The following is a 57,671-nucleotide window of genomic DNA, read 5'->3' as shown; positions in this document are numbered from 1 at the left end:
CCACAAGGCCTACAAATGCACACTGTGCTCGGACCGGGTGGCGGTAGGGCTGGAACCGGCCTGCGTCAAGACCTGCCCGACCGGCGCCATCGTGTTCGGCAGCAAGGAGGACATGAAAGAGCATGCCGCCGAGCGCATCGTTGACCTCAAGTCACGGGGTTTCGACAACGCCGGTCTCTACGATCCCGACGGCGTCGGAGGCACCCACGTGATGTACGTGCTGCACCACGCCGACCAGCCATCGTTGTACGCCGGCTTACCGAATCAGCCGGTCATCAGCCCATTGGTAGGACTGTGGAAAGGCGTGAGCAAACCACTGGCGTTGTTGGCCATGGGGGCCGCGGTGCTGGCGGGCTTCTTCCACTACGTACGCATCGGCCCACAGCGGGTCGAGGAGGACGAGCACCCACCCGGCAAGGACACCAGCGTGCATGAGGTTGACCCGGCCGTGCATGTCTATGACCCGAACACGCCTGGGCCGCAGGAGGGCAAACAACCATGAAAGACAAAACGATCCTGCGTTATAGCGCCAACGAACGCACGAACCACTGGCTGGTGGCGATTCTGTTCTTCATGGCGGCCCTGTCGGGTCTGGCACTGTTCCATCCGGCGCTGTTCTGGCTCAGCCAGTTATTCGGCGGCGGGCCCTGGACGCGCATCCTGCACCCTTTCATGGGCGTGCTGATGTTCGTGTTTTTTCTGGGGCTGGTGATCCGCTTCTGGCGGGCCAATTTCTTTATCGCCAACGACCGCCTGTGGCTCAAACGGATCGACCGGGTGATGCGCAACGAGGAGGAGGGAGTGCCGCCGATCGGCAAATACAACCCCGGGCAGAAGCTGCTGTTCTGGACCCTGCTGGCCTGCATGCTGGTGCTTCTGTTTAGCGGAGTGGTGATCTGGCGGGTCTATTTCAGCCAATATTTCGGTATCACGTTGATTCGCCTGGCGATGCTGTTGCATGCCCTGGCGGCTTTCGTGCTGGTGCTGAGCATCATCGTGCACATCTATGCCGGCATCTGGATCAAAGGCTCGGTCGGCGCCATGCTGCATGGCTGGGTCAGCCGCGCCTGGGCGAAGAAACACCATGAACTCTGGTATCGAGAAGTGACGCGCGACGAGAGTCCCGACCGCCCGATAAGCAAAAAAGGATGATGCCTTGAGCACGATACTCGAACCCGGCCAGATCGAAGCGTCGGCGAGCACGCCGCCGTTCCTGCGCCTGCCGCCGCACAACCTGTTCACCTTGCGCGCGATGCGCCTGGAGCGATTGGCAAACGGGCATCCACTGGCCGACTACCTGCATTTGGTCGCCGGTCTGTGCCACCTCCAGCAGAGTCTGCTGGACGAACCGCCGCTGTCTCCGCCCCCAGCCCCCGAACGCCTGTTGTTGTGCCAGGAGCATGGCTTGCCACCGCTGGCCGCCGACAGTCTGGTGCGCGAGGACGGCTGGCTGCCGTACCTGGACGTCTTGCTGCGGCGTTACCAGGCGCCGCCGCGATCTGCAGTGAAAAATGCCGTGGCAACCTTGCACAACGCCAGCGTCGGGCAACGCAAGGTCTGGGCGATCGCCTTGCTCAGCGGCCAGTATGCCGGGCTGCCGGCAGCAGTGGTGCCATTTCTCGGCGCGGCCTTGCAGGCGGCCTGGAGCCACTGGTTGCTCAGCATGCCGGCGTGCGATTTGAAGCCTTGCGCCAGCCTTGGTCAATGCCCGGCCTGCGGTTCGCCGGCCATGGCCGGGGTGATTCACCAGCGGGGCAAGTACAACGGGCTGCGCTACCTGGTGTGTTCGCTGTGTGCCTGCGAATGGCATGTGGTGCGGGTCAAATGCGTCTACTGCGAGCAGAGCAAAGGACTCAATTACGTCAGTTTCGAGGATGACCGCCATACGGCCAACCAGGCGCCGCTGCGGGCTGAAATTTGCCCCGGCTGCAACCGCTACCTGAAACTGCTCTACCTGGAAAATGACGCTGACGCCGAAGCGCTCTCGGCGGACCTGGCGAGCTTGGCGCTGGACATGCGCCTGGACCTGGAAGGTTACCAGCGTCTGGCGCCGAACCTGATGCTGACGCCTGGGGGAGATTGATCACCGGTACGCATACCGTAACCCCTGTAGCAGCTGCCGCCAGGCTGCGTCAAAGTCCGCAGGACTTTCATGCAATCATAAATCCTGCGCCCGCTTCGCGAGCGGACGCAGCCTTTGGCAGCTGCTACAGGGGCCACCATTTGACCCAAAGTTAGCGCTTGCCTTACGAGGAGCAAGACGGCATCTACACTCAAAGCCTGTACAGACTGTGGAAGTTTCTATGTTGTCTGCCAAGGCCCCATTGCATCTGCCCTCCATCGACAGTCTGCTGCGAAGTCCCGCCTGCCAGCCGCTGACCGAGCGCTATGGCCGCGACGCCTTGCTCGCCACCCTGCGGCAGTTGCTCGATGACCTGCGTGAACCGGTTCAACTGGGCCAACTCGACGCCGTTGAACTCACGGCTCAGGTATTGGCGGGGAGGGCAGGCGAACGTCTGGCAATCCAGCACCGCAGTCGAGTGCGGCGGCTGTTCAACCTCACCGGCACGGTGCTGCATACCAATCTCGGGCGGGCGCTGTTGCCCGAGGAAGCGATCGAGGCGGTACAACAGGCTGCCCGCTATCCGCTCAATCTGGAATTCGACCTGGAAAGCGGCAAGCGCGGTGACCGTGACGACCTGATCGAAGGCCTGATACGCGAGCTGACCGGTGCCGAGGCGGTGACGGTGGTCAACAACAACGCTGCCGCCGTGTTGCTCGCGCTCAACAGCCTGGGGGCGCGTAAAGAGGGCATTATTTCCCGTGGCGAGCTGATCGAAATCGGCGGTGCGTTTCGCATCCCCGACATCATGGCTCGCGCCGGGGTCAGGCTGCATGAAGTCGGCACCACCAACCGCACCCATCCCCGAGACTACGAAGCCGCCATCGGCCCACGCAGTGGTTTGTTGATGCGCGTACACACCAGCAATTACAGCATCCAGGGCTTTACTGCCCACGTGCCGACCGCCGAGCTGGCACAACTGGCCCACCGGCACGGACTGCCATTGCTTGAAGATTTGGGCAGCGGCAGTCTGTTGGACCTGACCCGCTGGGGCCTGCCCGCCGAACCCACGGTGCGCCAGGCCCTGGTCGACGGGGCCGATATCGTCACCTTCAGTGGTGACAAGTTGCTCGGTGGTCCCCAGGCGGGATTGATCGTAGGTCGCAAGGAGCTGATTGCCCGGATCAAGAAGAACCCGCTCAAACGTGCCTTGCGGGTGGACAAACTGACCCTGGCCGCCCTCGAGGCAGTGCTGGGGCTGTACCGCGACCCCGACCGGTTGGCCGAACGCCTGCCCAGTCTGCGCCTGCTCACCCGTCCGCGGGCCGATATCCTCGCTCAGGCCGAACGCCTGCGTCCGCTGCTGGCGCAGGTGTTGGGCGACAGTTGGGGGGTGGCCGCGTTGCCGGCACTCGGAATGATCGGCAGCGGCAGCCAGCCAGTGGCTCGGTTGCCAAGCGCTGCCCTGTGCCTGCGTCCGCAGGTGCCAAAACGGTTGCGCGGACGGCAGCTGCATTGCCTGGAAGCAGCCTTGCGAGCCTTGCCCATTCCGGTGATCGGTCGTATTGACGACGATGCCCTGTGGTTGGACCTGCGCGTGCTGGACGATGAGGTTGCCTGGCTCGCGCAACTGGACCAGCTGCAAGGGGTGGGGGAGGTAAGGTGATCGTCGGCACCGCTGGACACATCGACCACGGCAAAACAGCGTTGCTCAAAGCCCTGACGGGGCAAGCCGGCGACCGTCGCCGGGAAGAACGCGAACGCGGAATCACCATCGACCTGGGCTTTCTTTACGCGCCGTTGGAACCTGGGGCGGACATGACGGGTTTTATCGACGTGCCCGGCCATGAGCGCTTTATCCATAACATGCTCGCTGGTGCCCAAGGCATTGACCTGGTGCTGCTGGTGGTGGCTGCCGATGACGGGGTCATGCCCCAGACCTGCGAGCATTTGGCGATCGTCGAGCTATTGGGCATCCCCCAGGCGCTGGTAGCGATCACCAAATGCGACCGGGTCGAGCCCGCCCGGGTGCAGTCGGTACACGCCCAGGTCACCGCGTTGCTGGCACCTGGGCCCTATTGCGGCGCGCCGCAATTCGCGGTGTCGAGCCTGACCGGGGAGGGCATCGAGGCCCTGCGCCAGGCATTGCTGGCCGCCCAGCGTGAGGTCCGGCAGCGCGCCGTTTGCGGCGGATTTCGCCTGGCAATCGACCGCGCCTTCAGCATCGCCGGAGCCGGTATTGTGGTCACCGGCACGGCTCTGGCCGGGCAGGTGAGGGTGGGCGACACCCTCCTGTTGGGCCAGGCTGGCAAGCCTGTGCGGGTGCGTGGTTTGCATGCGCAGAACCACGTCGCCGGCGAGGCCTGGGCCGGCCAGCGGGTGGCGTTGAACCTGAGTGCCGAACGCCTGGCCCTGGAACAGATCCACCGCGGCGACTGGTTGCTGGCCGAGTGGCTGTTCGCGCCCACGCAGCGCCTGGACATCGAGATGCAATTGCTGGCCAGCGAACCACGCGCCTTCGAACATTTCAGCCCGGTGCACGTGCATTTGGGCACTCAGGACGTCACTGCTCGGGTCGCATTGCTGGAGGGCACACGCCTGGCGCCGGGTGAGCGGATGTTCGGGCAATTGTTGCTGAACACTCCGTTGCAGGCGGTGCATGGCGACCGCCTGGTGCTGCGCGACCAGAGCGCGCGGCGCACCCTCGGCGGCGGGCGGGTGCTCGACCCGTTTGCACCGGCCCGCCAGCGCCGCAGTCCAACCAGACTGACGCAGCTACAGGCCCTGGCCGCAAGCGAAAGCCTGGAGCAGATACTGCCGGTGCTGCTTGCCAACAGTGACACCGGGCTCGATCCACTACGCCTGGAGCGCCAGTTCAATCGCCTGCGCAGCACCTGGCATTTGCCGGCGGATGTCCGTGTCATTGCTACGCGCCAAGGTCCGTTATTGTTCAACACTGTACGTTGGGAAGCCCTTAAAACTTCGCTGCTGGAGCAACTGGCGCGCTTTCATCAACTTGAACCGGACGAACTGGGGCCAGACCGAGATCGCTTGCGCCGGTTCGCGGCCACGCCGCTGGACCGACCGACATTCATCAGCATGCTTGACGAATTACTGGCCAGTGGCGCTATTGAAGCCAGTGGGCCGTGGCTGCATTTGCCCGAACACCAGGCACGCCTGAGCGAAGAAGACGAGGTTATGTGGCACCAGTTACAGCCGCTGCTCGAACAGGCGGGTTTTGATCCGCCCTGGGTCCGCAGCCTGGCCATCGCCATCGGCCGTGACGAAGCTGATGTGCGCTTGCTGCTGCGCAAGATGGCGAGATTAGGGCTTGTTCACCAAGTCGTCCGTGACCTGTTTTACGCTGACGCTACGGTGCGCGAATTGGCGGCTATGCTCTTGCAACTGGTCGCCGACAATCCGGTGATTCAAGCGGCGGCGTTTCGCGACAAGGTAGGAATCGGCCGTAAACGCAGCATCCAGATACTCGAGTTCTTCGACCGGATCGGCTTGACCCGCCGGCTTGGCGACCAGCGCTGCATCCGTCCGGACAATGCTCTGGCGCAGAGAATCGAGGACTGACTTCAAGGAAGGCAATCGCGTCCGGTGGCGCGGCCGGGCTTCAAACCCGGTTGGGGGCGGCAACCGTTCCCGGGCAGGTTCGACTCCCGCTGCCTTCCGCCATTTAAAAAGAGGTAGAAAATCAGAATCACGGCGTCAGCGAGCGGCATTCTTGCTGCTCGCCTGGTGCTCCCGTTGTGAGGGACTGATCTGTTCTTTTTCGCCTCACCTGCCACTTCCCCTGCAATCCGCGTGCTTTTAAAGTCAAGGGCGCATATTCAGGGGACTTCCGATCATGTACAGCTCGCTTGCCATACCGAGCACCGCTCGCCAATTCCACGACCGGATCTATTCCGGCGAGATCATTCGCTTCACTGACTTACAGCCCATGACGAAGTTGGTGGAATATGCGCGTACATTCCTCGAAGACGCGCTGCATCCCTGGCAACCGCAACAGATCCATCGCTATTTGAGCCACCGTGAGCAGGCTGTTCGATTTTCAAAATGTCAGAGCGACTTCGCGGGCTCCGCAGAGGTCCAACATCGATGGCTGGACGTAGTGGAAAGCCTTGGAATTGCACCGGACACCTTGGCTTGCGATCGCCTGCATTTGCGTTTTCAGCCACATCGCGAGCCAGAGCAGTTCACGCCGCGTGCCCGCACGACGGCCACCATTGCTTTTCACCGCGATACCTGGGGGTCGAATATCTATGCGCAAACGAACTGGTGGGCGCCTATCTATCCCATCACCGCAGGGCGAACCTTCGCCTTGTATCCGGGCCTATGGCAGCGACCGCTCCTCAATTCGAGTGCAGATTTCGATATGCGCGCTGTTCTGCAGCGATCGCATCGAGACGGACGCAATGCTGTGGATGCCGATGAGGCCATCCCGCATCTGTTGGAAGCAATTGACCCGCAGGAGGGGTTTGCCGTTGATATCGCCCCAGGGAGTCTTATTGCCTTCTCCGGGGCACATGCCCATGCCGGAGTCGGCAATAGCACTGGGTTGACACGAATCTCTTTCGAAACCCGATCCATTCTGATCGACGACCTGATGTCCGGATTGGGAGCGCCCAATGTTGACGGTCAGGCGCCGTGGATGACTCCCGGACTGTTTCGCCGGATGAGCGATGCGATGCGCCTGAGTCAGATCCTGGGCTGCGGATATATCGAGCCCTATCGGCCGGCAACCGTATCGTGAAACGAGGCTGCCGAAGTCCAAGCTTCGGCATGCGTATGTACGATTCCAAACAGGCGTGAAAAAAACGGCCCATGGAAGGATCCTCATGTCAGATTCAGTGCAGAACCTGGCATGAGGACAAGAGGGAACTCAGTGAGAAAGTCGACTCAGGGCGGGTCGTTTCACGACCGAAGTTGCGTGTTCGAGCTTTTGGATTAACCGGCGATCTTTATTGCAAGCTCAGCGACGTGTTTGCCTTGGAAACGCGCAATATCCAATTCATTCTGTGAAGGTTGTCGGCTTCCGTCGGCTCCTGCCAGGGTGGTCGCACCATAGGGTGTACCGCCGGTGATCTCGTTCATATTGGTCAATCCTGAACAGGTGTAAGGCACACCCACGATCACCATGCCCTGATGCAGTAGCGTGGAGTGGAACGACGTAATGGTGGTTTCCTGGCCACCGTGCTGGGTGCCGGTCGACGCGAAAACGCTGCCGATCTTCCCAACGAGAGCGCCTTTCATCCACAGTCCGCCGGTCTGGTCGAGGAACGTGCGCATCTGCCCGGACATATTGCCAAAGCGCGTCGGAGTGCCAAAGATGATGGCGTCGTAATTGGCCAATTCGTCAGGCACCGCCACGGGTGCCTTCTGGTCGAGTTTTACACCGGAGGCTGCAGCTTGCTCGGCCGGGATGGTTTCAGCGACACGCTTGATCGTCACGTCAATGCCGGGCACTGATCGTGCACCCTCGGCGACTGCCTCAGCCATCGTTTCGATGTGACCGTACATTGAGTAATAGAGCACAAGTACTTTAGCCATGATTCCTCCTGGGTTGGGAGCCATTCGATGGATTTGAAGAATCTTGAATTGCACCGCGAGGATGCAAATTAACACTAGCACCAACTAGCACACTCCATGGCCAGAGCACGCCCAAAGAGCGGGCTATCAGCGGCCTGACAGCACCACCTGAACAAACATCGAGATTTCATTGAGATCCAGCACAGCATTACTTCCATAAATGGACGGGTCTAAGTCAATTATACCTACTACTAAACCTATAAGCGGCTGGTTACGCTGGGCTCAACTTCGTAATCCCATTCAGGAAAGACACTCCATGGCACTTAATCTCTCTGACGCAACCTCGAAAACGACGAGGGCATGACCATGAATCCTTCCACCTCTCTCCAAAACGATGTCTCGCGCAGCATCAGCCTGCGCACCCGCGGTCATGGACAGGGCCCCATTGTCCGGCTCATGAGCCCCTCGGACCTGGGCCGGTTGCTCAAGCCGTTTGTGTTTCTCGACCTGATCGATGCCGATACGTCACTCATTGGCAGCATGCCGCTGCATCCCCATTCGGGGATCGCGACCATTACCTTGATCACCGAAGGCAACCTTCGCTTTGACGATCCGGACTCAGGTTCCGGATTCATTGGTTACGGCGGAGTCGAATGGATGCGCGCAGGCGCCGGTGTCTGGCATGGTAAGGAAATGTCTGCCGGCACATCGGCGCGGATCCAGGGGTTTCAGCTGTGGATCGCGCTGCCCGCTGACCTGGAAAGCGCGCCGGTCGACAGCCAGTACCTGGAAGCACATGCCATCCCACAGGCTGGGCCAGCACGCGTGATCGTCGGCGACTACCAGGGCATCCGCAGCCCCGTACGCGCGCCTTCTGGCCTGAATTATCTATTGGTGACACTGACCGCGGGCCAGAGTTGGGAGTATCAGCCACCGGCCGGGCACAAGGTGCTTTGGCTCAGCGCCAGTCGAGGAACCCTTCATTCCCCGGAGCTTGTCCAGGCGGGAGAACTCGTCGTTTTCACGCCAGGTAACGGTGCGCTGAAACTCAAGGCCGGGGATAAGCAAGACGCAGTGTTTGTGCTGGGGTCGGCGATTCCTCACCCGCACGACCTGAAGATGGGTAATTACTCCGTGCACACCAGCCTGGAGGCGTTGAAAGCGGGAGAGGCAAAGATCGCGGAGTTGGGCAAACGTCTGCAAGCAGAGGCAGGGCAGAGGTCCGGATCGGTTTCAGTACCGATCTACAAGTGACCCGCCTCAGGCCCTGGTAGTGTCTTAACTGACTGTGTAACCGTACTTGCGCCAGAGAAATCAGCCGACCGGCTCGGCCGTACAACTCATTTCCCCTGAGCCTGGCTTCTGGAAAAGGACCACGTTGCCGTTTTGCCAGAAGCTGTAGTTCCCCTGGTAATCCTTGCCAGTGTATCGGGTTCCCGAATCACTCTGCACCTGGCTCAGGGTGATCGAAGTGTTCGCCCATTTCAGGTACACGACACCAGGCTGCGTGCTAAAAAAGGTGGCGGCAATCAGCGCGTTAAACCCTGTACAACGAAAAGCCAGGGGGCCTTCGGTGAGTCTGTCTGGATCCTTGGTTCTCACAATTGCCGAGCCTTGGCGTAGCTGGTGCGCGCGCTCGGCATAACTTTGGATCGTGCACGCCTTGGGCGCAGGCGTGGAGGCACACTGATTGCGGGCCTCGATCCAGAACTGCTGGTCGATCATGACTTTGTCTGGACGCGGTTCTGAATGTTCATCAGTGAGCGCCAGGCGATAAAGACGCGTCAGTTCGATATCCATCTGCGCCAGTTGCGGATCGCGACAGATAAGCTTTTCGACGGATGCCCTTGCCGTGGCGCAGTCGAAGCTGGTCTTGAAGATTCGCGAAGGGGACGCAGCATTTGCACAGGTGCTCGTCGCCGCGCACACGCTGGCAGCGAGCAGACAGGTGAAAAGGGCCGTGACCGTTTTCATATTGGCTTCACCCAGATCATTACGTGATGCCCGGATTGCCGTGGGACCTATCGATCCGTTGAACAGTCATTCGTTCGCATTGGGTGTATCGCAGTGTAAGTCAGTGCTCAAAACTTGCCACCCATCCTGCTCCGCCCGATGCGTACGCACCGGGCACCGCTGAGATCTTCAGGTTGGTGCAATGTGCAAGTCTACCCACTAACGTCATCGCCCATTGTTCTTCTCGAAAACCGACCTGTGCATGTCGGTAACAAGCAAGTTGTTATTTTCAGGCACTCCTTCCCAAAAACGCTACGGTATTGCTCACGACCAATGAGTAGAGCGGTTGACCACATCTCCTCCGCTTTTAACCTCACCCCTTGCGATTATCGAGATAGAGGCATCGGGATGTCGCTTTTTGAACGCTATAGAAGGCGCCATTGAACTTAGGTGTGAGTTTTGCAAGTAAATACAAATAGCTCGCCGGACGAGCAATAAAAAGAGCCTGCGCCTGAGGCCATTCACCCGCTTTGTGTGAGGAGATTCTGCGATGACGACGTTCAATTCCGGGGTGAAACCCCAAATCCGTGCGCCTCAATCTATCGGTTTTTTACTGTTGGACAATTTCACGCTGATTTCCCTGGCGTCCGCAGTGGAACCTCTGCGCATGGCGAATCAGTTATCCGGCCGTGAGCTGTATCGCTGGACCACACTCACCGTCGATGGCGGTCAAGTCTGGGCCAGTGACGGTCTGCAGATCACTCCTGATGCCGCCATGCACAAAGCGCCGCCACTCGACATTGTGATTGTCTGTGGCGGGATCGGCATTCAGCGCACGGTGACCCGCGCACATGTTTCGTGGCTACAGAGTCAGGCACGTCAGTCCAAACGCTTGGGCGCAGTGTGCACCGGCAGTTGGGCTCTGGCCGGTGCCGGCTTGCTGGATGGGTTCGATTGCAGTGTGCACTGGGAATGCCTGGCCGCAATGCAGGAAGCCTTCCCGCGGGTGACCATGAGCACCCGGCTGTTCACCCTCGATCGTAATCGCTTCACGAGTTCCGGCGGCACCGCGCCGCTGGATATGATGCTGCACCTCATCAGCCGCGATCACGGTCGCGAACTGTCAGCGGCGATCTCGGAAATGTTCGTCTACGAGCGCATTCGCAACGAACAGGATCACCAACGCGTGCCGCTCAAACACATGCTCGGCACCAACCAGCCGAAGTTGCAGGAAATCGTGGCGCTAATGGATGCCAACCTTGAAGAGCCGATTGATCTCGACGAACTGGCGGTGTACGTCGCCGTTTCGCGACGTCAGCTGGAGCGGCTATTCCAGAAGTACCTGCACTGCTCGCCGTCACGTTATTACCTGAAGCTGCGCTTGATCCGCGCGCGGCAATTGCTCAAACAAACGCCGATGTCGATCATCGAAGTGGCGTCGGTCTGCGGTTTCGTGTCCACACCGCACTTCTCCAAATGCTACCGCGAGTACTACGGTATTCCGCCACGCGATGAGCGTGTAAGTTCCAACACCACACAACAAGTGGCGATGACGCCGCTGCCACAGGCCCTGGTGCTGTCGCCGTTGTCCGGACCGTTGACGGCACTCAGCCAAGCCCGCAACGAATCAACTTTTGCCAGTGTTCGGATATAGCCCGATCCGTCGGATCCATCGCCGCAGGAGAGCGATCGGCGTCTACCAGTCAGCCGTAGTGGGTTGATGGAGTGATTGAAAGCCGCAGAGTCCCTATAGTCTGCGGCGTCGTCCGTTTGGTTTAAATAATCGATATCAGCTTCGGAATCTGAGCGTCGTTGAAGGTGCCTCACCGAAACGTTTTTTATATTCCTGGGCAAACCGCCCCAGGTGGGCAAAGCCCCATTTGAACGCGATATCGGTTACCGACGCATCATGACTTTGACTGCTCAATTCGAGATGCACCTGTTCCAATCGCAGGTTGCGCAGATAGGCCATGGGCGTGGTATCGCAAAAATCGCGGAAGCCGGCAAACAGTGTGCGAACGCTGACCCCAGCGTGCTCGGCCAACTGCTCTACGCTAAGCGGTTCATGTGCATGAGCCCGCATATACTCCTCGGTTCTCTTGACGAAATAGGGCAGCGTTTTTGGTTTACTGGCGCACTCCAGTTGTTCTCGCAGGTTGTTGGGTTGGCCATAGACCAATGCATTGATCAGGACGGACTCGAACTGCTTAAGCACAAGGGCGTGGTGGAGTGGGTGTTCGTCCAATGTAATCGCATCAGCCAGCATGGTGATCAATTGGAGGAAGTAATTCCCACCCGGGGTGGTCAGGTCGAGTTCGGGATGAAACTCTAGCGATCTGTCCATCACATGACCGAGGTGCTGGGCACAATGGTATTCAACTTCGCTGCGTTCGATTCGAAGTGCCATTTGGGGGGCGTTGGCGTCCCAGCACATCGATAACGGCAGAGTGGGTGAAATCAACGAGGCTTTATGGGGAGTGGAGATAAAATCATGGTCGCCGCACATTATGTGCGCCTGGCCACTGATGGGGATCTGGATCAGAAAGAAACTTCCCAGGCGACCGGGGTCGATGTTAACCCTTGCTCCATACTCCAGCCTGTTCAAGGACAGGTGCCCACGATTGACATGGTGCATTCGTGCACTGATGCAGTCGGTTTCTTCTACGCAACGCAGATCATGATTTGTGAAGACGCTGCTGACGCCTTTGCGAATGGCTTCCAGGTCATTGAGAAGAAACAGCTGATTTTCTGGGGTGAACAGCGAAGCTCTGTCAAAGAGACTGCCGCTGCTCTGCAGGATGGCACTCAGGCTCATGGTCGCCTCACTTGCATGCACGGTTTCAAGGCATTGCGCACAGTTGTGTTACCGAGGTTTTGCAGGATAAGGATAGTCGCTGCATAAACCGGATAACCTGTGGACATGTCCGTTTCTTTTTGTGCCCTCATCGGGGCTATCTACCTGCTTAAGCAATGGGCATGCCATGCGGCGCTCCCTTTGTTCAGGCTGTTGCTGAGCATGATTCATTCGATCCTGGAATCCTCCCGCGAACCTTAGGCGTCCAACGTTCTTTTCGTTGGCTGTTTCGTGTTTTTTGAGGAATGGTCAATCAGCGTTTGTGAGTCAGTTGCGGAGTCTATTGCCTCGCCGATTCTCGGTGCAGAGCTGAAAAGCCCGGCAGGCCGAATCAGAAACCTTTCTGCATGACGTGGACAGGTTTAGCGCCCAGCGGATAGTCCCTCTGGAGGCAGATGTTCAATATCGTACCAACGCTTCTGAATTAACTGAGGTGGGAGCGCCGTCCAGGTCAATGCGGGCGGTACCCGCCACAATTCTGGTAGGGCGAAGCACGATGAACATGTCCTTTACATCTTCGCTGTCAGAGGAACTTCCGACCCGCCAATGGTATGACTGGGATTGGATGGCTGACGCAGAGGTTCCCGTGGGGAGCCATCTCATCACCTCCCGAAATGGTTATTACCATCATGGGATTTACCTGGGAGCGTCTCAAGTCGTTCACTACTCCGGTCTTTGTTCAGGCTTGCACGCGGGTCCTGTCGAAGTGATTGAGTTGCAACGGTTTTCCTCGGGGAATCCGGTCTGGATCCGTACTGCCCAACGGATCAGATTTCAACGAGAAGAAGTGGTCCGGCGAGCGCTGTCTCGCATGGGAGAAAATCAATACCGACTGCTGACCAATAACTGCGAGCATTTCTGCAATTGGTGCCTTTATGGCGAGAGTCGCAGTGACCAGGTGCGCAATTTTGCGGTTCATCCCTTCGCAGCGCTGCGGCTGCTTCTGCAAGCTCTGCCTGGACTGTTTCAGCGCGCCGCCATCGTTTAATGCTTCGCTTTTAACCTTCAGATCAATGATCACGCTAAGCAGCGTGTTCATTCGACTCCTGTATGAATCGACCCTCCTGCGTTTCTTTTTGCCGTCGAGCATATCGAGGGAGAAGGGCGGCTCTTTGCAACCGGTGTCGCTCTGTTCATCTTCAGGCCATTCACACAGCTTTATTTCATTTTGCCCATCGGGTCCTGCCCCTCCAGGTAACTTCCTGCATGTCACGGACAGGCGTCGCATTCAGCGGATAGTCGGCGCCGCTGAAGGTGCCCAATATCATCTCCAACATTCCTGAACCCTTGGAGATTCGATATGAAAGGCCAGTATGTCAGCGTGCCGGTTCTGTCCGGCGGTCACTTCCAGGCTTATATGGCGACCTCTGTCGATGGTCGCGGACCGGGCGTGGTGCTCTGTCAGGAAATTTTCGGCGTTAACCAGGCTATGCGTGAAGTCGCTGACCTGTTGGCCGAGGAAGGTTACACCGTGCTGGTTCCGGACCTGTACTGGCGCCAGGAGCCCGGTGTCGAATTAGGTTACACCGAGGCAGACTTTGGTCGCGCTTATGAGCTCTACCAAGGTTTTGACGAGGCACTTGGTATTGATGATATCCGCGCCAGTCTGAATGCCCTGCAAAGCTTGCCCCAATGTAATCCGGGTGAACTGGGTGTTGTGGGCTACTGCCTGGGCGGCAAGCTGGCTTACCTGGCGGCCTGTCGGTTGCCTGAAGTGACCTGTGCCGTCGGTTACTACGGCGTGGGTATTGAAAACGCCTTGTCGGAAGCTGAAGGTCTGCAGGGTCGCCTGGTGCTCCATATGGCCGAACAAGATCAGTTCTGTCCCACCGAGGCTCGGTCCGCGATTCAGAAGGTTCTGCACGACAAGCCAGGTGTTGAACTTTACGTTTACCCGGGAGTTGATCACGCCTTCGCTCGCCCTAACGGCCATCACTATCACAAACCGTCTGCACTGTTGGCTCACGAACGGACGGTTGCTGCATTGCGTCGGGTTCTGGGCCCTGACTACAACCTTTCAGATCTCTGGGATGAGCACGTGCGCCACGAGTTCGATACCCGGGACGTACCTGCAACCATGGCCACCATGGTCGCTGAACCTTACGTCAATCACATACCGACCATGACCGGCGGCGTGGGTGCGAAAGAGTTGAGCCGCTTCTACCAGCATCACTTCGTCCATGGTAATCCCAAGGATATGAAGCTGACACCACTGTCTCGCACGGTCGGTGCGTCGCAAATCGTCGATGAATTCATCATGAGCTTTACCCATGACTCCGAGATCGACTGGATGCTTCCCGGGGTGGCACCTACCGGGCGCTACGTCGAAATCCCGATGCTTGGCGTAGTCAAGTTCCGCGGTCCCAAGCTTTATCACGAACATATCTACTGGGATCAGGCCAGTGTGCTGGTTCAGATCGGCCTGCTTGACCCGACAGGGTTGCCAGTGGCCGGTGTGGTGACCGCCCAAAAACTGCTCGATGAATCGCTGCCTTCCAATACGTTGATGCCGAGCTGGGCCTCCAGCGCCGACAAATCGGTTTAAGGGGATAACCATGTCTCATCTACAGAACAAGGTGGCTGTGATCAGTGGTGGCGCGACCCTGATTGGCTCCGCCGTCGCTCGGGCGTTGATGGGCGCAGGGGCTAGCGTTGCGCTGTTCGATATCGATCGTGAAGCGGGTCTCAAGGCGGCGGCCGAGCTCGGCGAGCGAGCCGTATTTTTTCACCTCGATGTGACGGATGACGGACTCATTGCGCTTGCGGTCGAAGAGGTGCGCGCACGTTTTGGCGGCATCGATTTGCTGATCAATCTGGCTTGCACTTATAGCGACCAGGGCTTTGCCTCCAGTCGCCAGGATTGGTTGCAAGCGCTTGATGTGAACCTGGTGTCGGCCGTGGCATTGACTCAAGCAGTGCATCAGGACCTTAAAGCCCGACGCGGTGCGATTGTCAATTTCACTTCCATCTCGGCCAAGTGTGCCCAGACCGGGCGTTGGCTCTATCCAGTCTCGAAGGCCGCGATGGTGCAGCTGACCCGCTGCATGGCCATGGACCTTGCTGCTGACGGCATCCGTGTCAATTCGGTATCGCCTGGCTGGACCTGGTCGCGAGTGATCGCCGAAGTCAGCGGCGGTAACCGTGAAAAGGCTGATGCAGTCGCCGCTTCCTATCACCTGTTGGGGCGCCTGGGAGAACCCTCCGAAGTGGCCAATGTGGTGGCGTTTCTATGTTCACCCGCCGCCAGCTTTGTGACGGGCGCGGATTATGCCGTCGATGGAGGCTACTCGGTCATGGGACCGGAACAGAACCTGCCGGCGATACCACGGCTTGCCGAGTAACACAAAACCCTAACAAGAAACCCTGTTCGGCGACTGCCGAATGCTGCACCTGTAACCGTCGATAACCAGGAGAATAACAATGCGTCGAATCGCCATCGTCGGAGCCGGTCAAGCCGGCCTGCAACTCGCTCTAGGCCTGCTCGCCAAGGGCTACCATGTGACCTTGACCACTAATCGTAATGGCGAGGACATTCGCAACGGTAAAGTGATGTCCAGTCAATGCATGTTCAACGCCGCCTTGCAGAGCGAGCGTGATCTGGGGCTGAACTTCTGGGAAGACCAATGCCCGGCTGTTGAAGGTATTGGTCTGGCAGTGCCTGACCCAGAGCAGCCCAATGAGCCACTGTTCAGCTGGAGTGCCCGGCTGGATCGCTACGCCCAATCCGTCGATCAGCGTTTGAAAATGCCGGTATGGCTGGACGAGGTCGCAAAGCGTGGCGGTGAGGTGATTATCCAGGATGTCGGCGTGGCTGAGCTGGAGCTTTTGTCGACCACCCATGACTTGGTACTGCTGGCTGCGGGCAAGGGTGAAATCGTCAATCTGTTCGAAAAAGACGCCGAGCGTACTCAGTTTCAGCAGCCGCAAAGGGCGCTGTCATTGACCTATGTGAAGGGCATGACACCGATGTCGCCGTTTTCCCGGGTCAGCTTCAACCTGATTCCAGGAGTAGGCGAGTACTTTGTGTTTCCTTGCCTGACGACCACCGGACCTTGCGAAATCATGGTCTTTGAAGGAATTCCGGGCGGGCCGATGGACTGCTGGCAGGGGATTACATCTGCCGAGCAACATCTCGAAAAAAGCCTGGAGCTGATCAATCGTTACGTCCCTTGGGAAGCCGAACGCTGCCGCTCCGTGGAAATGACTGATGACAAGGGCTTCTTGTCCGGCAGATTCACGCCGATGGTACGCAAACCGGTGCTTACGTTGCCGTCGGGGCGCAAGGTTTTTGGCATGGCCGATGCGCTTGTGGTCAACGACCCTATTACTGGCCAGGGCTCGAACAATGCTGCCAAGTGCAGCAAGGTTTACCTGGATGCGATTGTCGCCCGTGGCGCACAAGGCTTTAGCCCCGACTGGATGCACGAAACCTTCGAGCAGTACTGGAGCTATGCCCGGCATGTGGTCAAGTGGACCAACACCATGCTGACGCCACCGCCTCAGCACCTGCTCGAACTGCTTGGCGCCGCCAGTCAGTCAAAGCCTCTGGCATCGGCCATCGTCAATGGCTTCGATGATCCACGCAATTTTGCCCCTTGGTGGTTCGACGCCCAGTCTTGCCAAGCCTTTATTCAGGAAAAGACTCGTCAGGTCGCTTGAGCCGCCATCGAGCCAGGAGTTCATCATGAATGCATTTACCGCAGAGTCTACCCAGCACGAACTGGTTAGCGCACAGGACTGTAATCCGCGCGAGTTGCGTAACCTGCTGGGGCAGTTCGCCACGGGTGTCACCGTTATCACCACGCATACGGCAGATGGCCGCAACGTTGGCATGACCGCTAATTCGTTTTCGTCGGTCTCGCTCGATCCGCCACTGGTGCTTTGGAGCATTTCTCGCAACGCTCCGAGTCTGGTGGACTACCTCTCCTGTAGCCACTTTGCGATCAACGTTTTGGGGGCTGATCAGCACGATATTTCCGGACGTTTTGCACGACCTGCACCCGACAAGTTCTCTGGTGTGGCCTTCACGGCCGGAGAGGCTGGGGTACCGCTTCTCGAGGGTGTGATCGCCACGCTGGTCTGCCGCAATGTCACTCAGTACGAGGGCGGTGACCATCTGATTTTCCTTGGGCAAGTCGAGCACTACCGCCATGGCGCAGGGGAGCCGTTGGTGTTTCACGGCGGGCAGTATCGAGTGGCTGCAGAACATCCCGGGTTGAGTCGATAAGTCAGGAATCTTGCCTTTAGCCTTGCTGCAAGTGGAGAGCGTCATGAAAATAAAAATAAAACTGCTATCGGTGTGCGTGTTGGGCTCTGGCCTCTTGGGAGTTAATCCGGCGCAGGCGTATGACTTGCCGGTGGTCAATCTGGGTTTAACCAGTTTCCTCGACGGCGCCCCGCCAGCCGGACCGGGATGGTACTTCCAGGAGTACTTCCAGAACTACAGTGCTAATCGTTTTCGAGATCAAAATGGCAAGGCGCTGGGTTTGCCCAAGCAAGAACTGGATTATCAGGTCGCAGTGACTCAAGTCAGCTATTTTTCCGATCTTCGCTTGGGGAATGCAACGCTGGGCATGAACGCTGTGCTGCCTTTTGTGACCAGCATGGAAGTTGATGACGGACTGAATAATGCGGCGATAAAGGCTCAAAGTGGTCTGGGGGATCTTCTGTTAGGCCCGATGATCCAGTTTGATCCGATCATGGGGCCCGATGGACCTCGTTTCGTGCACCGCATCGAGTTGCAGGTCAATGTTCCGACCGGTAAATACGACAATAAACATGACATCAACCCCGGAGCCAACGCCTGGTCGTTTGACCCCTATTGGGCAGCTACTTATTGGTTTACGCCAAAATGGACAGCGTCGGTTCGTGCTCACTATCTTTACAACGGCAAGAATGATGATCCGGGACCGGGGTTTGGTGGCGCTGATGATATTCAAGCTGGCCAGGCCTTACATGCAAACTTTGCGACCGAGTATGCGGTGACGCCGCAGCTGCGCCTGGGTATCAATGGCTATTGGCTAAAGCAAATCACCGATACCAAAGTCGATGGTCATGAGGTTTCCGGCCGTCGAGAAAAGGTATGGGCCATTGGTCCGGGAGCAATGTATAGCTTCTCCAAGGACGATCATGTGTTTTTGAACGCGTACTTCGAACAGGACGTCGAGAACCGTCCAGAGGGGAGTCGTGTGCAAGTGCGCTATGTTCATCACTTTTAAGACCGCCGCAGTCATTGTGCTCCATAGCTTCCTATTACTTTGGTCTTCTGCCTGCCCTTATGGGCAGGTTTTTTTTTCCTTTTGGGACCTTTCAGTCATGTCCGCACCTCGTACTTCCTCTGACAATACTGTCCTGATATGCCGTACCGACCTACAGGGGCGCATTACCCACGGTAGCGAAGCGTTTATCAAACTTAGCGGGTATACGAGTCAGGAGTTATTGTAACAATCAAGCAGCCTTCTTAAACATCCTGATATGCCCGCTCACATTTTCAGTAGCCTGTGGAGTGCGCTGCAACAACGAAAGCCGTGGATGGGGCTGTTGAAGAATCGGCGCAAGGATGGCACAACCTATTGGTTGAACGTTTACATAAAACCCGTGTTCGGCGCTGATGGGATTGAGGCCTACGGGGCAGTCTATAGTTCACCATCGCAAGTGCAGACAGAGCGCGCTGAAAAGCTCTATTCACGGTTGAGTACTGGTGGGGCAATTCTTCAGTGGGGTTCTCGTCTTAATCGACGGGTGGCGTCCGCATTACCGAGCTTGCCGCTGGGATTATTGTTGTCGGCAGGTCTTTGGCAACTGGATTCTTTTTGGGCCCAGAGTGCTGGAGTTGTAGCTGGATTGGCCGTTATGGCGGGCCTCCAGAATTGGCGACAGACCCGTGCCGTCACGCAGATTTTTGTTGCCCATCCAAAAGCGTTTGCCGACTCGTTGACCGCCGATATTTACAGTAATGCGCCAGGTGCTGCCGCGTTAATGGAAATGGCCTTGGTTGCAGAAGAAAGCCGCCTGCAAAGCGCGTTGTCGCGAATCGGCACGACTGGAGGCGTCGTTGAGCAGCAGGTAGTCGAGCTTGCCCAATTGATCCAGGCCGAGACTCAGCGTCTCGAACGTCAGCGTGATGAAACCGACTTGTCAGTCACTGCCCTCAGCGAACTGGCAGCCACTATCCAGGAGGTCGCCAGTAATGTTCAGGCAACGAATCTGGCCACCCAAGAAGCTGTCAGGCTCGCCAGCCATGGCGAGCAATTGTCCGGCAAGAGCCTTGACGCAATGCAGCAGCTCAGTACATCCGTCGGGAATATTGCAGTGGCAGTCCAACAGTTGGCCAGTTCCACGGAGTCCATCGGCGCAATCACCAACATTATCAGTTCGATTGCTGGACAAACTAATTTGCTGGCTTTGAATGCTGCCATTGAAGCTGCTCGCGCCGGCGAAGCGGGTAGGGGGTTCAGTGTTGTTGCTGACGAGGTACGGCAACTGGCAACACGTACTCAAGAAGCAACCCAGCAAATTCAACCGCTCTTGCTGCAACTGCGTGATGCTACCGAACGTACCGTCCAACTCACTGACGAAGGCCGAGAATTCGCGCGACACAGCACTCGTGAAGTAATGTCGGTGCAAGGCAATCTGGCTGGAGTGAATTATTCGTTGACTCAAATATCGGGCATGAGCATGCAGATCGCCTCTGCCATGGAGCAGCAATCGCAAGTGGTAGAGAGCTTGTCACAGCAGGTTCTGCAAGTGGCTGAGTTATCGAAACAGAGCGTCGACAAGGCTTTGGACGGTCAAAGAATTGGTGAGGACTTGAAGTCTCAGGCCGAGGCTCTGAAAAATCTGGCGGAGCGTTTCGATCGTTGAGTCTTTAGCGAAGGGGAGTTCAACGGGGCCAGGCAGTTGATAAAAAACGGGGGAGTATCTGGTCGATTCCAGATACTCCCCATGGTTCTTAATGTTTTGAATTGCTCTCGATGAATTTCTCGTAAAACATCTGGAATTTTTCGATTCGCTGCTCGATGAACCAGGTCTTGACCGCTTCCACCATTGGAGGAGGGCCGCACAGGTAAATATCGAATGGATCAGCCTCAAACGCATTTCGGTCAAAGTGATCAGGAATCCATCCGGTTTTCCCTTTCCACTGCTCTGATGGCCTCGACACGATGAGGTGGTAGTCGAAATCTACGATGCGTTCGCGATAGTCCGCCAGTCGTTGGGTTTCGCACAGGTCATTGTCTTGAGTGACACCATAGAACAGTTGGATCGGATGCCCACAGCCACCTTTTTCTGCAATGTTATCCAACATTCCGAGGAAAGCCGACAGCCCGGTTCCTCCTGCCACCAGTACCAGAGGCTTGGTCACTTGGCGTAGATAAAAGCTACCCAAAGGGGCTTCGAACTCGATGATTTGACCGGGTTGGCAATGCTCACGGATGAAGTTGCTCATCACGCCATCCGGCAGGAGGCGGATGAGAAATTGAAGCTGGTTAGTGGGATTGGGTCGGTTGGCAAAAGAATAGGAGCGCCACTCACTGGTTCCAGGTACATGCAGTCGCGCGTATTGTCCTGGAAGAAAATCCAATTGCTGCTGGCTGGAGCAAGCGTCGAGATGAAGGATCGCGGTAGTGGCTGAAACCTGCTCCACACGGGTAATCATCGCTTGCAACAATTGAGTTGCCCCAGCGTTACACAAGCTCGAATCGAAGTCGAAATAGAACGACGCATCCGATTGCACTCGAGTTTGGCAAGAGAGCATCTTGCGTTGCGCCAGATCGTGTTCGGACAAAGCCTCGTCATCGACATAATCTTGAGTGTATTGACCTGATTCGCAGCGCCCCTGACAGGTGCCGCAGACACCTTCGCGACAGTCCAGCGGAATATTCACGCCATTGCGCAGCGCAGCGTCGAGCAACAACTCGTTTGGCTTGACCTCGAAGAACGAGGTCTTGCCGTCGGCGAAGCTGAAAGCGACTTTATGGTTCATGACAGCGTGCTCCACAGGTCACAGGTGATAAAAATCAAGCACTGAGTTGATGGTGTCGTTGAGCAACACGATGTGCTTGCGAGTGATCTTCCAGCTGTCTGCGACCGCTTTAAGGTGGTAGGTCACATGGCCGTAGAACTGCTCGGACAACCCCTGTCGGGTATAAAGGGTGACCCAGGCTGCCTTGACTTCAAGCACGCCGGTATCGAGCTCCTTGATCCGCACATTGCTGATTTGATGCAAGGTGCGCGGCATTGGGTTTGACGCCGCCGACTTACCCGTGCGCAGACGAAACACCCGGTCTTCAAGGCCAGAGCGGTTCGAGTAGTAAATCAGCGACATGCTGCGCTTGGGGTCGGTGGTGTACACATGCTCCGACTCCCATTGCGGCAAGTGAAATTCACTCTGCTCATCGAAGAGGGCGATGTAGGCGTCCCAATCCTGCTGATCACACAGTTCGGCTTTGCGGTAGAGGAACTGCTCGATGGAATGTTGTAGTGCGCTCATTTCAAACCTCCTTCAACTTCAGGGCTTTTTGTTCCAGACCTTGCAGGAGAAAGCGCTGCCACGATCCGTGCTGATTGATGTAGAGCCCCTCATGGGTGAACTCGGTGCCGGTCAGTACCGGGTTGATGCCCAGGACTTCGCTGTTGGGAGTGGGGCCTTCGACCCATTTTTCACTGCCGCGGGACACTTCGTTCCAGCGCTCAAGGCGTGCCTGGAAGCCGCGCTGGGCTTCACGAAACTCCACCAGGTCGTCAGGGGTTCCCATGCCTGAAACGTTAAAGAAGTCTTCGAACTGACGAATGCGGTTTTCCCGGTCCGCGTCGGACTCACCTTTGACGCCGATGCACTGGCTGGTGATTTCTGTCTTGTTCCAGGCTACCGGACGCACGATACGCAGCTGCGAGCTGATCTGATCCATGAAGAACAGGCTTGGGTAGATGTTGAGGTTGCGCAGCCGGTGCATCATCCACTCAGCCTGCTGCTGGCCGTATTCCTCCACCAGGCGCGGCATGACGCTGGCATAACCGGCGCGCACAGTCGGGTTGGGCATATCGCTGAACAAGAGGCTGTGGCCATTTTTGAACGAGAACCAACCATCGTCGGTTTCTGCATCACCGGCGCCCAGTTTGCTGTAGTCCAGTGTGCTGGAGCCGCCGCCATTGGCGGCATTGACTTGCTGGCGATGCTGCACCGTGGAAACGTAGTTGTAGTGCACGGTGCTGACGTGATAGCCGTCCAGCCCGTTTTCATGCTGCAGTTTCCAGTTGCCGTCGTAGCTATAGGTCGACTTGCCGGGCAGTATTTCCAACTCGCCGGTAGGAGACTGGGCGACCATCATGTCGAAGAACACCTTTGCATCGCCGAGGTAGTCTTCCAGCGAGTCGCTGCCGTTGACATCCAGGCTAATGAAGACGAAGCCTTTGTAGCTCTCGATCCGTGCTTTCTTCAGGCCGCGGGTAGCCTTGTCGAAGCCTTCCGGGTATTCCCCCGGGGCCTTGACCTTGACCAGGCGGCCGTCACTTTTGTAACACCAGGCGTGGAACGGGCACGTGAAAGTGGACTGGTTGCCTTTGCTGACGCGAGTCAGTGTCGCGCCCCGATGCTGACAAGCGTTGATCAGCGCGTGAAGCTGATTGTTGCCATCGCGGGTGATGATCATGGGCTGACGACCCGCACGCATCGTCAGGAAATCATTGGGGTTGGCGATTTCGCTCTCGTGGCAGGCGTAGATCCAGTTCTTCTCGAAGATCAATTCCATCTCCAGGTCGAACAGTTCCGGCTCTGTAAACATGTCACGGGCGATGCGGTAAATGCCTTCAGCCGGACGGAAATCCAGGCAGCCCTGGATGTATTCTTGCCACTGCGCAATGCTTCTCGAGTTGTTCATCAGGTACACCCTTTTGTAGTTTTTAGGCTCACCCCGATTGAAAGCCTTTCTGTGTGGTGCATCTATCCGAATTCGAGGCGATATCTATCCGCTTCTGAGGTGGCACGGCTCGCTCTTTATGGGAAATACATGGCGGGTTTCTTTTGTGCGTTTTTATGATGATTTTTGCATTATGCGGATAGTGATTCTGAGGCGTTGAAAGTACGGTTGTAGCCTGATCTGTAACTCTTGTGGTGCTGCGATGAATCTGCAAACTCATGCCGGGAACAATGCTGATTTTCAAGACATCCATGCGGTGCATCATGATGTACAAGGTGCGCAAGCCTGGATGGTGAATATCTGCGGCCCTCACGAGCTGAAGGCATCGTCCCCGCAGCGCCTTCATTTTCAACATGCCGGAAATGTTTTGAAGTCGATGTCTACAGTGATTGGATATATCGAATACGGTACCGATGTCACTATCGATATTGATGCGTCGGTACTCAACAGTTACAGCATCAGTCTACCCATCAGTGGTGAGCAGGAACTGAGAAAGCCAAATGAATTGCTGATGTCCGATAGCAAAAACGGAATAATCGTATCGCCTTATGATCAGCAAGAACTCTCTATTGCAGGTAATTGTCGAAAAATTCAGGTCGCCATTACGTGTACAGCAATGCACCAGGTGTTGGAGGAGCTGTTACAGCGGCCAAGGCAACAGCCGATTGTCTTCGAAACCCAAATAAGTACAAGTGATGGAGCCCCTGCCGCATGGTGGCGGCTGGTAAAATTCCTGCTTGTGGAGATGGATCAGGCACGTGATTTTCTTGGTCATGTCTCCATTACCCGTGATATTGAAAAAGCGTTGATAAAGGGTTTGATCTTGTCGCAGCCCAATAATTACTCGAGCGAATTGGCTAGCCTTTCGCAGATTCGCTGTCCTGAATATTTATTAAAAGCCAAAAAACTTATACATGAGCATGCCAGCGATGAAGTCAATTTGGACGAGGTCGGGCGGGCGGTGGGTGTCTCTCGCTTCAAGCTCTATGATGACTTCAAGAAGTATTTCGGCATCACACCCACTGTTTACTTGAAGCGATTTCGGTTGGAAGCGGTAAGGCAGGCGCTGCTGGAGGGCGGATGCAATGGAAACATTACTGCGGTGGCGATGCAGTGGGGATTTAACCACTTGGGCCGTTTCTCATCCGACTACAAGAAATTATTTTTGGAAGTGCCATCGAAGACTGTTGAGCGGAGTCGAAAGCATTGACCGTAATGGCGGATTCTAACGCTGGATTTTAATTTTTAGATTCTTTTTCTGATTCAAGCTGGTTGTATTGTCCATTGGGTTGTTTGCTGTCTGCGCTCCCGGTACAGGGTGCTTACGTTTGATAAAAATAAGAGGGGCTCATTATGAAAGCTGTTGCGCAATTACTTTGTTTGAAGTCCGAACATAATCATGATGTTTACACCGTTGCACCGGAGCAAATGGTCATCGAGGCTGTCAGGACCATGGCTGAACGGAATGTTGGCGCGCTGCCTGTCGTAGAGAACGGCGTTGTTATCGGTGTTGTCAGTGAGCGAGACTACGCGCGCAAGATGGTATTACAGGGGCGTTCCTCGGCGGGCACGCCCATCAGGACTATTATGAGTTCACCCGTGATAACGGTGGACTCTCGTCAGAGTATTGAGACATGCATGGGAATCATGACCGAACGTCATCTTCGTCATCTGCCGGTTGTAGAAAACGAAAAACTACTGGGTTTGCTGTCGATTGGTGATCTGGTCAAGGCTGCAATTACAGAACAAGAAGACCTGATTCTGCAACTCGAACAGTATATTCGCGGTCACTAATTACCTGTCCGACGATTTGCGCAAACAAAAACGCCCCGACGAGTCGGGGCGTTCCGTGTACCGCAGAGGGTTACTCGACGGCTTTGACCATGTCTTCGATGACCTTTTTAGCGTCGCCGAAGACCATCATGGTCTTGTCCAGGTAGAACAGCTCGTTATCCAGGCCGGCATAGCCGCTGGCCATCGAACGCTTGTTGACGATGATGGTCTTGGCCTTGAACGCCTCGAGAATCGGCATGCCGGCAATCGGCGATTTCGGATCGTTCTTGGCGGCCGGGTTGACCACGTCGTTGGCACCCAACACCAGCACCACGTCGGCCTGGCCGAACTCGGAGTTGATGTCGTCCATCTCGAACACCTGGTCGTAAGGCACTTCAGCCTCGGCCAGCAACACGTTCATGTGCCCCGGCATACGACCGGCAACCGGGTGGATCGCGTACTTCACGGTGATACCGCGATGGGTCAACTTTTCGGTCAGCTCTTTCAGCGCATGCTGCGCCCGCGCTACCGCCAGGCCGTAGCCCGGAACGATGATCACGGTGTCCGAGTTGGTCAACAGGAAGGTCGCGTCGTCAGCCGAACCGGATTTCACCGGGCGGGCTTCTTTCGAGCCTGCCGGGCCTGCATCCGCGGTATTGCCGAAACCGCCGAGCAATACGTTGAAGAACGAACGGTTCATCGCCTTGCACATGATGTACGAGAGAATTGCACCGGACGAACCTACCAGGGAGCCGGCAATGATCAGCATCGAGTTGTTCAGCGAGAAGCCGATACCCGCCGCCGCCCAGCCGGAGTAGCTGTTGAGCATGGACACGACGACCGGCATGTCCGCGCCACCGATCGGGATGATGATCAGCACGCCGAGCACGAAGGCCAAGGCCAGCATCAAGGCGAAGGCGGTGTAGTCGCCGGTGAGCATGAAGGTCACGCCCAGCGCCAGTGTGGCCAGGCCCAGCAGCAGGTTCAGCTTGTGTTGGCCGCTGAACTGTACCGGTGCGCCCTGGAACAGGCGGAACTTGTACTTGCCCGAGAGCTTGCCGAAAGCGATCACCGAACCGGAGAAGGTGATTGCACCGATAGCGGCGCCGAGAAACAACTCCAGACGGTTGCCCGCCGGGATCGAATCACCCAGCTGTTTGACGATACCCAGGGACTGCGGCTCAACCACGGCGGCAATGGCAATAAACACGGCGGCCAGGCCGATCATGCTGTGCATGAAGGCGACCAGTTCGGGCATCTTGGTCATTTCAACGCGTTTGGCCATGATCGAGCCGGCAGTACCGCCGATCAACAGGCCGACGATCACGTAGACGATACCGACTTGGGCCCCGCCTTGTGCAAAAGAGAGCGCGCCCAGCTTGTAGATCAAGCCGATAGTGGTGAGGATCGCCAGGCCCATGCCGAGCATGCCGAACAGGTTGCCACGGCGCGACGTGGTGGGGTGCGAGAGGCCCTTGAGCGCCTGGATGAAGCAGACCGAGGCGATCAAATACAGGGAAGTAACCAGGTTCATGCTCATGCTTGCTGCACCTCAGCCTTGGCTGCTGCGGCTTTGGCGGCCGGAGCTTTTGCCGGAGCCGCTTTTTTCTTGAACATTTCCAGCATGCGCCGGGTCACCAGGAAGCCACCAAACACGTTGACCGCGGCCAAGGTCACGGCCAGGGTTCCCATGGTCTTGCCCAACGGGGTCACGGTGAGGGCGGCGGCGAGCATGGCGCCGACGATCACGATGGCCGAGATGGCGTTGGTGACCGCCATCAGTGGCGTGTGCAGTGCAGGTGTCACGTTCCAGACCACGTGGTAGCCGACATAGATCGCCAGCACGAAGATGATCAGGTTGTAGATACCGTGAGAGATCAGCATGTCTTCCATTGTTTTTATCCTCAGCCGTTCTTGCGCACAATCTGGCCGTCGCGGCACATCAGGCACGCGGCGACGATATCGTCTTCAAGGTTGATCTCGAACTGGCCTTCTTTGGTGAAGACCAGCTTCAGGAAGTCCAGCAGGTTGCGGGCGTACAGCGCCGAAGCATCGGCCGCCACTGCGCCGGCCAGATTGGTCGGGCCCACGATGGTCACGCCATTTTCGACGACCACCTGGTCGGCCACGGTCAGCGGGCAGTTGCCGCCCTGGGCGGCTGCCAGGTCGATGACCACTGAACCCGGCTTCATCTGTGCCACGGTTTGCGCGCTAAGCAGCGTCGGTGCCTTGCGGCCCGGAATCAGTGCTGTGGTGATGACGATGTCAGCCTGCTTGGCGCGTTCGTGTACGGCCGCGGCCTGACGTTGCATCCAGCTCGCCGGCATCGGCCGCGCATAACCGCCGACACCGACGGCGCATTCACGTTCTTCGTCGGTCTCATAAGGCACATCGACGAACTTGGCGCCGAGGGATTCGATCTGCTCTTTTACCGCAGGACGCACGTCAGACGCTTCGATCACCGCACCCAGGCGTTTCGCGGTAGCGATGGCCTGCAAACCGGCCACACCGGCACCGAGGATCAGCACGCGGGCCGCTTTCACAGTGCCCGCAGCGGTCATCAGCATCGGCATGAAACGAGGGTAGTGGTGAGCGGCCAACAGCACGGCTTTATAGCCGGCGATGTTGGCTTGCGAGGACAGCACATCCAGGCTCTGTGCGCGGGAAGTGCGCGGCGCCGCTTCCAGGGCAAAGGCGGTAATGCCGCACTCGGCCAGCTTGGCGATGGTTTCGTTATTGAACGGATTGAGCATCCCGACCACAACGGTGCCGCTCTTTATCAGCGCAAGCTCGCTGTCGCTGGGAGCGACCACCTTCAAAATCAGCTCTGCACCAAACGCGTCGCTGGCACTGCCAATGGCTGCGCCTGCGGCTTCATAGGCACTGTCGACAACGCTGGCATTAACGCCGGCGCCGCTTTGTACAGTGACCTTATGACCCTGGCTGATCAGCTTCTTGATGGTTTCCGGGGTAGCAGCAACCCGCGTTTCACCGGTCTGGGTTTCGAGAGGAACACCAATGTGCACGTCAAATCTCCTGCGTGATCTTATTGAGTAAACCCATGCACTACGGATAAATGGGGACGGCAGGGACGGCCGATCAGCGCGACTCCGCCAAATCAGAACGATCAATCATCCGAACACTGGCAAAAGTCGATTCGTTTCGTGCCTGGTCGAGCGCTGTCAGCGGTCTAGTCGATGACTGCTGCGTAGTCGCAAGCATTGCCGGTATGCGACTCATTTCAGAGCCGGAACGCTCGTCGCTTGGTGGAACACCAAAGTACTCGCGATAGCATTTGGAAAAGTCAAAGAGCGATTACGGCCGCAGACACAGGAGCTTGTAATACCCCCCAGCCTCGGCGTAGGGAGTATCAGGTTCAGCGCAAATACCTCCTTGGTTTTATCCCACCGACGTCGCCCTTGCATCCCGCGCAGGCTCACGCGATGTCACAAGACCAATAAAGGAAATCGCCAGCGCCAGGCCAATGGTCGTGCTCACTTCGGTACGGTGTTCAGGGGTGACCATCATGACCGCCAGCGCTGCGCAAATGAACGCGATCACCAGCCACGTCAGCCATGGAAACAGCCACATGCGAAAGGTCAGCTCGATGTTCTGCCGACGTAACATCCGGCGCATGCGCAGCTGCGACACCGCAATGGCCAGGTACACCAGCAAGGCAATGGCGCCGGAACTGGCCAGCAGGAAGTCAAACAGTCCGGCGGGCATGAAGTAGCTCCACACGGTGATCGCCGCGCCCAGCACGGTGCTGGCGATGACTGCTGCCCGCGGCACGCCTTCGGAGGAGGTCGCCTTCAGCGCCTTCGGCGCATCGCCACGACGGCCCAGCGAGTACAGCATGCGCGAGGCAATGTAGATCGAGGAGTTCATGCAACTGGCCACGGCAATCAGTACTACTACGTCCACCATGAACTTGGCATGAGGAATGTTCATGATTTCCAAGGCCCGCTGATAAGAACCTACCGAAGCCAACAGCGGATCATTCCAGGGCACCACGGAGATGACCACGAAAATAGACAGCAGGTAAAACACCCCGATGCGCCAGATCACCGAACGCGTGGCCTTGGCAATATTCTGTGCGGGGTTACTGGATTCGGCGGCGGCAATGGTGACTGCCTCGGTCCCGATGAAGCTGAACATAATGGTGATGAAGGCGCCGACTACTGCTGACAGGCCGTTGGGAGCAAATCCGCCGTGCTCGGCCATCAGGCCGCTCAATCCGCTGACTTCCCGATCGGGAACCCAGCCCATCAACACGGCAAAACCCACGGCGATGAAACCTATGATCGCCACGACCTTGGCCATGGCGAACCAGAACTCGAATTCGCCATACTTGGACACGCTGAACAGGTTGGTCACCACCAGTGCAATGATCGACACCAAAGCAAACAGCCAGGCATCAATCCCGGGAAACCACTGATTCAACACATGACCAGCGGCCAGTGCTTCGATAGGAATCACCAGCACCCAGAACCACCAATAGAGCCAACCGATGGTGAAGCCTGCCCAACGGCCTATTGCCTGGTCGGCATAGGTGGAGAACGAGCCAGTGTCCGGATTGGCCACCGCCATTTCACCGAGCATGCGCATGACTAGAACGACGAGCAAGCCTGAGAATAGATAGGCCAGGAGGACCGCTGGGCCAGCAGCTGCAATGGCATGTCCTGAGCCAACGAACAAACCGGCGCCGATAATACCGGCGATTGACAGCATTGTTACGTGACGAGGCTTGAAGCCCTGCGCCAATTGGCCACTCGAATCCTTGGAGTTCGGGCTAATCATTGGTTTTTTTTCTCTGCTGATCGACATTTAAGCGAATTGATAGGGGCAACAGATCATCATTGTTGCCTGCTGAGCTTCCTGAAAGGGGCACCCTTCAAACGCTGCAGTTCTTATCAAACCCATCATCGCGATGTGGTTATTTCGATAAAAAGATGCGCCACCTTACCCGGCTTGTCCGATGATTCAGTTACCTGATCACGCCACCTCCGTGTCTGATATCGACATATGAATACATTGTGTTCACGACGAAAACCAGCTAGTCACTAAGTAGCCAAAGGCAATCATCTCGGTTCGTTGAGAGTTCTTTTAATAAAGTAGCGTCGACCTTGGTGTTGATGCCGATGTCGAATACACCCAGTTGCCGAGATGTCACTGACCCAGTCTGATTCCTCACAAACCGTTGCACTTTTACGTTGTTGCGATGTTGGAGGTCCATGCATGTATTCCCGGACGGGCCAAAGGTATTTTTGGCGTCTTCGGCAGTGTAAATAGTCGCAGGTATCTGAGACCTCGAACGGTGGCGACAGGCGACCGATTCGACGAGCCCTGTATTAACGCGTTTGTCGCCAGGATACCGATGGACAGGGAGGCAATCGTCTCGCGGTCCGATAGCCAAATCCACAACTGCCACCGCACTTGATAGTGACGGCCCAAGATGTGGGACCGACGCTTTCCACCCGCCCGATTTCCTTTTCCAAGCTGATATTCAAGCGCTCATGAAATTGTTGGTTTCGCTGCGCGAAGCTGGCAACTCGGCTGGCTGGACATGCCTTGCCGCATTCGAAACACAGGGAATTACCGAGGGGCGATGAAGGGCAGGTTTTAGGAAAAAACGATGGAGGAGCGCGTTAGTTTTTGAAAGGGAGGGTCAGGCGTAGTTGATCCGGTCGGTATAGGCGTTCTGGGCCATTTTGCGTTGATAGTCGCAGGGCGTTGTACTGACCAGTTTCTTGAAGTCGCGCAGGAAGTGCGATTGATCGGAAAAGCCGAGGTCGAGGGCCAGCTCCGAAAACGATACATCGTGTTGGGTATTGAGGGTGTCCAGAGCCGCTTGGCAGCGGATGATTCGGCAAAAGGTCTTGGGTGACATGCCAGTGTCCTGACTGAACTGTCGGTGCAGCGTGCGACTGGTGTACCCACTGAGGTCTTCCAGTTGCTGAATACGAATATCACCGCGGTGGCGCAGCGCCTGCTGAATGACCATGGCTGTGAGTGTTGACGTTTTACCCATCAGGCGGGGGCGAGGTAGTCGTTGAACAGCCGCATCTGATCGCCCAGCAGCGGTGCTTGAACGATATTTTCGAAGATGTGCTGGGCGAACCCCGAGACCTCCAGCAGGTCGAGTTCCCGTTCGGTCAATTCTTCGGCCAGCACATTGATAAATCCGGGAATGACGCCCGGTGAAAAGCGCACGCCGAAGTAGTGATGGTTCTGGTGTAACTCGACCGCTTGGGCAGCCAGCGGCGTGCCACAGATCCGGGCGGTAGGGCGTGTTGCATCACAGTCGAAAACAATATCCACGCAACCGTCCGGCACGGCCAGCAGGTTGGCTGATTGAGCCACATCGAAGGCATAGAAATGCGAGATCGCCGGGTGTTCGGAGGGCATGACCGAATACCGTGAAGAGTTGAGCACGAACCAGGGCTGTTCGTTCGCAGTGTGGTGCCGAGGAGTCGGCGCGCACTGTTTGATCATGGTTGCACCTTCGATAGACAGCGATACGGGAATTTTCTCGCATTAATCGCGCCAACTATTGCGCGCGGGCCAACCGGGCATGTCCGAAATTTACAATACCGCCGAAAAACGCGCCCTGATACTCGACGTCGACAGCGTGGAGCTGTGCCTACCGCAGCGATATCACCTTCAGCCGAGAACAATTATGTCAACAAATACAAAAATCGACTTCATCTACCTCTCCGAGCAGGACATGATCCGCGCGGGCGTGACAGACATGCTGGCGTGCGTGAACACCATGGAAGAGATGTTCGGCCTGCTCTACGCCGGTGACTATCGCATGGCCGGGCCGAACAATGACTCCCATGGCGCGATGGTGATCTTCCCGCAGGATTCGCCCTTCCCGAACATGCCCAAGCCCACGGCTGACCGGCGCATGATGGCCATGCCTGCCTACCTGGGCGGCAGCTTTTGCACCGCAGGCGTGAAGTGGTATGGCTCCAATATCGCCAACCGCGAAAAAGGTCTGCCGCGCTCCATTCTGATGTTTACCCTGAACGATCCCGACACCGGTGCACCGCTGGCCCATATGTCTGCCAACCTGCTGTCCGCGTACCGCACCGGTGCGATTCCCGGCGTGGGTGCGCGTCACCTGGCACGCAAGGACTCGAAAGTCGTCGGCCTGCTCGGCCCAGGTGTGATGGGCAAGACCACGCTGGCGGCATTCATCGCGGTATGCCCGCATATCGACACACTGAAGATCAAAGGTCGTGGCCAGAAGAGCCTCGATAACTTTATCGCCTGGGTCAAGGAAACCTACCCACAAGTGACCACGATCGAAGTGGTCGACACCCTTGAAGAGGTGGTCCGCGACTCGGACCTTGTTACTTATTGTAGCTCCGGTGCGGTGGGCGACCCCGCGACCTACCCAATTGTGAAGCGCGAATGGGTCAAGCCAGGTGCCTTCCTGGCGATGCCTGCATCCTGCTCCCTTGACGACGGGATGGAACAGCGCGACGTACGCAAGGTGCTGGACAACACCGGTCTCTACCAAGCCTGGTTTGAAGAACTGCCCAAGCCTGCGCATCACTGCGTGCCGGTGATTGGCGTGCGCTTCATGGACATGATTGCCGAAGGCAAGATGCGGCTCGAAGACGTCGAGGACATTGGCAAGATCATCGCCGGCGCCGCGCCAGGCCGTAAGAACGATGAAGAAATAATCATCATGTCGGTGGGCGGCATGCCCGTGGAAGACGTGGCCTGGGGCACGGTGGTGTACCGCAACGCCATCGAAAAAGGCATCGGCGTCACCTTGAACCTGTGGGAAACCCCGGTTCTGCGCTAAGCCAACCATCACTGATATTGACGAGGCATTCGACATGACAAAAATCATCAAGCTCAAGACCGGTTCCCCGTTTGAAGATCAGGCCAGCTATTCGCGCCTGGTGGTCGTGGACAACTGGATCTACGTGTCCAACACCGCGGGCCGCAACCCGCAGACCAAGCTGATTCCGGAAGATATCCTCGAACAGACGCATCAGGTATTCGCCAACATCGAGGCGGCCCTGGTGGCTGTCGATGCGAGCCTGGCTGATGTGGTGTGTTCGCGGGTGTTCATCCAGGACCCCAAGGACGTACCGGCGGTGATGACCCTGATCGGCGAAAAGTTTCGCGGCGTTAACCCGGCCAGCACCGTCACCTGTCCGCCCTTGGGGTCGACGGTCTACAAGGTTGAACTGGAAGTGACGGCGTATCGCAACGCGTCGAAGGCGCAAGTTGAAGTCATTCGCCTGTCGCAGTGACCGTCACGCGGCCGTGCGCATGCGCGGCTTACCTCATTCGCTTACCGAGTCTTGATCATGGCACCGACTATAGCGCCCGTGAAAACGTCTACCGTGTTTCCCTCCGCAACCTCCGTCGTCATCATTGGCGGCGGGATTATCGGCCTGACCGCTGCGTTGACATTGGCCGAACGCAATATTGCGGTGGTGGTGCTGGAAAAAGGCCATATCGCCGGTGAGCAGTCGTCACGCAACCTGGGCTGGGTACGCAAGACCAGCCGCCACGCGGCCGATATACCCCTGGCCCTCGCCGCGGATCGCTTGTGGGCGCAGATGCCAGAGCGGGTAGGGGCGGATGTCGGGTATCGCCAGGAGGGCATCATGTTCGTGGGCCGCAACCCATCGCAGATGGCGATGCATGAGGGATGGCTCAAGTCGGTGGAGCATTTGTCGCTGGATTCACGCCTGCTCAGCAAGCGCGAGATTGACGCGCTGGTGCCGGGCGGCGTGGGTGATTGGGCCGGCGGCATCTTTACGCCATCCGATGCGCGTGCCGAACCGACGCTGACAAGCAGCGCCATCGCCAAGGCTGCCATGGCCATGGGTGTGGTGATTATCGAGCAGTGCGCGGTGCGTACGCTGCAAATGTCCGCCGGTGTGATCAGTGGCGTGGTCACGGAGAAAGGTGAGATTCGCTGTGATCATGTGCTGCTCGCAGGGGGGATGTGGTCACGGCGCTTTCTGGGCAACCTCGGTGTGTCGTTGCCGACCTTGCCCTTGACCTGCTCGGTGCTGCGTACCCACCCAATGGAGGGACCGACGGAAATTGCTGTCGGTGCACCTGATTTTTCGTTTCGCAAGCACAGGGACGGCGGCTTCATCATTACCCAGCGCGGCAAACTGGATGCCTTCCTGACACTCGATCACTTGTTGCTCGCCAAGCGATATATGCCGCAGTTCCGTGCGCAACGCAGCGTTCTGAACGTGTCGTTGGGCAAACCTTTTTTCAATGACCTGGCGCTTGCCCGGCGTTGGAAATCCGACAGCGTCAGCCCGTTCGAGCGCGTCAGGGTTCAGGACCCGGCCGCCAACCCGCGGCTCAACAACGACGCGATGAACAACCTCATGGCGGCCTGGCCGGTCTTTGAACAGGCGCGGATCGCCCAGGCCTGGGCAGGCACTATCGACGTCACGCCGGATTCGAATCCAGTCATAGGGCCGGTCGCGCAGATTCCGGGGCTGACGGTGGCCACCGGATTCTCGGGGCACGGTTTCGGCACCTCGCCGGCGGCAGGCCACCTCGCGGCGGATCTCGTCAGCGGTCATACGCCGATCATTGATCCAAGCCCTTATCGGTTCGATCGTTTCTAGGTCGGTCGAAGCCACGCATAAAGGAACCAACCGATGCCTTCTGACAGCTATGCCGTTTGACGATGAAGACGCGGTTTGAGATCTTCACCGTCCTTTGACCTGACCTCTCAAAGATAGTCACGCGGCTTCGCTCGGCAGGCGCATCAGTGCGGCCGGGCGAAGCCGCTATTCCATTAACAACAGATAGCAGGGGGAGGCGTGGCCATCAGCGGCGTAGCAGGCATTCGTCACCCTCTAACAACAACCGTTCTTCTCTTTAGTGCCCGTTGAAGTCCAGTACCGGCCGAGGGCGGCCGGCCTTGAAGGCACCTGGAGCGCGGCCCCTTTCGTGCCAATGGCTACAGACACGCTGGTCATCCGAAATGCGCGGATCGCTATTCAGACATTCACCCCTTTTCAATAAGCCAAATGTACTCAGTAGCGTTATTGGTTCTACCCCATTATTTCGCCACTCTTATCGCTATAACTTAATTATTATTCGGGACTCTATCCATGCCTTTGATCGACGTGATATTTGCTGAGGGATCAATCTCTCCAACCGCACAAAAACAACTCGCCAAAACGTTGTGGTCCACTGCATTGCACTGGGAGGGGATAGAAATTAATGAGACGTCCGCTTCCGTCGCCTGGGTGTAACTTGACGAGCGTCCTAAACACCATATTACTGTTGCGGGAAACCTGCCTGGGCAGAATATCTACCGGATCAATTGCCGAGTCATGGCTGGGTTCATGGATCAAGCTCGCGTAGACCGACTTACAACATCGTCAATCTGGAATTGGCCCATGAGATGCATCGCTCGGCGAGAGCGTGGGGATTGGGCCCGAGCATTACCTGGGCTGCATTTGATCTGGGCAGTGTGCGAGCGCGCATCCGCGGTGCCAATGCCAACGCCGAAGGCGCCTTGGCCACCTATGAACAGCAAGTGCTGCTGGCGCTGGAAGAGTCAGAAAATGCGTTCAGTGACTATGGCAAACGCCAGCAACGCTTACTGTCGCTGATCAAGCAAAGCGAGTCGAGCCGTGCAGCAGCGGACCTGGCGGCGATCCAGTACCAGGAAGGGACGGTGGACTACCTGGTTTTGCTGGATGCACAGCGTGAGCGGCTGAGCGCTGAGGATGCTCAGGCCTTGGGTGAAGTTGACCAATACCGAGGAATAGTCGCCATCTATAAAGCGTTAGGCGGCAGTTGGGATAGCGGTGATGGCAGGGTGGCGGGTATTGATTAATAGAACAAATTGACGACACTTCCGTCAGCCAGCCCACGTTCAGTTCGCTGAAGCCATCCACCTCTGTCCTCCTGATGCAATCGGTGGTCAGAGCGATGCAACCGGGTGGTCAGCCGACATCGTCTCGATACCAGTAACCTTCCGATAAAACGACATAAAACTCTGCCGGGGGATGTTTGTGGTACGGATAGCAAAGTTCGGGCTCCATTCCCGCCCGGGCCAGGATTCGCAGGAGTGCCTCCCGCATCACCACTCCCTGTATCAGGAGTTCTTGTTCCGACATCTGTGAGTACGACAGCATCACCTTTTACCTCTTGAACATACCAGGCAGGTCACATTGAGAATTCAGTGATACATCCATCGAGCTGTCTCTTGGATTTCTGAACGATTGAGCTCGATTCGCAATGGCCAATGCTGAAGTCGCGCCTGAAACGATTCGGTTAATTGCGAAGTAATCGAGCTGTCGCACTGACAAAAACCAGCAAAACAATCACGCAGCCAAGAGCGAATGACAAGGTGCTCAGATGGGCGACCGCCCCGATAAATACGGGACCTATCAGAATCCCCGCGTAGCCCATCGAGATGACAGCGGGGATGGCTACCGCCTGTGGCATACGTTGCTGGCGGCCCACGGCGGTAAAGAGCACAGGGACAATGTTTGAGCATCCAGCACCGACCAGAGCGTAGCCAATCAAGGGCGCGACCCAACCATCGATTCCAAGCGACACGATCATGCCCGCGGCTGCGCAGAGTCCGCCAAGCGCAACGACGCGCACGCCGCCTAGTTTGCTGACGATGGCATCTCCTGTCAGGCGGCCCACCGTCATCGCAGCGGCGAAGGATGCGTAGCCCAAGCCGGCAATGCTCGGCTCTAACCCTCGGCTCGAGACAAGGAAAACCGCGCTCCAGTCGAGGATTGCGCCTTCAGTGAGGAAGACGATGAAACAGAGCGCCCCTAAAAACAGCACAATACCCCTGGGCACCGCGAACATGGGTCCACCCCGTTCAGTGCCATAAGTCAGCAAAGCAGGCGCTGCCTTGTAAAGCGCTCCCAAAACTGTGGCAACGATGCAGAGCGCAGCAATCAACGGATGCAGGCCCAAGGTCAGCAGAGCGGTCATCGCCCCGGCGCCCACTATGCCTCCGACGCTGTAAAGGCCATGGAAGCCGGACTGAAGTGCCTCCCCGCTGTTTTTCTCGACGATGACGGACTGTATGTTCATGGCGCAATCAAGCATGCCCATACTGGCGCCGAAGATAATGACAGCGATGACCAGACCCGGCAGCCACACCAAGGTGCTCAACAGCGCAAGAACGGCACACAAGACAATCGTCGCCCAGATTACGACCGGTCGGCATCCATAGTGTGCAGTGAGATAACCAGCGAAGGGCATGGCCACAATAGATCCACCGCCAAGGCCCAGAAGAAGTAAGCCCAAGCCACCATCGTCCAGGCCTGCGCGTGCTTTAACCAATGGGACCAGAGGCGCCCACGTGGACATGAGTAAACCCGCGATAAGGAAGGCGATGCGTGTAGACATCCGCTCGCTGTGGTTAGCCGTGGGTACCAACACCGGCGATGGAGCATTCATAGTTCTCGGTAATCCTTATCGATAATCCTAGCCATCGTTTACTCGGCTTAGACAGTGCGGGTTTCGTATGTTTTTCGCGTGCCCGGGTTTCGAAACTTAACGCCTGCGCTCATACGTTGCTCTATAACTGCTTGGCGCTACGCCAAAGAAGTCACGAAAGCGCATATGGAAGTTGGCGAAACTACAGAAGCCGGTCGCAATCGCGATATCGGTGATCGGCCGATTGCTCTGCAGAATAAGCTGACGCGCACGAGTCAAGCGCAGCTCAAGGTAGTAGCGTGTGGGCGTGGCACCCACGAAACGGCAGAAGCGACGCTCTAATTGTCGTCGGGAAATGTTCACACACTCAGCCAGTTCGTCGATCGATAACGGCTCTTCGATGTGCTTTTGCATCAGTTCTAAAGCGAGCTTCAGGGTTTGTGGCAAGGTGGGGTCAGAGTCAACTATGACCGTCGATATCCCAGAGACTTCAGTGGTTTGATCACAACTGAGTATTTCCTCGACAGCATGGGTCAGCGACACGCCTTGTTTAGCGGTGATGAGCTCCAGCATCATGCGTAACGAGCTGCTGGCGCCGGCGCATGTGATACGGTTTCGATCGATTACGTGCGTTCGACAAGAGACCAGCACTTTGGGGAAAACATCCTCCATCATCGCTCGTCCATCGGGATGGAAGGCACACTCGACACCGTCCATGAGCTGAGCTTCTGCCAGGAAAAATGCGCCGTTCCACAAACCGCCCATGGTCGCGCCAAGAGAGGCGACGTTACGTAGCTTGCGCCGTAATAGCGGGTCGCTGATCAGCTTCACTCGCAAACCACCGGCGACGATGAGAACGTCGATACGATCCGGTAATTGTGATAGCTCCAGGTCTGCTGAAATTGCAATTCCCAGATCGCTCATTACCAGACGGCTCTTGATGCCGACAGTCAACACCTCAAACGCTGGTGTCTCGCTAATCAGGTTGGCGGTCACCAGCGCATCGATAGCGCCGGTAAATGACATCATCGAGAAATTGTTCAAAAGCACGAAAGCTACACGAGTCACCGCCTGCGGCTTCAATGGTTTCTCAGCCGTATAGGAGTACCCCATATTCTTGTCTTTAAGCACGCTCTCGAATACGAATGGCATAAATCCTCTTTGACCCCTGAACGAATAGCCAAGAAACCGTTGCGGAATTTAGACAGCGATTTTTGGAGCGGACAGCAACAAATCAAAGAATGATTGGCAGTCATCACTGCCGGGCAATGCTTCAACACTGTTCTTGATGGTATTGCTGAGCGTGGTTCCCAAGCTGTCATCCGCCAGTAAATGGTATTTAGCGGTAAGTTCGTCACTCGACATCGGGTTGCCGGGGTCGCCCTTGGCCGTCGCGGTTGGGCTCGTAAGACGCGTGCCGTCTTTCAGGGTAACTGTGACGCGGGAGAGAATTTCCTCAGGGAACCTGGCGGACAGGTCGGGCGCCTCATGAAGGGTTATCTTCCCGCTGATGTTCAAGATGTCCGGCGCATGAATGGAATCCCCGGTGACCTCTTTTGGCCCGAGCTTCCCGCGAACGATCAAGGCAGCCAGCGGGAACGCTAGCGCATATTGGGCTTCGTCCGCATTCTTCGGAAAATGCCCCTGCAAGCACACAGACTCGTGGAACGTTTCGACATCAATGGTTTCGATCAACTCCGCAGCGATGACTGGATGCGCACGCATCAAATCGGTCATGGCGGTGAGTGCCGGTTGAGCCCAGCGACAGACGGGCCACGGTTTGAAATATTGCTCGTCGATCTCCCAGCGGGTTCCGATGTCTTCCCAGAAAGTGGAAATCTCCAAAGGTTCAACGGTGGCGGCTGGAGCTCCGGTGACACCGAGCTGTGCCATCAGTAGAGCGTTCAGTCCGGCATACGCCCCGGCACCGTGCGCATCACGCAACATCGTTGGGAAGCTCACCAGGCGCATCATCGGGCATCTCGGGCCAAAATATTCCGCGATACCCAGCGCATGACGGAACGTCGTTTCATCAAGCTTCAGCAGGCGGGCGCCAGCGCAAACGACCCCGATCCCGGAAAAGGCACCTGAGGCATGATATTCCGGGGCCGTGGCCATCAATGCCTGGCCCGCCCGCAAGGCGGTCTCGTAACCGATGCACAGTGCGCTGAGGAATTCTTCGCCGCTGATGTCGTTGCCCTGACTGCGAAACGCGTCTACCAACGCAACAATGGCCGGGACAACGGTTGCACCCGCATGCCCCTTGGAGGTGAAGTGACCTTCATGTGCATCCAGGCTATCAACGCAGAAACCGCCTGCGTACGCGGCACCCAATGGATGTACGGCTCTGCCGTCGAACCAAAGGCGGCTGGACAGCTTGTTGGCAGCGTAGTGGGTGTCAGCGTAGGTTTTGAGCATTGCGCTGGTTTGATTGTCGCGAGCACCGGCGGCCACACCAATGATGTCGAGCAGGCAAGTTTTAACCAACTCGCGTGTATGCAGGGGCGCGTCCTGGTAACTGAAATTCTGGACGAATGAATACAACTGCATTTCATGATTCCTGATAGATGAACGCCGAAACGGATGAAAAAGTTGCCCGGGGAAGAGCAACTTTTTATGCAGATTTAAATGAAGGGACTAATTCTTTGCAGTGGCGGTATTTGCCGCGGCGCGTGCGTCTGCCAGCCAGCTGTCGTATTTCGCGCGATGGGCCGCGATCCATTCTTTAGCGTGGCGAGTAATGTCAGCTGCACTTTTTTCACCATTGTGCATTTTGAGATTTTGCGCGCTTTCATCGTCGGTAGTGATCTGCATTTCAGACAGGTACTTCACGGCCGCCGGGTTTTTCTCGGCGAACTCTTTGTTGATGACCGCTCTGACAGTGTCTACCGCGAAACCAAGGTTTTTACCATTGAAGGTAGTGTTTGTATCGTTTTTGCCTCCAGGGAGATCCGTACGCGGCACGGTTAACCAAACCACATCTTTACCTTCGACCAGAACACCGGAGATCCACTGAGGTACCCAGGTGTAATAGAGAATTGGCTTGCCTTCTTTGTAACGAGCAATGGTGTCGGCCATCAGGGCAAAATAGGAGCCCTGGTTATTGGATACGGTCTTTTCCAGGCCATAGGCTTTCATATGGTGGGCAATGATCAGCTCGCAGCCCCAACCGGGGTTGCAACCTGTCAGGTCCGCTTTACCGTCGCCGTTGCTATCGAACAGTTTGGCAATCTCTGGCTTTTTCAAATCATCGATAGAGGTGATGTGATACTGGTCAGCCGTTTTCTTATCGATCATGTAGCCCTGTAGTACGCCCGGCATAATATTGCCGATTTTCTCCATCGTTTCATCGCCGCCGGCCTTCTCGTAGAAAGATTTGTGTAGCTCCTCCCACAGATGAACCGAGAAATCAGCGTCACCATTGGCAATTGCAATCATCATGGTGGAGTATTCGGTTTCCTTAGGCGTCTGAACGTCGTAGCCCAATTCCTTGAGCCCCGCCATTGCAATCTCTCCGCGAAATCGCTCTTCGGCAATTGACGGGAAAATTGGGGTGATCGATACCCCTTTTCCGGGCTCCTGCGCCGTGGCGGCTGATGCGAAAACAGGGGAAACCGCTAGTACTAAAAGTGCCACAGAGTGAATGAATTTCTGTTTTATTCCGAAGGTTGTGAAGTTCATTATCGTTTGCCTTGGCTGGATTAAAGAAGTTGGCATTTCTTTTGGTTCACGACGCGCCGCTTAGCGGAGTTAGCTCTCTTTGGGACTGGCTTCTATTTTCGTAACAGCGTTTTTTCTCTTCAGGCGATAAATGACACCCGCCGGGCCTGTCTGGTACCAGTGCTCACCTTTGGTTGCCCTGTTACTGCGTTCGCCCATTGCCTGGGTCAGTCGGTCGAGGAAAATCGCCAGCAATACCAGCCCCAATCCACCGACAGTTGCCAAGCCCATATCAAGGCGGCCAATCCCGCGCAGTACCATCATTCCCAACCCGCCAACCGAGATCATTGATGCGATCACCACCATGGAAAGTGACAACATTAATGCCTGATTCAGACCCGCCATGATCGTCGGTGCAGCTAAAGGAAGTTGAACTCGCCTCAGCATTTGGCGTGGGGTGCATCCGAAAGCGCGGGCTGCTTCAACCTTGTCCTCCGGTACCTGGCGAATTCCCAGATTTGTAAGCCTGACCAGTGGTGCCACCGAAAAGATGATCGTGACCAGTACTCCCGGTACGTTGCCGATACCAAACAGCATCACCACGGGTACCAGATAAACAAATGCAGGCAGTGTTTGCATTGCATCGAGTACCGGCCGCAGAAGCATTTCCAGTCGGTCACTCCGGGCACACAGGACGCCTAGCGGTATGCCAATAACTGCACAGAAAAACAGTGAAGTGAGTACCAGAGCGAGGGTGATCATGGCGTCATTCCATACGCCGATCACTCCTAAGAGGGTGAGGGTGACGAAACAAAGTATTCCTATCTTTTTCCCTCCTATCTGCCAGCCGAAGAGCGTCGCGATAATAATGAATATTGACGGAGGAATAGCCAACAATCCGAACTGAATACCATTAAGTACCTGGTCGATTGGCCATCTTATTGAGCGGAAAACCTCGCGAAAATTATGAACCAGAAAATTCAGGGCAACTTCTACCCATTGGCTCAAAGGGACGTTGATGGATTGAAATGGGTCTAGAAAATTGAATTCGTTCATGTAATCACCTGAATGTCCTTGCCTGGCAAGCCAGCAAATAGAGCCTATTAGTGTCGGCTCATTGTCTGAAGCAGTAGGCTCTTGGAGATCGTGCCTTTGAACACACCCTGGCGATCCAGCACGGCAACTGGATTAACGGCATCAGCAACGATGTGAAAGACGTCCTGCAGGAGTACATCGTCGCGCAGCGTAGGAGTGGATTGATCCATGGCGTACGGATGCTCTGCGCAGATTTTGGCAACATCACCAGCCTTGAGGATCTTCGAGGCATCAAAGCCTTTGAAGAAAGCTCTGACGTAATCGTTCGCGGGGTTGCACAGCAGCTCTTGCGGGGTACCGATCTGTACTACCCGGCCACCCTCCATGATCGCAATGCGATGACCGATGCGAATCGCCTCTTCAATGTCATGGGAGATGAAGATAATGGTGCGATGTTGTTCTGCCTGCAGGCGGATCAGTTCGCCCTGCATTTCGTGGCGAATCAACGGGTCGAGTGCCGAGAAGGCTTCGTCCATCAGCAGGATGGCGGGGTCGTTGGCCAGCGCTCGGGCCAGGCCTACCCGCTGTTGCATACCGCCGGAAAGTTGGTGCGGATAGCTGTAGGCGTGGCCATCGAGTCCCACCTGTTTGAGTGCCTCGAGTGCTCGTTTATGTCGCTCACTCTCCTGGACACCCGAGATTTCCAGACCGAATGCAACGTTGTCGATCACACTCATGTGGGGCATCAGGGCGAACGACTGAAACACCATGCTCATGTCTTTGCGACGAACGCTGAGGAGATCAGCGTCCGACAGACCGGTAATTTCCTGGCCGTTTAGATGAATGGTTCCGGAGGTTGGCTCGATCAGTCGATTGAACAACCGCACCATCGTCGACTTCCCGGAACCGGAAAGTCCCATGATGACGAAAATCTCTCCACGTTTTACGGAGAAACTGGCATTAAAAACGCCAACGACTTGACCGGTTTTGCTGAAAATTTCATTCTTGTCAGCACCGCGAGCCAGCATCTCCATCGCGAGCTTCGGCTGGGGGCCAAAGACTTTGTAAATGTTTTTTACCGAGAGTATCTCGTCACCAAGACTCATAACCCCTCCTGCTGCAATTACGACGTAAGATCAAGAATTTAGGTGTGCGTTTCTTGATCAGTTAAGGCGGTGCTTGTGGGGGCAGTCAAGCTGGGAGAAAGGGTGGGAATTAGTCATTTTGACCATCCTCTTTATAATGTGATGTTTATTATTTTTGTTTTATCGGCGCTGAATTGAGCAGTTCCTTGAGAACAAAGTTATTACCTAATAGAGTCAACGTCTAACAACATTTCTTCTGGTCAATCAATAACGCTATGTTATCGATCCTGCGTTGATATCCATTTACGACGCCGCGAGTGCTTGTTATTAAGTAAAGCGGCGCTCCCCCTGTTGTAGACCCTCCCTTTCAGCTACTCTCAAGCGTGCGCTCTAGGTGGAACCCTCCCACCGATCTCATCCCTTAAGGCCCTCCCGGGGGCCCCGAACCGGACATTGAATACTCTAGGTTATGGTTAAGCACATCGATCCAGACATGACGCTGCTGAAAATGCCGTCTCTGAAAGCCGTGAAGTCATTCGTAGCCGCCGCCAAATATCAGAGCTTTACGCGTGCGGCAGAAGCACTTTGCGTTACTCAGGCGGCAATCAGTCGTCAGATTCGGGAGCTGGAGGCATACCTTGGGGTGGATCTCTTCAAGAGGGTGGGTCGAGCGGTCGAGTTAACGGAAGCCGGAACCATATTTTTTGATGCTGCACAGATATCTTTCGTCAATATTTCCCAGGCGGCGGAGCGTATTCGCACCAATAATTCAGGCAAGCGCACTCTGACGCTTTGCTGTTCTCCAGCGTTTTCAGCCCTCTGGCTCGCAGCCAAGCTGCCAGGGTTTTTCACTACGAATGCAGACATCGATCTCAACTTGGTGACCACTCAAAACTTTTTGTCGATGGAACCGGGTGTAACTCCGGACATCTTCATCACCAAGATGGCCAGGATTCAGGATGGCTACCGTAGTTATCCGTTGTTTCATGACGTCATCTACCCGGTGTGCACACCTCGTTATAAAGAGGAGCATCCTGAGCTTTCCAGCTTGGAAGCATTACGCGACGGGGTTTTGCTAAACCTCAGCCCCTATGGCAGATCCCAGGTAGCGGAGCACGTTGATTGGGGCGTTTGGTTGGCTTATCACGATGTTGATATCGAGAAACGGCCCCACGACAGCCCTCACGTTTTCAACGCGAATGACTACAACCTGGTGATTAGCATGGTGTTGACACACCAGGGTGTAGCGCTGGGATGGAATCACCTGGTCGAAAACCTGATCGAAAACGGCACGCTGATTCGTCCGATCGAAGAAGAAGTGGTTCTCCATGAAAGCCAGCACTATCTGACATTCCGTGAAGATCGGGTCAATGACGACGCCTGTTGTCGGCTACGAGACTGGATTCTCGCCCAGTTTTCCTGAGCCGTTTAGAAGAAAGGAGTACTGGCTGAGCAGTGACTCGGGTTGAGGGGGGGGAGAGGTTTGGGTGTGCCGGTGGTGATCATTCGTGGTTCTCACCACCGGCAGTGTTGCACTTAGCCGACAGATCTTAACGGGATCGTGTCATTGAGCTGCTCAAGCATCGTTTTGCAGTACCAATCATCAAACTGGCACACACCGATTTCGCTGGCCACCGACAACGGGCCAGGCTCGTAAGCAGGGGAGCTGACCCCGACCTGTGCGCCTTCCACCAAGGTGCGATCCTGGTCATTGGTTGCAAGCCAAACCTTGGTCAGGCGATCGATGTCGTAGTCGACACCTTCCTGCGCGTCCTTCTTGACGATCCATTTTGTAGTGACCAACGTCTCGCCCGGACCGATGGGCAGAACGCGGAAGCTCAGCGCGTGATCGCCCAGAAAGTGGTTCCAGGTTGATGGGTAGTTGAAATAAAGCAGCGCACCGATGTTGGCTTCACCGGTTGTGTCCAAGCGACCAGCAACCGCAGGCTTGCCATCCATTGTGTAGCTGACGGCCCCGGAAAAAAGGGGGATGCGTGTCATGCGGAAGCGACCGTCTTCGTCCATGACCAATTGGCTGGGCAGGCCTGCTGCTTCGCAACGATCCCAATGCTCTTTGAGTTCAAGATCCTCATCGCCGCCGGCGCCACCCACTGATGGGTTGTCGACGAATGAGTGCATCAATTCCGGGTGAGTAAAATCGCAGTGGTAACACTCACGGTTGTTCTCGAAAACCAGTTTCCAGTTGCCTTTCTCGATGATGTTCGACTCAAACGCGACTTTGCAGTCGTCCAGGTTATGAGGCGCAACGAAAGGAGTAACGGATTTTCTGAACGACGAAAAATCTGGGGCGACTTCAGAGACGCACACATAGATGTACGTTTCGACGACCTCACAATGCACGGACTTCAACCCATGCTGAGACTTGTCGAAGTCCTCCCCCATGTTCCCGGCAAAAAGCAGTCTGCCATCCAGCTCGAATGTCCATTTGTGGTAAGGGCACACCAGCTTGGCGACTTTGCCGCTGGCTTCCGGGCACACCTTGGAACCGCGATGACGGCAGGCGTTGTGGAATGCACGAATCTGCTTGTCTGCGCCGCGCACGATAGCGACAGGGTAATCGCCGATTTGCAGCGACAGGTACTGACCCGATTTCTCCAGCTCAAATGTGTGCCCTGCGAAGATCCAGCTTTTGTGCCAGATCTGTTCCAGATCCTGCCGGTAAACATCTGGGTCGCTATAGAGGGCACCTGGCAGCGCATGGTCAGGCTTGCGCTGCGCAATAAGATTTGAAACTGCCGATTTAGTGCTCACGGTCAACACACTCCAAAATACCAAGGGGGGGCGACACGTTCAGCCTGCTCAGCGAAATGAGGCTAAACGGTCTTGAGTTCGCAGTACCGTCTGTGGACGCAAGCCATCAAACTGTGCTGCTTCTATCCGCGAACCGGAACGGTTTGCCACGTCCAGGAAGCGCCTTACGAAAGATGTGCCTTCTTGGATGGTGGCGCCATCCGTGCACTCATTTCGTTCGAGTCGTTACTAAGGCAGACAATTCTGTACTGCCGATGTTTGCATCAATAGCAATATTTCTACAGCACCTTATTTGAGCCCGGACAAACAGATCCTAACTAATGGAACGAATGTACGAGACATTCGCTTATCCAATTCGTCGGTAGAATATCGCTGTTGTAAGGCTACGACGGCAATCATGCATCAACAAGAAACATTTACTCTTATCAATGCATAAACAAATGTTATCGATTGACGTCGCGGCGCTGATGATGAAATTTCAAATCATTGAAAACAAAGGGAAAATTATTTTTTAGGACGAGTGAAGCATCCTTCTAGAAATGTATACGCCAGAAATACACTCTATTGACCGCCTTCTTGGCCCATGCCAGTCTGGATTCAACAGTAGCCAAAGTGCCGTAGTTGATCTCGTGTTTGAGCATTGGGAACTGTCCTGTGAAAACATGGAGATTTTTATCGCGCCTCAAGGCATCAAAGCTGACGCGCTCGTTGATCTTCCACCTAACTCGCATTCGGAGCATTTATCTTGAAATTTGAAGGTATTTATACGCCAGCAGTAACGCCTTATAACTCTGATGGGGAGATTGACTGGAATGTGTACTCGGAAGTTTTGGAGTCGCTGATTGAGGCGAAGGTACACGGCATCATTATCGGCGGGTCGACCGGCGAGTATTACGCGCAGACTTCGGAAGAACGCACCGAGTTGGCGGCCTACGCCAAAGATGTGATCGGCACTCGGGTGCAACTGATCGTCAGTACCGGGGCGATTCGCACCGAAGATGCGGTTCAGTACGCCAAGGATGCCAAATCGATCAAAGCGGACGCCATTCTCGTCACGTCCCCACCTTACGCGCTGCCAACCTCACAGGAAAACGCGATTCACGCGCTCACTATCGATCGCGCAGCGAACTTGCCGATCATGCTTTACAACTATCCGGGCCGCATGTGCGTTTCGATGGATGAAGAATATTTCACGCGTGTCAGCCAATCGAAAAACGTCGTCGCCATCAAGGAAAGTTCCGGTGACATGGGCCAGGTGCATATGCTGGCCCGGCAGTTCCCCAACATCGCCTTGTCCTGCGGATGGGACGACCAGGCCCTCGAGTTTTTTGCCTGGGGCGCCCGCAGTTGGGTGTGCGCAGGTTCCAACTTCCTGCCCAGGGAACACGTTGCGCTTTATGAAGCCTGCGTGATCGAAAAGAACTTCGACAAAGGCCGTCAAATCATGTCGGCAATGATGCCGCTGATGAATGCCCTGGACGGTGGCAAGTTCGTGCAGTCGATCAAGTACGGCTGCGAAGTTGCCGGATTGAAAGTCGGTAACGTGCGCCTGCCATTGCAGCCACTTGAAACGGACGAAAAGCAGCGCTTCGCGTCGGTCATTACTGAACTCAAACGTAACGTAGCCAACATTTCTTCGGGAGCCAGCCATGGGTGATCTTCTGAGCAAGGCCGAGTATGCCGCTCTGGCCAAAGATATTTCGTTGCCATCCAAGGCGTTCATCAATGGCGCGTTTAAACCCGCGATCTCTGGCAAAACCTTCGCCACGAACAATCCGGCGACCGGTGACTTTTTGACCGACGTCGCAGCTTGTTCATCCGATGATGTCGACTTCGCGGTGAGCAATGCCAAGGAGGCCTTTGAGGATGGACGCTGGAGATCTATTTCTCCTCGGGAGCGCAAAGCGGTTCTGTTGAAGTTTGCAAACCTGCTTGAAAGCCATCGACACGAACTGGCCGTCCTCGAAAGCCTCGATAGCGGCAAACCGGTCAGTGAATGTCAGTTGGTCGACATCCCGGACACCATCCACACGATCCGCTGGCACGCAGAACTGATTGACAAGATTTATGACAACACCGCCCCGGTTGGCAGCGACGCGCTGACCATGGTAGTTCGGGAGCCGATCGGCGTGGTGGGCTGCGTATTGCCCTGGAACTTCCCGCTGCTGATGCTGGCCTGGAAAATCGGCCCGGCGCTCGCTGCGGGCTGTTCGGTCATCGTCAAACCTGCTGAACAAACGTCGCTGACCACGTTGCGTGTCGCTCAGCTGGCGTTTGAAGCGGGCGTTCCCGCTGGCGTGCTCAACATTGTCACCGGCACGGGCAAAGAGGTCGGTGAGCCCATTGGCTTGCATAACGATGTCGACATGGTGAGCTTCACCGGCTCCACCGCGACCGGCCGCCGTTTCCTGCATTACGCCGCCGATTCGAACCTGAAACGCATCGTCCTTGAGTGCGGCGGGAAAAATCCGGCCGTGGTGATGGACGATGCCCAAGACCTGGATCTCGTCGCTCAGCATGTCGTCAACGGCGCGTTCTGGAACATGGGCGAAAACTGCTCCGCGACTTCACGTCTGATCGTCCATGCGACCGTTAAAGACGAGCTGCTGGAGCGCATGGGCGCCTACATCCGCGAATGGAAAATGGGTGACCCACTCGATCCGGAAAACCGCGTAGGGTCGCTGGTCAGCCCTGAGCATTTCGCAAAAGTGAAGTCGTACCTTGAGCACGCCGCCGCCGGAAAGCTTGAAGTGGTTTACGGTGGCGCGACCAAAGACGGTGCCTTTGTAGAGCCAACGGTGATTGACGGTGTTGGTCGAGACAACCGGCTGTTCCAGGAAGAGATCTTCGGCCCGATTCTTTCGGTCACCACCTTCAACACGATTTCCGAAGCCATTGCGCTGGCCAATGACACGGTGTACGGCTTGGCGGCCTCGGTTTATACCGGCAGCCTGCGGCGGGCGATCAAGTTGTCGCGGGAAATTCGCGCCGGCATCGTCACCGTGAACTGCTTTGGTGAGGGTGATGCATCGACGCCATTCGGCGGCTACAAAGAGTCGGGCTTCGGTGGTCGGGACAAATCCATTTTCGCCCATGACCAGTACACCGAAATCAAAACAATCTGGATCGATGTGTCTGATCGGTCGGATGAAGAGACCGAAAAATGAGCACCCATACCATCAAGCGCCTGCCGGTAGACACCGGGGTTTCAGGTTGGGAGGCGATTTCCGCACGCACTGCGCCTGTCCGCATGCTTGATGGAAACGTGACGGCGGATTGGCTGATTATCGGGGCCGGTTTTGCCGGCCTGTCCGCCGCTCGCAGACTTTCACAGCTACACCCGGGTGACAGCATTGTTGTGGTCGATGCTCATGAAGTCGCCAAGGGGCCAGCGGGCAGAAACTCTGGTTTCATGATTGATGTGCCGCATAGTCTGTCGTCTGGGGAATACTCCGTGGCGAGTGAGTCTGCAACGGCGCTGGAAATCACGCAAAATCGTTTTGCGATTGCTTTTGCCGCTGAAGCTGCACGGGAGTACGGCATGTCTGCCGACACTTTCGATCCTTCCGGGAAGATCAACGCGGCCGCCACTGAGCGGGGATTGAAGCTGAACGTCAATTACGCACAATCCCTTGAGCGCATCGGCGAGAAGTTCGAGATGTTTGATGCCACGCAAATGCGCGAAATCACCGGGTCCACCTATTACCACGGTGGGATCTACACGCCCGGCGCAGTGTTGATTCAACCCGCACAGTACATCAGAGACCTGGCAGCAGGGCTGGAAGGGAAAATCACTCTCTTTGAGCGCTCTCCAGTTATTGAATTGTCGAAGCAGGGTAGCGGCTGGATCGCTCGATCTCATAACGGGACGGTGCACGCACCCAAGGTCATTCTTGGGGTCAACGGCCACATTGAAGACTTTGGTCATTATCAAGGACGCCTGCTGCACGTCTTTACGTACGCCTCCATGACGGCAGCGTACAGTGATGATGCATTCAAGAAAGACGTGCCGGGTAGAGCCAAGTGGGCATTGTTGCCGGCTGATCCAATGGGAGCGACTGTTCGTAAAATCTCTACAGACGGTCTCTCACGTATCGTCATCCGGACAAAGTTCACCTATGACCCGAGTATCCAGGTCACCCCAGAGCGTGTAGCTGCGGTTGCCAAAGAACAGCGACATTCCTTGGATGCACGCTTTCCCGAACTGAAATCCACTGCGCTGGAGTTCAGTTGGGCTGGCCGACTCTGCTTGAGTCGTAACAGCGCCGCGGCATTTGGCGAGATCGAAGAAAACCTCTACTCGGCTTGCTGCGAAAATGGACTGGGTACTGTGAAAAGCACCCTGGCAGGTGTAATGGCGGCGGAGTTGGCTTCGGGTATACGTTCTGAAATTCTGGATAGTTTCAATCAGGCGCCAGGACCCAGCAGGCTCCCCCCCAAGATAATAACGAAGCTGGGCGTCAGCTCGGTCATTCGTTGGCATGAGTTTTGGGCCGGGCGAGAAGGTTAACAAGTTTAAGTCGTCGGCTTTTCCAATAAAGGCCGTTTAACAAGTCACTAATAAGAACGGAATAATCCATGAGAAATATCTGGAAGGCATTCTGCGCGCTCGCGTTTGTGGGCGTGATGAGTTTGCAGGCACACGCTGAAGAAAAAAACATAGTAATGGGCACCATGTCTTGGGAGGACTTGGTGCCTATTACTGGCATCACCAAGAAAGTACTTGAGAACGCAGGATACACTGTAAAAGTCGTGGAGTTTTCCGAGTGGGGTATCGCCTACGCTGCACTCAGCAAGGGGGATATTCAGGTGTTGGCATCCCAGATTGATTACGCCGCCGCCGATTATTGGAAAAAGAACAAGAACAAAATCGAGAAGCTGTCACCGGTCTCCTTTGGTCTATATCAGGGCATGGCAGTACCCAGTTACGTAGACATCGACTCCATCGAACAGCTGAATGCAAACGCGGACAAACTGGGGAACAGAATCATAGGCATCGAGCCGGGTTCGGGCTTGATGAGTGACGCGAACAACGTGGTCAAAGCGTACGACATCAAGCTCAAGCTGGTCGAAGGCAGTACTTCGGCAATGACGGCGGCTTTAAAGTCGGCAGTCGACCGCAAAGAATGGGTGGCGGTAACCGTCTGGGATCCATCGTGGATGACCAAGAAATTTGATCTCAAGTTCTTGAAAGATCCAAAAGGGGTCTTTCCGCCGTTGCAGGGTTATTACTGGATCGGACACAAAGGCTTCGCTGAAGCCAATCCGCGTGCGCGCGAACTAATGGCCAGCGTTTATGTGCCGATCACGGACATCACCGCAATGAATGCTGAAATCAAGGATGGCAAGACCATGGACGAGGCTATCAAGGGCTGGATAGATAGCCATACAGATCTTGTAAATCGTTGGGGAAATATCAAGAACTATTGAGTTTTGTTTGTTTGCCACTGCCGCCCTTTGATTAATTAGAGAAGCCAGCAAACAACTGGTTCGATGGATTGCGAAATGACGATGGCCACAATTAATACTGACGAAGTGCTGGTAGATTGCCAGTCGGTTTGGAAAATCTTCGGTAAAAATGCACCGGCAGCCATGGATGCTGTTGTCCAGCAGGGTCTTTCAAAGACCCAGATCCTGCAAAACTATGGCTGCGTGGTCGGGGTTTCCGATGTCAGTCTCCAGGTTCGCCGGGGGGAAATCTTTTGCATCATGGGTTTGTCCGGCAGTGGCAAATCCACCCTTATAAGGTTGCTGAACAAGCTGATCACCCCGAGCTCGGGGAAGGTGCTGGTCAAAGGCAAGGACGTTTCATCCTTGTCGCCGGCACAACTGCGAGAGGTGAGGGCGCGTCACATCGGTATGGTTTTTCAAAGCGTTGCCTTGCTGCCTAACCGTACGGTTCTTGAGAACACCGCGTTTGGCCTGGAAGTGCAGGGTGTGGGCAAGGCTGAACGTTACAAAGTGGCCGAGCAGGCGCTGGCGAAGGTTGGATTGAGCGAGTGGACTTCACGCTATCCAAGCGAACTGTCCGGCGGCATGCAACAACGGGTCGGACTGGCGCGTGCACTCACAGCTGACCCAGAAATAATTTTGATGGATGAGCCGTTCAGCGCGCTTGATCCGCTGATTCGTCGACAGTTGCAAGATGAGTTCCGCCAGCTGACCAAGGAGCTGGGCAAGTCCGCGGTATTTATTACGCACGACCTGGACGAGGCCATACGGATCGGCGACCGCATTGCGATCATGAAGGATGGCGCAATCATTCAGGTCGGCACCGCCGAGGATATCGTGCTCAATCCGGCTGACGACTACGTGGCGGAATTCGTCGCCGGCATTTCCCGATTGCATCTGGTCAAGGCTCATTCGGTTATGACGTCGGTCCAGGCCTACAAGGCAGCACACCCGACTTTCGATATTTCCAGGCTCACCAAAACCTCGCTTGACGCCGATATCAATGAACTTATCGGATTGACGATGAAGTCCGAGCGCGACGCGCTTGCCGTCGTCGAAAGCGGAACAGTGGTCGGGATCATTACCCCGCGTGATCTGCTGCGTGGCGTTCAAGGTATTCCCAACGAAATGGCGCCAGTACCAACCCCCAGTGCGATGGAGGCGTCCGCATGAGCACGCCGGATTTTTCCAGTCAGTTTGATGCATCCATTGATACTGGGCTGGAATGGCTTTCGGATAATGGCGAGTTCGTGTTCGATGCCGTTAATGCGGTGCTGAAGGGCATTTACGAAGGCGTCCTGTGGAGCATCGCCTATCCACCGCATTATGTCGTAGCGATTGTCATGGCGTTGATTGGCTGGCGTGTTGCTGGCGTTCGCTTTGCGATTCTCGCAGGTTTGGCCTTGTTGTTTTGCGACATCATTGGCTTGTGGCCAGAGACAGTCAGCACGCTTGCCCTGGTGCTCACAGCGACTGTCCTGGCACTGGCTGTCGCGATTCCGCTGGGGGTCATTGCCGGTCTGGCGCCGGCCTTTGATCGTGTGGTTGATCCTTGTCTGGATTTGATCCAAACGATGCCGCCCTACATCTACCTGCTACCGGCCATTGCACTGCTCGGCTACGGCCCCGCCACGGCGCTGTTGGCGACTTTTATCGTCGCGCTTCCCCCAGCTCTACGACTGACCTCCCTGGGTATTCGCATGACACCCAAGGAGTTCATCGAGTTGGGAGATGCCAGCGGCGTGACTGGAATGCAGATGTTTTTCAAGATCCGCTTACCGTTCGCCATGCCCAGCATCATGACCGGTGTCAACCAAAGCCTGATGATGGCGTTCGGTATGGTCGTCATCGCCGGCATTGTGGGTTCGGGCGGTTTGGGCGAGGCGATTTACGGTTCCATCCGTACATTGGATATCGCCAAGTCGATCAACGCGGCCATCGCTATCGTTATCCTGACCATGATCCTGGATCGTCTGGCGCAGAGTGCCGCACAGGCGCGGGTGAGGGCTTCCCAATGACAACGTACATTCAGTTTTCTCCAGGCGATTACCTGGCTCCCGCCGTTGATTGGCTGAACACTAATTTACATGGATTGTTCAAAGGGATAAGTCAGGTCATTGAGGCGGTACTCGGTGCAGTGGAGGGGGCGCTGCTTGCTCCCCATCCGTACTTGTTCATCGGTATTGTCGTCGTTGCGGCCTTCTTTTTTGCCAATAAACGAGTCGCTGTTTTCGCTGCGGTGATGTTGGCTTTCTGTTTGTTCGCTGGCCTTTGGGTCGCGTCCATCCAGACGATTGCGCTCGTCAGCGTGTCGGTCCTGATCTCTGTTGCCATTGCTTTCCCGCTTGGGGTTCTGGCCGCCCGGGTGAAGCGTGTAGATGAAGCGTTGCTGCCGATTCTGAACATCATGCAAACGGTGCCGCCCTGGGTATACCTGATCCCCGCAGTGATGCTGTTCAGCTTGGGACGGGTGCCCGCGATCATCGCAACGATTGTTTACGGCATCCCACCGATGCTCAGATTGACGACTCTGGCCTTCAAGCAGCTGCCCAAGGATCTCCTTGAGTTGGGCCAGGCGTCCGGTGCTTCACCTAAAGACATTCTGTTCAAAATTGAACTGCCGACTGCCGCACCCACGCTGTTGGTAGGCCTGAACCAATGCATCCTTATGTCGCTGGCGATGGTGGTGCTGGCAGGTTTGGTGGGGGCGGGCGGTCTGGGGGCTGAAGTTACCCGTGGCCTCTCCAGGATGGAGATGGGATTAGGCCTTCGAGCGGGCCTGGCCATTGTCGCTATTGCGCTGCTGTTGGATCGACTGTCACGGGGCGCGTTACAGCGTCACTCCCCCAGCAAACTCCTTTGAAAGGGCATCAGTATGAGACGCAGCTTTTTTTGCATTGATTCGCACGCGTGCGGCAACCCGGTTCGGGTTGTAGCGGGCGGAGCACCGCTGATGCCCTCCGTATCGATGGCGGAGCGTCGCGATATTTTCGTGCGTGACCACGACTGGGTACGCACCGCATTGATGTTCGAGCCTCGGGGACACGACATCATGTCTGGCGTCATTGTTTATCCATCGGTACGTGATGACTGCGACTTCGGTGCGTTGTTTATCGAAGTCAGCGGCTGTCTGCCGATGTGTGGAGCGGGCACCATCGGATTATCGACCGTGGTCATTGAAGAGGGCTTGGTGACACCTCGTGAGCCGGGAAAACTGGCGATTGAAACACCGGCGGGACGGGTCGATGTCGAATACACCATGGGCGGCGAATTTGTTGAGTCGATTCGCTTGTTCAACGTAGCCAGCTACCTGCACAGCGCCGATGTGGTGGTGGAAGTACCTGGTATTGGTACGTTTACGGTGGACATCGCCTACGGCGGGAATTTCTACGCGGTGGTCGAACCACAGGAGTGCTGGACTGGATTCGAAGGGCAGACGACGGCGGACATCGTGGGGTTGAGCCAGAAGCTGCGCGCAGCGCTCTCGGCCATTTGTGACCCAGTGCATCCAGAGAACAGCAGAATCAGTGGTGTTCATCACATCATCTGGTGTGACAAACCACAGAGCAGAACCGTGCATGGACGCTGTGCCGTGTTCTACGGTGATAAAGCTATTGATCGTTCTCCCGGTGGTACCGGTACCTCGGCCCGGATGGCTCAGCTCTTCGGAAAAGGTCGGCTGAACGTCGGCGACGTTTATCGACTCGAAAGTCTGATCGGTACAATCTACGAAGGAAAAGTGGAGGCGTCGGTAAAGGTCGGAACCTTCGACGGCATGAATCCAAGTGTCAGCGGCTGGGCTGAGGTGACGGGCCACAACACCATTTTCGTCGATGACAAAGACCCTCTAGCTCACGGGTTCCAGCTCGCATAAAACAGTTTGGTCACGGCGTCAGCGGTTGATTCTTCGGAGACGCAGATTCAACCTTGATTTGCACAAAGGCTGCGTTCGTCAGTGTAAAAAAGCGAGGCGTAAAGTGATCGAACGACGAGATTTCAGCGGGTGTATGAAAGGTAAAAACCTGCGCTATCTGGAAGAGACTCGGAGTGAGCCGACGGCTCATGCTCGGGCAGGATTTTTACTGCTCGAGCACTTCTCGCTGCCTGCATTTACGCAAGCGCTCGATACGATTGTCACCGCCAACCTTTTGCGGCCTACGTTGTTCTCTTCACGAACCTTCGGGTTGCAGGACGGAGAGGTTACCAGCGACCTTGGCCTGGTCATTCGACCGGATGCGCGTTTGGACGTGGCAGCACTCAAAGACCTTAATTTGCTGGTCATATGCGGCGGCTATCGCACCGAACTCAAAGTCAATCACGAGCTGATCAGCATCCTTAAAACGGCATCGGAACTTGGTATCACCCTGGCCGGGCTGTGGAATGGGGCGTGGTTTTTGGGCGTGTCAGGTTTGCTTGAGGGGTATCGTTGTGCGATTCATCCCGAACACCGACCTGCGCTCGCAGAAATTTCAAAAGTCACGCATGTCACCAGTGAAGCATTTGTCGTGGATCGAGACAGGCTCACGGCTTCGAGTCCAGCGGGTGCTTTTCACATGGCTCTTGAGTGGATCAAGGGGCTGCACGGCAAGGCGCTCGTCGAAGGCATCGAAGACATTCTGTCTTTCGAAGAGTCGCGGTATCGGCGTATCAAACCGACACAGAACATCTCGTTGAGCGCCCCCCTCAAAGAGGTGGTCAAACTGATGGACGCCAACCTGGAAGAGCCGTTGCAAATGGACCAACTGGCGGTCTATGCCGGACGTTCCCGTCGACAAATAGAGCGCTTGTTCAAAGAGCAACTGGGTACCACACCGCAACGGTATTACCTGGAACTACGTATTACCGAAGCACGGCGATTGCTTCAGCACACAGAGCTGTCTCAGGTTGATGTGCTGGTCGCATGTGGCTTTGTTTCCCCGAGCCATTTCAGTAAATGCTACAGCTCGTATTTTGGTTACCGGCCTTCGAGAGAAACGCGGCTGGTGAAGTAAAAAAGGGCTGTCGCAGAAATTTTAAGGAGGAGGGCATGACCGAGTTGCGATTGAAGAGCGACCGAACAAAAAATACTGCGCCCACCGTTGTTGCTAGTCCTGGGGTCGCAAGGCCCCAACTCGGGATTTTTTTATGCCTGCTTTCAATGCTTATCTTTGCGAGCCAGGACGGACTAACCAAGGTGCTTGTCAAAGACTTCCCGGTTGCCCAACTGGTCATGATGCGCTATTGGGTATTTGTCGTTTTTGCCCTCGGATATGCCGCCTACCAAGGTAGGGGCAAAGAGTCATTTCGCAGTAAGCACCCTTGGCTCCAAATCATTCGAGCGCTGTTAGCCGTGGGTGAAACCATACTGTTTGCAGTGGGGCTACGATATTTGGGCCTGGCCGAAATGCATGCGCTCTATGCCGTATTTCCGCTGATGGCACTGGCATTGGCGAGGGCCGTGCTTGGGGAGTTCATAGGTCTGCGGCGCTGGATTGCCGCCGCCATAGGGTTCACCGGGACACTGATCATTCTTCGACCAGGCGCGGGCGTTTTTGAACTCGCGGCGCTGATTCCCCTGCTGGCTGCTTTAGCGTTCGCGGTGTTCAACGTACTGACACGCCGGATTAGCCAGCACGACTCCTTTGCTACGAACATGCTCTTTATGGCAAGTGTGGGTGCCCTGACGGTCACATTTGCGGGGCTACCCGCATGGGTTTCTCCAACTCCGGTCCAAGGCCTCTTGATGGGGGTCCTGTCATTGACGGGCGTAGTCGCTCAGATTCTCTTCATTCAAGCACTGAAATACGCAACCGCTTCTACCCTGCAGCCTTTCAACTATGCGCTTCTGGTGTTCGCCACTTTGATTGGTGTAATCGTTTTTGCGGAGCGCCCGGATACCTGGGTGGTTGTCGGCGCAGCGTTGGTGATTGTTGGGGGGCTGTATGCGATTAAAGCGAAGGCGTGAACGTACCTGAGTGTCTGTAGTAATCAATGTGTGGTTGGTTTCCTGGATGAGCACGGCCATAAAAAAGGGCAGCTCAAACAGATTGTGTGAAAACCTAGCAATCTGCTCTCCGGTTCAAGAAAATGCCCGCATCGCAAGATGCGGGCATTTTTCTTATGCGCTATATCCAAGGTGAAGATCGCTGCCAGGGGGCACTGTTTCCAGT

At 56.0% G+C, this 57,671-nt stretch carries 50 protein-coding genes, 1 tRNA gene and 3 pseudogenes (1 of these 54 running past the window's edge); 34 read left to right on the top strand and 20 right to left on the bottom strand.

The window, feature by feature from the left end:
* From fdxH to ACN1C3_RS04720, 7 genes are all read left to right on the top strand, one after another.
* Positions 1-502: the 3' portion of a formate dehydrogenase subunit beta gene (fdxH, locus tag ACN1C3_RS04750; protein WP_419114638.1), read on the top strand. Its footprint begins 449 nt before the window's first position; the window shows 502 of its 951 coding nt (coding positions 450-951); the start codon falls outside the window, past its left edge; its stop codon occupies positions 500-502.
* On the top strand, positions 499-1,152 hold the full coding sequence (locus ACN1C3_RS04745; RefSeq protein ID WP_419114637.1) for a formate dehydrogenase subunit gamma: 654 nt from the start codon (positions 499-501) through the stop codon (positions 1,150-1,152). Before fdxH ends, ACN1C3_RS04745 begins: the two co-directional genes overlap by 4 nt.
* Positions 1,153-1,156: 4 nt before the next feature.
* Entirely contained in the window at positions 1,157-2,083 is a 927-nt protein-coding gene (fdhE, locus tag ACN1C3_RS04740; RefSeq protein ID WP_419114636.1) for a formate dehydrogenase accessory protein FdhE, read from the top strand.
* A 220-nt stretch (positions 2,084-2,303) separates the two neighbouring features.
* Complete coding sequence (selA, locus tag ACN1C3_RS04735; RefSeq protein ID WP_419114635.1) at positions 2,304-3,728, top strand: L-seryl-tRNA(Sec) selenium transferase; 1,425 nt, start codon at positions 2,304-2,306, stop codon at positions 3,726-3,728.
* Positions 3,725-5,644, top strand: a complete 1,920-nt coding sequence (gene selB / locus ACN1C3_RS04730) for a selenocysteine-specific translation elongation factor (RefSeq protein WP_419114634.1) — start codon at positions 3,725-3,727, stop codon at positions 5,642-5,644. Before selA ends, selB begins: the two co-directional genes overlap by 4 nt.
* Positions 5,645-5,650: 6 nt before the next feature.
* A tRNA-Sec gene (locus tag ACN1C3_RS04725) sits at positions 5,651-5,746 on the top strand.
* Between the two features lie 172 nt (positions 5,747-5,918).
* Positions 5,919-6,824: a hypothetical protein gene (locus ACN1C3_RS04720; RefSeq protein ID WP_419114633.1), complete on the top strand. Its 906-nt coding sequence runs from the start codon at positions 5,919-5,921 to the stop codon at positions 6,822-6,824.
* A 194-nt stretch (positions 6,825-7,018) separates the two neighbouring features.
* Here the strand turns inward: ACN1C3_RS04720 and wrbA are convergent, their stop codons facing one another.
* The gene (wrbA, locus tag ACN1C3_RS04715; protein ID WP_419114632.1) at positions 7,019-7,621 is read right to left on the bottom strand and encodes an NAD(P)H:quinone oxidoreductase; all 603 of its coding nucleotides are present in this window, start codon (positions 7,619-7,621) and stop codon (positions 7,019-7,021) included.
* A gap of 339 nt (positions 7,622-7,960) precedes the next feature.
* On the opposite strand from wrbA, the gene ACN1C3_RS04710 reads away from it, so the two are divergent.
* Positions 7,961-8,854: a pirin family protein gene (locus ACN1C3_RS04710; protein WP_419114631.1), complete on the top strand. Its 894-nt coding sequence runs from the start codon at positions 7,961-7,963 to the stop codon at positions 8,852-8,854.
* Positions 8,855-8,914: 60 nt separating this feature from the next.
* On the opposite strand, the gene ACN1C3_RS04705 is transcribed toward ACN1C3_RS04710, so the two are convergent.
* Positions 8,915-9,574: an MliC family protein gene (locus tag ACN1C3_RS04705; RefSeq protein ID WP_419114630.1), complete on the bottom strand. Its 660-nt coding sequence runs from the start codon at positions 9,572-9,574 to the stop codon at positions 8,915-8,917.
* A gap of 529 nt (positions 9,575-10,103) precedes the next feature.
* On the opposite strand from ACN1C3_RS04705, the gene ACN1C3_RS04700 reads away from it, so the two are divergent.
* Positions 10,104-11,207, top strand: a complete 1,104-nt coding sequence (locus ACN1C3_RS04700) for a GlxA family transcriptional regulator (RefSeq protein ID WP_419114629.1) — start codon at positions 10,104-10,106, stop codon at positions 11,205-11,207.
* 135 nt (positions 11,208-11,342) lie between these two features.
* On the opposite strand, the gene ACN1C3_RS04695 is transcribed toward ACN1C3_RS04700, so the two are convergent.
* The gene (locus ACN1C3_RS04695) at positions 11,343-12,368 is read right to left on the bottom strand and encodes an AraC family transcriptional regulator (protein ID WP_419114628.1); all 1,026 of its coding nucleotides are present in this window, start codon (positions 12,366-12,368) and stop codon (positions 11,343-11,345) included.
* Between the two features lie 493 nt (positions 12,369-12,861).
* Between ACN1C3_RS04695 and ACN1C3_RS04690 the strand changes: the two genes are divergently transcribed.
* The 7 genes from ACN1C3_RS04690 (at position 12,862) to ACN1C3_RS04660 (ending at position 20,270) form a co-directional block, all read left to right on the top strand.
* Positions 12,862-13,395: a lecithin retinol acyltransferase family protein gene (locus ACN1C3_RS04690; protein ID WP_419114627.1), complete on the top strand. Its 534-nt coding sequence runs from the start codon at positions 12,862-12,864 to the stop codon at positions 13,393-13,395.
* A gap of 312 nt (positions 13,396-13,707) precedes the next feature.
* On the top strand, positions 13,708-14,952 hold the full coding sequence (locus tag ACN1C3_RS04685) for a dienelactone hydrolase family protein (RefSeq protein ID WP_419114626.1): 1,245 nt from the start codon (positions 13,708-13,710) through the stop codon (positions 14,950-14,952).
* Between the two features lie 10 nt (positions 14,953-14,962).
* Positions 14,963-15,748: an SDR family oxidoreductase gene (locus ACN1C3_RS04680; RefSeq protein WP_419114625.1), complete on the top strand. Its 786-nt coding sequence runs from the start codon at positions 14,963-14,965 to the stop codon at positions 15,746-15,748.
* A gap of 79 nt (positions 15,749-15,827) precedes the next feature.
* Positions 15,828-17,066, top strand: coding sequence for a styrene monooxygenase/indole monooxygenase family protein (locus tag ACN1C3_RS04675; RefSeq protein ID WP_419114624.1), 1,239 nt, complete (start codon positions 15,828-15,830; stop codon positions 17,064-17,066).
* A 25-nt stretch (positions 17,067-17,091) separates the two neighbouring features.
* Positions 17,092-17,634: a flavin reductase family protein gene (locus ACN1C3_RS04670; RefSeq protein ID WP_419114623.1), complete on the top strand. Its 543-nt coding sequence runs from the start codon at positions 17,092-17,094 to the stop codon at positions 17,632-17,634.
* 43 nt (positions 17,635-17,677) lie between these two features.
* Positions 17,678-18,625, top strand: a complete 948-nt coding sequence (locus ACN1C3_RS04665; protein ID WP_419114622.1) for a SphA family protein — start codon at positions 17,678-17,680, stop codon at positions 18,623-18,625.
* Between the two features lie 256 nt (positions 18,626-18,881).
* Positions 18,882-20,270: a methyl-accepting chemotaxis protein gene (locus ACN1C3_RS04660; RefSeq protein ID WP_419114621.1), complete on the top strand. Its 1,389-nt coding sequence runs from the start codon at positions 18,882-18,884 to the stop codon at positions 20,268-20,270.
* An 88-nt stretch (positions 20,271-20,358) separates the two neighbouring features.
* Here the strand turns inward: ACN1C3_RS04660 and antC are convergent, their stop codons facing one another.
* The 3 genes from antC to antA are packed head-to-tail and all read right to left on the bottom strand — an operon-like array spanning position 20,359 to position 23,284.
* Positions 20,359-21,390: an anthranilate 1,2-dioxygenase electron transfer component AntC gene (gene antC, locus ACN1C3_RS04655; protein ID WP_419114620.1), complete on the bottom strand. Its 1,032-nt coding sequence runs from the start codon at positions 21,388-21,390 to the stop codon at positions 20,359-20,361.
* An 18-nt stretch (positions 21,391-21,408) separates the two neighbouring features.
* Complete coding sequence (gene antB / locus ACN1C3_RS04650; RefSeq protein ID WP_419114619.1) at positions 21,409-21,897, bottom strand: anthranilate 1,2-dioxygenase small subunit; 489 nt, start codon at positions 21,895-21,897, stop codon at positions 21,409-21,411.
* Between the two features lies 1 nt (position 21,898).
* A complete protein-coding gene (gene antA, locus ACN1C3_RS04645) occupies positions 21,899-23,284 on the bottom strand; it encodes an anthranilate 1,2-dioxygenase large subunit (RefSeq protein ID WP_419114618.1) in 1,386 nt (461 codons plus the stop codon).
* 241 nt (positions 23,285-23,525) lie between these two features.
* Between antA and ACN1C3_RS04640 the strand changes: the two genes are divergently transcribed.
* On the top strand, positions 23,526-24,533 hold the full coding sequence (locus tag ACN1C3_RS04640) for an AraC family transcriptional regulator (protein ID WP_419114617.1): 1,008 nt from the start codon (positions 23,526-23,528) through the stop codon (positions 24,531-24,533).
* Between the two features lie 143 nt (positions 24,534-24,676).
* Positions 24,677-25,117 carry a CBS domain-containing protein gene (locus ACN1C3_RS04635; RefSeq protein ID WP_419114616.1) on the top strand — a complete coding sequence of 147 codons (441 nt, stop codon included), beginning with the start codon at positions 24,677-24,679 and terminating at the stop codon, positions 25,115-25,117.
* A gap of 70 nt (positions 25,118-25,187) precedes the next feature.
* On the opposite strand, the gene ACN1C3_RS04630 is transcribed toward ACN1C3_RS04635, so the two are convergent.
* The 6 genes and pseudogenes from ACN1C3_RS04630 to ACN1C3_RS04605 form a co-directional block, all read right to left on the bottom strand.
* Positions 25,188-26,636 carry an NAD(P)(+) transhydrogenase (Re/Si-specific) subunit beta gene (locus tag ACN1C3_RS04630; RefSeq protein WP_419114615.1) on the bottom strand — a complete coding sequence of 483 codons (1,449 nt, stop codon included), beginning with the start codon at positions 26,634-26,636 and terminating at the stop codon, positions 25,188-25,190.
* On the bottom strand, positions 26,633-26,989 hold the full coding sequence (locus ACN1C3_RS04625; RefSeq protein ID WP_419114614.1) for an NAD(P) transhydrogenase subunit alpha: 357 nt from the start codon (positions 26,987-26,989) through the stop codon (positions 26,633-26,635). Before ACN1C3_RS04625 ends, ACN1C3_RS04630 begins: the two co-directional genes overlap by 4 nt.
* A gap of 11 nt (positions 26,990-27,000) precedes the next feature.
* Complete coding sequence (locus tag ACN1C3_RS04620) at positions 27,001-28,122, bottom strand: Re/Si-specific NAD(P)(+) transhydrogenase subunit alpha (RefSeq protein WP_419114613.1); 1,122 nt, start codon at positions 28,120-28,122, stop codon at positions 27,001-27,003.
* 73 nt (positions 28,123-28,195) lie between these two features.
* Positions 28,196-28,399: pseudogene (locus ACN1C3_RS04615) on the bottom strand (GlxA family transcriptional regulator); the annotation flags it as partial.
* Positions 28,400-28,495: 96 nt separating this feature from the next.
* Positions 28,496-29,896 (bottom strand): GABA permease, encoded by a 1,401-nt coding sequence (gene gabP / locus ACN1C3_RS04610; RefSeq protein ID WP_419114612.1) that lies wholly within the window; start codon positions 29,894-29,896, stop codon positions 28,496-28,498.
* Between the two features lie 868 nt (positions 29,897-30,764).
* Positions 30,765-31,591, bottom strand: a pseudogene (locus tag ACN1C3_RS04605) (helix-turn-helix domain-containing protein).
* A 184-nt stretch (positions 31,592-31,775) separates the two neighbouring features.
* On the opposite strand from ACN1C3_RS04605, the gene ACN1C3_RS04600 reads away from it, so the two are divergent.
* The 4 genes from ACN1C3_RS04600 to ACN1C3_RS04585 all read left to right on the top strand — a co-directional run bounded on the left by ACN1C3_RS04600 (position 31,776) and on the right by ACN1C3_RS04585 (position 35,948).
* Complete coding sequence (locus ACN1C3_RS04600) at positions 31,776-32,915, top strand: tyramine oxidase subunit B (protein ID WP_419114611.1); 1,140 nt, start codon at positions 31,776-31,778, stop codon at positions 32,913-32,915.
* Between the two features lie 34 nt (positions 32,916-32,949).
* Positions 32,950-33,372, top strand: coding sequence for a RidA family protein (locus ACN1C3_RS04595; protein ID WP_419114610.1), 423 nt, complete (start codon positions 32,950-32,952; stop codon positions 33,370-33,372).
* Between the two features lie 57 nt (positions 33,373-33,429).
* A complete protein-coding gene (locus tag ACN1C3_RS04590) occupies positions 33,430-34,722 on the top strand; it encodes an NAD(P)/FAD-dependent oxidoreductase (RefSeq protein WP_419114609.1) in 1,293 nt (430 codons plus the stop codon).
* Between the two features lie 707 nt (positions 34,723-35,429).
* Positions 35,430-35,948: a TolC family protein gene (locus ACN1C3_RS04585; RefSeq protein ID WP_419114608.1), complete on the top strand. Its 519-nt coding sequence runs from the start codon at positions 35,430-35,432 to the stop codon at positions 35,946-35,948.
* Between the two features lie 109 nt (positions 35,949-36,057).
* Here ACN1C3_RS04585 and ACN1C3_RS04580 read toward each other — a convergent pair whose 3' ends face one another.
* The 7 genes from ACN1C3_RS04580 to ACN1C3_RS04550 all read right to left on the bottom strand — a co-directional run bounded on the left by ACN1C3_RS04580 (position 36,058) and on the right by ACN1C3_RS04550 (position 43,320).
* Positions 36,058-36,156: a dimethylsulfonioproprionate lyase family protein gene (locus ACN1C3_RS04580; RefSeq protein WP_419114908.1), complete on the bottom strand. Its 99-nt coding sequence runs from the start codon at positions 36,154-36,156 to the stop codon at positions 36,058-36,060.
* A 232-nt stretch (positions 36,157-36,388) separates the two neighbouring features.
* Entirely contained in the window at positions 36,389-37,540 is a 1,152-nt protein-coding gene (locus ACN1C3_RS04575) for an MFS transporter (RefSeq protein WP_419114607.1), read from the bottom strand.
* A gap of 96 nt (positions 37,541-37,636) precedes the next feature.
* The gene (locus ACN1C3_RS04570) at positions 37,637-38,671 is read right to left on the bottom strand and encodes a GlxA family transcriptional regulator (RefSeq protein WP_419114606.1); all 1,035 of its coding nucleotides are present in this window, start codon (positions 38,669-38,671) and stop codon (positions 37,637-37,639) included.
* A 48-nt stretch (positions 38,672-38,719) separates the two neighbouring features.
* The gene (locus ACN1C3_RS04565; RefSeq protein ID WP_419114605.1) at positions 38,720-40,069 is read right to left on the bottom strand and encodes an MmgE/PrpD family protein; all 1,350 of its coding nucleotides are present in this window, start codon (positions 40,067-40,069) and stop codon (positions 38,720-38,722) included.
* Positions 40,070-40,156: 87 nt separating this feature from the next.
* Positions 40,157-41,200, bottom strand: a complete 1,044-nt coding sequence (gene proX / locus ACN1C3_RS04560) for a glycine betaine/L-proline ABC transporter substrate-binding protein ProX (RefSeq protein ID WP_419114604.1) — start codon at positions 41,198-41,200, stop codon at positions 40,157-40,159.
* Between the two features lie 69 nt (positions 41,201-41,269).
* Positions 41,270-42,235 (bottom strand): glycine betaine/L-proline ABC transporter permease ProW, encoded by a 966-nt coding sequence (proW, locus tag ACN1C3_RS04555; protein WP_419114603.1) that lies wholly within the window; start codon positions 42,233-42,235, stop codon positions 41,270-41,272.
* 47 nt (positions 42,236-42,282) lie between these two features.
* Entirely contained in the window at positions 42,283-43,320 is a 1,038-nt protein-coding gene (locus ACN1C3_RS04550) for a quaternary amine ABC transporter ATP-binding protein (RefSeq protein WP_419114602.1), read from the bottom strand.
* Between the two features lie 448 nt (positions 43,321-43,768).
* Between ACN1C3_RS04550 and ACN1C3_RS04545 the strand changes: the two genes are divergently transcribed.
* Positions 43,769-44,722 carry a LysR family transcriptional regulator gene (locus tag ACN1C3_RS04545; protein ID WP_419114601.1) on the top strand — a complete coding sequence of 318 codons (954 nt, stop codon included), beginning with the start codon at positions 43,769-43,771 and terminating at the stop codon, positions 44,720-44,722.
* A gap of 113 nt (positions 44,723-44,835) precedes the next feature.
* Here ACN1C3_RS04545 and ACN1C3_RS04540 read toward each other — a convergent pair whose 3' ends face one another.
* Positions 44,836-46,071, bottom strand: a complete 1,236-nt coding sequence (locus ACN1C3_RS04540) for an aromatic ring-hydroxylating oxygenase subunit alpha (RefSeq protein ID WP_419114600.1) — start codon at positions 46,069-46,071, stop codon at positions 44,836-44,838.
* A gap of 608 nt (positions 46,072-46,679) precedes the next feature.
* Here ACN1C3_RS04540 and ACN1C3_RS04535 point away from each other — a divergent pair.
* The 11 genes and pseudogenes from ACN1C3_RS04535 to ACN1C3_RS04485 form a co-directional block, all read left to right on the top strand.
* Positions 46,680-46,820, top strand: a pseudogene (locus ACN1C3_RS04535) (GntR family transcriptional regulator); the annotation flags it as partial.
* Positions 46,817-47,728, top strand: a complete 912-nt coding sequence (locus ACN1C3_RS04530) for a dihydrodipicolinate synthase family protein (RefSeq protein ID WP_419114599.1) — start codon at positions 46,817-46,819, stop codon at positions 47,726-47,728. The pseudogene ACN1C3_RS04535 and the gene ACN1C3_RS04530, both read left to right, overlap by 4 nt.
* On the top strand, positions 47,721-49,238 hold the full coding sequence (locus ACN1C3_RS04525) for an aldehyde dehydrogenase (RefSeq protein WP_419114598.1): 1,518 nt from the start codon (positions 47,721-47,723) through the stop codon (positions 49,236-49,238). The genes ACN1C3_RS04530 and ACN1C3_RS04525 overlap by 8 nt, the downstream gene beginning before the upstream one ends.
* Positions 49,235-50,581, top strand: a complete 1,347-nt coding sequence (locus ACN1C3_RS04520; RefSeq protein WP_419114597.1) for an NAD(P)/FAD-dependent oxidoreductase — start codon at positions 49,235-49,237, stop codon at positions 50,579-50,581. Before ACN1C3_RS04525 ends, ACN1C3_RS04520 begins: the two co-directional genes overlap by 4 nt.
* A gap of 68 nt (positions 50,582-50,649) precedes the next feature.
* Positions 50,650-51,501 carry a glycine betaine ABC transporter substrate-binding protein gene (locus ACN1C3_RS04515; protein WP_419114596.1) on the top strand — a complete coding sequence of 284 codons (852 nt, stop codon included), beginning with the start codon at positions 50,650-50,652 and terminating at the stop codon, positions 51,499-51,501.
* Between the two features lie 75 nt (positions 51,502-51,576).
* On the top strand, positions 51,577-52,695 hold the full coding sequence (locus ACN1C3_RS04510) for a quaternary amine ABC transporter ATP-binding protein (protein WP_419114595.1): 1,119 nt from the start codon (positions 51,577-51,579) through the stop codon (positions 52,693-52,695).
* On the top strand, positions 52,692-53,540 hold the full coding sequence (locus ACN1C3_RS04505; protein WP_419114594.1) for an ABC transporter permease: 849 nt from the start codon (positions 52,692-52,694) through the stop codon (positions 53,538-53,540). The genes ACN1C3_RS04510 and ACN1C3_RS04505 overlap by 4 nt, the downstream gene beginning before the upstream one ends.
* The gene (locus tag ACN1C3_RS04500; RefSeq protein ID WP_419114593.1) at positions 53,537-54,385 is read left to right on the top strand and encodes an ABC transporter permease; all 849 of its coding nucleotides are present in this window, start codon (positions 53,537-53,539) and stop codon (positions 54,383-54,385) included. Before ACN1C3_RS04505 ends, ACN1C3_RS04500 begins: the two co-directional genes overlap by 4 nt.
* A 12-nt stretch (positions 54,386-54,397) precedes the next feature.
* The gene (locus tag ACN1C3_RS04495; RefSeq protein WP_419114592.1) at positions 54,398-55,396 is read left to right on the top strand and encodes a 4-hydroxyproline epimerase; all 999 of its coding nucleotides are present in this window, start codon (positions 54,398-54,400) and stop codon (positions 55,394-55,396) included.
* A gap of 103 nt (positions 55,397-55,499) precedes the next feature.
* Positions 55,500-56,513, top strand: coding sequence for a GlxA family transcriptional regulator (locus tag ACN1C3_RS04490; RefSeq protein ID WP_419114591.1), 1,014 nt, complete (start codon positions 55,500-55,502; stop codon positions 56,511-56,513).
* 35 nt (positions 56,514-56,548) lie between these two features.
* Positions 56,549-57,466, top strand: coding sequence for a DMT family transporter (locus tag ACN1C3_RS04485; RefSeq protein WP_419114590.1), 918 nt, complete (start codon positions 56,549-56,551; stop codon positions 57,464-57,466).
* Positions 57,467-57,671: the final 205 nt, after the last annotated feature.

Origin of the sequence: Pseudomonas sp. H11T01, from assembly GCF_048515765.1 — a bacterium.
Classification (GTDB): Bacteria; Pseudomonadota; Gammaproteobacteria; order Pseudomonadales; family Pseudomonadaceae; genus Aquipseudomonas.
Note: the sequence above shows the minus strand (reverse complement) of the source record. Positions and strands in the feature narration are given on the sequence as shown.

Excerpts from the sequence above, each read along its gene's own strand:
- ACN1C3_RS04745 (WP_419114637.1), top strand. The coding sequence starts at position 499 with ATGAAAGACAAAACGATCCTGCGTTATAGCGCCAACGAACGCACGAAC.
- selA (WP_419114635.1), top strand. The coding sequence starts at position 2,304 with ATGTTGTCTGCCAAGGCCCCATTGCATCTGCCCTCCATCGACAGTCTG.
- ACN1C3_RS04720 (WP_419114633.1), top strand. The coding sequence starts at position 5,919 with ATGTACAGCTCGCTTGCCATACCGAGCACCGCTCGCCAATTCCACGAC.
- wrbA (WP_419114632.1), bottom strand. The coding sequence starts at position 7,621 with ATGGCTAAAGTACTTGTGCTCTATTACTCAATGTACGGTCACATCGAA.
- ACN1C3_RS04710 (WP_419114631.1), top strand. The coding sequence starts at position 7,961 with ATGACCATGAATCCTTCCACCTCTCTCCAAAACGATGTCTCGCGCAGC.
- ACN1C3_RS04705 (WP_419114630.1), bottom strand. The coding sequence starts at position 9,574 with ATGAAAACGGTCACGGCCCTTTTCACCTGTCTGCTCGCTGCCAGCGTG.
- ACN1C3_RS04700 (WP_419114629.1), top strand. The coding sequence starts at position 10,104 with ATGACGACGTTCAATTCCGGGGTGAAACCCCAAATCCGTGCGCCTCAA.
- ACN1C3_RS04695 (WP_419114628.1), bottom strand. The coding sequence starts at position 12,368 with ATGAGCCTGAGTGCCATCCTGCAGAGCAGCGGCAGTCTCTTTGACAGA.
- ACN1C3_RS04690 (WP_419114627.1), top strand. The coding sequence starts at position 12,862 with ATGCGGGCGGTACCCGCCACAATTCTGGTAGGGCGAAGCACGATGAAC.
- ACN1C3_RS04685 (WP_419114626.1), top strand. The coding sequence starts at position 13,708 with ATGAAAGGCCAGTATGTCAGCGTGCCGGTTCTGTCCGGCGGTCACTTC.
- ACN1C3_RS04680 (WP_419114625.1), top strand. The coding sequence starts at position 14,963 with ATGTCTCATCTACAGAACAAGGTGGCTGTGATCAGTGGTGGCGCGACC.
- ACN1C3_RS04675 (WP_419114624.1), top strand. The coding sequence starts at position 15,828 with ATGCGTCGAATCGCCATCGTCGGAGCCGGTCAAGCCGGCCTGCAACTC.
- ACN1C3_RS04670 (WP_419114623.1), top strand. The coding sequence starts at position 17,092 with ATGAATGCATTTACCGCAGAGTCTACCCAGCACGAACTGGTTAGCGCA.
- ACN1C3_RS04665 (WP_419114622.1), top strand. The coding sequence starts at position 17,678 with ATGAAAATAAAAATAAAACTGCTATCGGTGTGCGTGTTGGGCTCTGGC.
- ACN1C3_RS04660 (WP_419114621.1), top strand. The coding sequence starts at position 18,882 with ATGCCCGCTCACATTTTCAGTAGCCTGTGGAGTGCGCTGCAACAACGA.
- antC (WP_419114620.1), bottom strand. The coding sequence starts at position 21,390 with ATGAACCATAAAGTCGCTTTCAGCTTCGCCGACGGCAAGACCTCGTTC.
- antB (WP_419114619.1), bottom strand. The coding sequence starts at position 21,897 with ATGAGCGCACTACAACATTCCATCGAGCAGTTCCTCTACCGCAAAGCC.
- antA (WP_419114618.1), bottom strand. The coding sequence starts at position 23,284 with ATGAACAACTCGAGAAGCATTGCGCAGTGGCAAGAATACATCCAGGGC.
- ACN1C3_RS04640 (WP_419114617.1), top strand. The coding sequence starts at position 23,526 with ATGAATCTGCAAACTCATGCCGGGAACAATGCTGATTTTCAAGACATC.
- ACN1C3_RS04635 (WP_419114616.1), top strand. The coding sequence starts at position 24,677 with ATGAAAGCTGTTGCGCAATTACTTTGTTTGAAGTCCGAACATAATCAT.
- ACN1C3_RS04630 (WP_419114615.1), bottom strand. The coding sequence starts at position 26,636 with ATGAGCATGAACCTGGTTACTTCCCTGTATTTGATCGCCTCGGTCTGC.
- ACN1C3_RS04625 (WP_419114614.1), bottom strand. The coding sequence starts at position 26,989 with ATGGAAGACATGCTGATCTCTCACGGTATCTACAACCTGATCATCTTC.
- gabP (WP_419114612.1), bottom strand. The coding sequence starts at position 29,896 with ATGATTAGCCCGAACTCCAAGGATTCGAGTGGCCAATTGGCGCAGGGC.
- ACN1C3_RS04600 (WP_419114611.1), top strand. The coding sequence starts at position 31,776 with ATGTCAACAAATACAAAAATCGACTTCATCTACCTCTCCGAGCAGGAC.
- ACN1C3_RS04595 (WP_419114610.1), top strand. The coding sequence starts at position 32,950 with ATGACAAAAATCATCAAGCTCAAGACCGGTTCCCCGTTTGAAGATCAG.
- ACN1C3_RS04590 (WP_419114609.1), top strand. The coding sequence starts at position 33,430 with ATGGCACCGACTATAGCGCCCGTGAAAACGTCTACCGTGTTTCCCTCC.
- ACN1C3_RS04580 (WP_419114908.1), bottom strand. The coding sequence starts at position 36,156 with ATGGAGCCCGAACTTTGCTATCCGTACCACAAACATCCCCCGGCAGAG.
- ACN1C3_RS04575 (WP_419114607.1), bottom strand. The coding sequence starts at position 37,540 with ATGAATGCTCCATCGCCGGTGTTGGTACCCACGGCTAACCACAGCGAG.
- ACN1C3_RS04570 (WP_419114606.1), bottom strand. The coding sequence starts at position 38,671 with ATGCCATTCGTATTCGAGAGCGTGCTTAAAGACAAGAATATGGGGTAC.
- ACN1C3_RS04565 (WP_419114605.1), bottom strand. The coding sequence starts at position 40,069 with ATGCAGTTGTATTCATTCGTCCAGAATTTCAGTTACCAGGACGCGCCC.
- proX (WP_419114604.1), bottom strand. The coding sequence starts at position 41,200 with ATGAACTTCACAACCTTCGGAATAAAACAGAAATTCATTCACTCTGTG.
- proW (WP_419114603.1), bottom strand. The coding sequence starts at position 42,235 with ATGAACGAATTCAATTTTCTAGACCCATTTCAATCCATCAACGTCCCT.
- ACN1C3_RS04550 (WP_419114602.1), bottom strand. The coding sequence starts at position 43,320 with ATGAGTCTTGGTGACGAGATACTCTCGGTAAAAAACATTTACAAAGTC.
- ACN1C3_RS04545 (WP_419114601.1), top strand. The coding sequence starts at position 43,769 with ATGGTTAAGCACATCGATCCAGACATGACGCTGCTGAAAATGCCGTCT.
- ACN1C3_RS04525 (WP_419114598.1), top strand. The coding sequence starts at position 47,721 with ATGGGTGATCTTCTGAGCAAGGCCGAGTATGCCGCTCTGGCCAAAGAT.
- ACN1C3_RS04520 (WP_419114597.1), top strand. The coding sequence starts at position 49,235 with ATGAGCACCCATACCATCAAGCGCCTGCCGGTAGACACCGGGGTTTCA.
- ACN1C3_RS04515 (WP_419114596.1), top strand. The coding sequence starts at position 50,650 with ATGAGAAATATCTGGAAGGCATTCTGCGCGCTCGCGTTTGTGGGCGTG.
- ACN1C3_RS04510 (WP_419114595.1), top strand. The coding sequence starts at position 51,577 with ATGACGATGGCCACAATTAATACTGACGAAGTGCTGGTAGATTGCCAG.
- ACN1C3_RS04505 (WP_419114594.1), top strand. The coding sequence starts at position 52,692 with ATGAGCACGCCGGATTTTTCCAGTCAGTTTGATGCATCCATTGATACT.
- ACN1C3_RS04500 (WP_419114593.1), top strand. The coding sequence starts at position 53,537 with ATGACAACGTACATTCAGTTTTCTCCAGGCGATTACCTGGCTCCCGCC.
- ACN1C3_RS04495 (WP_419114592.1), top strand. The coding sequence starts at position 54,398 with ATGAGACGCAGCTTTTTTTGCATTGATTCGCACGCGTGCGGCAACCCG.
- ACN1C3_RS04485 (WP_419114590.1), top strand. The coding sequence starts at position 56,549 with ATGACCGAGTTGCGATTGAAGAGCGACCGAACAAAAAATACTGCGCCC.